Source organism: Roseateles aquatilis (genome assembly GCF_002205645.1).
GTDB lineage: Bacteria > Pseudomonadota > Gammaproteobacteria > Burkholderiales > Burkholderiaceae_C > Roseateles > Roseateles aquatilis.
This window is the reverse complement of the sequence record NZ_NIOF01000004.1, coordinates 1-57,671: the sequence shown is the minus strand read 5'-3', so window position 1 is coordinate 57,671 and position 57,671 is coordinate 1. Positions and strand designations below refer to the sequence as shown.

Below are 57,671 nucleotides of genomic sequence, written 5' to 3'. Positions count from 1 at the left end.
CGGGCACGCGTGGCGATGCCGGCCGCGATGTCGGCGACGACACCTTGCAGGCGCGGCTCTCGCGCGGCATCGGCGACCAGGCCGCGCTGGGCAGCAACATGCTGGCTTTCGGCGGCGAGGCCACCGGCGAGGACCAGGCGCTGCTGATCGGCAACCCCCACTGGTTCTGGGGCGGACCGGACCGCTTCTACCAGATGCACCTCACCATTCCCGGCCGGCTGGACGTGGCGGGCGTGTCCTTCCTGGGCGTGCCGGTGGTGATGATCGGCTTCAACGACCACGTCGCCTGGAGCCATACGGTGTCGGCGGCACGGCGCTTCGGGTTGTTCCAGCTGACGCTGGACCCGACCGATCCCACACGGCTGATGCGGGACGGACAGTCCGAGCGCATGGACGCGCGCGAGGTGCGCGTGGACGTGCGCGGCCCGCGCGGCGAGGCGGGCATCGTGACCCGCACGCTGTACCGCAGCCGCTTCGGCCCGGTGCTGGACCTGGGCGCGCACCACGCGGCCTTCGGCTGGACCCGCGACACCGCGCTGGCGATCCGCGACGCCAACGAGCAGAACTTCCACGCCTTCCGCAACTTCTTCCTCTGGAATCAGGCGACCTCGCTGGACGACTTCATCGCCATCCAGCGCCGCGAGGCGGCCACGCCGTGGGTGAACACGACCGCGATCGGGCGCGGCGACGGCCGCGTGTGGTTCGCCGACATCGGCCCCGTGCCCGACGTGCCGGACGCGCTACGCGCCGCCTGCGGCACGCCGCTGGGCGCCGGCTTCGCGCGGCTGGATCCGGCGACGCCGTTCCTGGACGGCAGCCGCGCCGCCTGCGACTGGCGCGAGTCGCCCGGCGCGACGCGGCCGGGGCTGATGCCGGCCCAGGCCATGCCGTCGCTGCTGCGCCGGGACTACGTGGCCAACATGAACGACAGCTACTGGCTCACCAATGCGCGGGCGCCGCTGGAGGGTTACCCCACGGTGCTGGGCGGGGAGCGTCAGGCGCTGTCGCTGCGCGGGCGGCTGGGGCACCGGATGGCGGCCGAGCTGATGACGGCCGACACGCGCTCCACGGCGACGCTGGGGCGGCGCTTGAAGCACGCGGCCCTCACGCCGCGCGCCTATTCGGCCGAGCTGTTCAAGAGCGAGTTGCTGGATCAGGCCTGCGCCGCGCCGACGGTCGAGTGGACGACGGAAGTCCCCGTCGTCGCGGCAGCGCCGGTACCGGTGGCATCCTCCGCATCCGCATCCGCATCCGCATCCGCATCCGCATCCGCATCCGCATCCGCGACCGCGACCGCGACCGCGACCGAGTCGGCGCCGGCATCGACATCGACATCGACATCAGCGTCCCTGTCCGTGCCGACGCGGCAGCGCGTGGACGTCGCGTCCGCCTGCGAGGTCCTGCGCCGCTGGGACGGCCGCGCCGAGGCCAACGACCGCGGCGCCTTGTTGTGGGACGCCTTCTGGGATCGCCTGGATGCGCTGCCGGCCGCAGCGCTCTACCGCGTGCCCTTCGCCAGCGACAGGCCGCTGGAGACGCCGGCCTCGCCGGGCAAGGCCGACGGCCGCGTGGCGCGCGCGCTGGCGGAAGCGGTGCTCGCGCTGCAGGCCAAGGGCCAGGCGGTCGACGCCCCCCTCGCGCGTCACCGGGAGGTGGACAGCGGCGGCCGCCACCTGCCCATCTATGGCGGTTGCCATGCCGCCGGTTACTTCGTCGTGGCCTGCAACAGCGACGGCAGCGATCGCATGGGGCTCGACACCTCGGGCAACAGCTATCTGCAGGTCGTGAGCTTCGACGCCGCCGGTGTCCAGGCCTTCACGCTGCAGGCGTCGGGGCAGGACGAGCGGGCGCTGGTCGCCGGCATCGGCCTGGCGCCGGTCGAGCGTTATGCCCGCAAGGACTGGCTGCCGTTCCCGTTCCATGAGCGGGACATCGCCCGCGACCCGCGGCTCAAGCGGTCGGTGCTGTCGTTCTGAGCGTGGCGCGGTACCGCGGCGCCAGCGGGCAGCCGCCGCAGCAGGGTTGGTCCGGCAGCAGGTAGTAGAGGCAGCAGTGCCGGTGCAGGCGCACCGGACGGCCCTGGCCGTCCAGCGCCGTGCGACGCGGCAGCGCGAGCATCGGATTGCCGCGCTCGTCGGGCCACGGGCCCTGCTCCAGCAGCAGCGTCCGGTCCTCGACGACGTGGGGCAGCGGGCCGGCGAGCTGGATCGCCAGCTCGAAGATCTCGCCCAGGTAGCGGGCGGTGTTGCTCCAGAGGATCTTCTCCGCCACCCGCGTCTGGCGATGCAGCGCGGCGAAGAGCGGCCGCAGGTGACCGTGCAGCAACGCCGCGTAGCGCGGCGCGGTGCTGGCGCCGGGCAAGGCCTGGCCCTCGTCGGTGATGTGGAAGCTCAGCGGCTCGCCGTCCGCACCCAGGTGGACGGCGATGTGGGCGGCGTCGACCGGGAAGGCATGCCGCAGCAGGCTCGCGCCGGCCACGACTGGCGGCAGCAGCGCCCACAGGTAGGCGAGGCTCCAGGCGGAGGCCACGGCGCGCAGGTCGGGTCCCGTGACGCCCAGGTGCCGGGCCTGCCGCGCCAGCGCGTCCCGCAGCGGGCCGGGATCGGCCAGCAGGTCGGCGACCAGGATCGCCTCGGGCGGCCGGTGCGGCGCGCAGCGCAGGGTCTCGCCATGGGGGGCCCACTCGCCCTGGAAGATCGGCTGCAGCAACGGAATCATCGGGATCCAGGCATGTGAGGTCGCTCCGGGGGCAAGGGCCTAGGCAGACAAACCGGCACCGGCACCGGCACCGGCACCGGCACCAGCACCAGCACCGGCGCCAGCACGAGTACGAGCACGAGCACGAGCACGAGCACGAGCACGAGCACGAGCACGAGCACGGGTGCGGGTGCGGGTGCGGGTGCGGGCGGGCATGAGCGGGCACGCGGTCTTCGCGCCGAAGCGCCGCTCCTGGCATGACGGGTGAGACGGGCGTTTGTTCACCGCCGGGTGGCCGGAACTGAACAGGGGAGGGGGCTGAGGCGTCATGGCTGGAGAGCCGCGCCTGCGCGCGCATTCCGACCTCGGGGCTGCCCGGCGCGGGCGACTGCCCGGCGCGGATCCCGCTTTCATGATGGGTGGACCGTGCTTTCTTATCTGATTCGACAGTCCCGCCTGCTGCTGTGGGCGGCGGGTTTGGCCAGCGTGGCCTCGGGCATCTGCAGCGTGCTGGTGGTGGCGCAGATCAACGCGGCGCTGACCCAGGACGACGCGGACCGCGGCGCGCTGGCCTGGCGCTTCGCGGCCGCGGCGCTCGGGGCGATGCTCAGCCAGATGGTGGCCTCGGTGATGTTCGAGCGCCTGAGCCAGCGCGCCCATGCCGAGCTGCGCCGCTTCATCTCGGCCCGCGTGCTGGCGGCGGACTACCGCAGGCTGGAGGAGCTGGGCGCGCCCAAGGTGCAGTCCGCGCTGTCCGAGCACAGCGCGCGGGTGGCCGACTTCTTCGTCAGCTTCCCCACCATCCTGGTCAACGCCATCATCGTGGCGGGCTGCATGGTCTACATGGCCTGGCTGTCGTGGTCGGTCTTCGCCGCGGCGGTGGTGGTGATCGGGCTGGGCTCGCTGGGGTATCACCTGGCCCACCTGCGGGCCATCCGCCACCTGGACACGGCCGCGAAGGAGCAGGACCGCCTCTTCGACCACTTCCGCTCGCTGGTCGACGGCGCCAAGGAGCTGCGCCTGAACGCGGCCAAGCGCCGCCACTTCGCCGACGCGGTGCTGGGTGATTCGATCGAGACGGTGCGGCGCGAGCGCGCCGTCGGCATGTCGGTCTTCGTGCTGTCGGCGTCCTGGGGCAACTTCCTGATCTACGGCTTCATCGGGCTGGTGCTGTTCGCGCTGGTCGGGGACGTGCCGGACCGGGTCAAGGTCATGACCGGCTTCGCGCTGGTCTTCGTCTACATGGTGGCGCCGCTGGAGACGCTGCTGCTGTGCCTGCCCAAGGCCAACCTGGCGCGTGTGTCGGGCGCCCGCATCGACGAGATCACCCGGCAGCTCGAACGCATCGAGCCCCAGACGACGCTCGCGACGCCGGCCGCGCCGCGGACCTTCCGCAGCGTGCGGCTGAGCGGCGTCGGGCATCGCTACTTCCACGAGGGCGCCAACGAGATCTTCGCGCTCGGGCCCGTCCACCTGAGCTTCCGCCCCGGCGAGATCACCTTCCTGGTGGGCGGCAACGGCAGCGGCAAGACCTCGCTGGCCAAGCTGCTGGCCGGCCTGTACCGGCCCGACCGCGGCGCCATCGTGCTGGACGGGCATCCCGTGGGCGACGCGGACCGTGACGACTACCGGCAGCTGTTCAGCGCGATCTTTTCCGACTTCCACCTCTTCGAGCAACTGCTGGACGGCGCCTCCCCGGACCTGGACGACCGCGGCAACCGGTTGCTGGAGAAACTGTTGCTGGACGGCAAGGTGCAGGTGAAGGGCGGCGCCTTCACCACGCGGCAGCTGTCGCAAGGCCAGCGCAAGCGGCTGGCGCTGGTGGTGTCCTACCTGGAGGACCGCCCGTTCCTGGTCTTCGACGAGTGGGCCGCGGACCAGGACCCGCTGTTCAAGGAAGTCTTCTACCGCGAGCTGCTGCCCGAGCTGCGCGCGCGTGGGAAATGCGTGCTGGTGATCTCTCACGACGATCGCTACTTCCACCTGGCCGATCGCATCGTCCGCATGGAGGATGGGCAGGTGGTGGCGGGCGGCGACGCGCCGGAGACCGCGCCGGAGAACGCGCCGGAGAACGCGCTGGAGAATCCGGCCGCGATCGCCCCGCGGGCCGAGGCGGCGGGCGAGGTCGGAGCCCGCGGCGTCGGCGGCACGGCGAGCGCCGCGAACCAGGCCGCCGACTAGCCGCCCGGACGGCCTGTCCCCCCCGGGGCTGACGAGGTTGACGCCGCGCGGTGGCCCATGCAAGCTCGCCCGCAGGCGCATCGTCAGAATGCGTCCAGGGGCTTGTTCATGTCGATCGTTCATCCCGGTGACTCGGCGGCCCGCGCCGCGCCCGATCCGGCCGCCGGCGACCGCCAGACGCAGGCGGATCGCCCCATCGCCTTCGGCATCCGCGCGCGCATGCTGGCCGCCGTGGGCGCCGCCTGCGTGACGGTGCTCGCGCTGACGGGCACCGTGATCGCCGTGCAACTGGACGCCATCGAGACGGCGGCCCGGCTGGAGGCCAGGAATCTGGCGGCCTCCGTCGCCTACAGCGCCACCTTCAACAGCAACGCCCTGCAGGCCTATGTCGAAGGCCTGGACGACCTCTACAAGCGCGACCTCTTCATCGTCGACCGCGAGCGCCGGACGATGGCGGACATCCTGAAGTCCGAGCTCGGCGAGATCTATCGCGAGGACCGCGGCGGCGAAGTCGAGGCCACGATGCGCGACGGCGTGCCGCGCGGCTTCGTCGAGATCAGCGCGCAGCATCCCAACGGCGCCAAGCAGATGGTCGTGCCGATGCGTGACGCGCCGCGGCCGGACGCGCGCATCGTCGGCGCGGTGGTGCTGGAGTACACCGACATCGCCCTGCAGCTCTTCGAGGCCGAGGTGGGCACGCTGTACCTGGTGGGGGCGGCGGGGCTCGCGGCGTGCCTGGGCATCGGGGTGTTCGGGTTCCGCGTCTCGGGGCGGATCACGCGCGGCGTCCGGGAGCTCCACCAGGCGGTGCGCGGTTTCTCTCGCGGCACGCCCGCGCCGGCGCTGATGCCGCAGGACCGTGACGAGATCGGCGAGCTCACGCTGGCCTTCAACACCATGGCCGCGGACCTGCAGCGGAGCTACCTGGAGCTGCTGCTGGAGACGGAGATGGCCAAGGAGGCCGCCCGCCAGGTGGAGATCCTGGCCTACAGCGACAAGCTGACCGGCCTGGCCAACCGCACGCAGTACGCGCGCCTGATGACGCAGGCGCTGGCCGAGGCGGCGCGTTATGGGCGGCGGCTGGCCCTGGTCGTCGTGGACCTGGACCGTTTCAAGAACGTCAACGACACGCTGGGCCACGAGGCCGGCGACGCGTTGCTCCGGGACATGGCCGCGCGGCTGACCCAATGCATGCGGGAGAGCGACCTGATCGCCCGCCTGGGCGGCGACGAGTTCGTGCTGTTGCTGCCCGACGTGGACCAGCCCGAGCGGCTGGGCACCGTCGCCCGCAAGTTGCTGAAGGCGCTGTCGTCGCCGCTGCGCCTGGAGGGTCAGGAGTTGCGCGTCACCGCCAGCATCGGCATCAGCGTCTATCCGGACGACGGCACCGACGAGCCCACGCTGATGAAACACGCGGACATCGCGCTTTATCAGGCCAAGGAGGACGGGCGCAACGGCTTCGCGTTCTATTCACCGGCGTTGAACCGCCATTCGATCGAGCGCCTGGCCTTCGAGTCGGAACTGCAGCGCGCCTTCGACCAGGGGCAGTTGCAACTGCATTACCAGCCCAAGGTCCTGGCCGCGGACGGTCGCATCAAGGGCGTGGAGGCGCTGCTGCGCTGGCCTCATCCCGACATGGGGGCGGTGTCGCCGGCCAGGTTCATCCCGGTGGCCGAGGAGACGGGCCTGATCGTGCCGCTCGGCCGCTGGGTGCTGGAGCAGGCCTGCCGCCAACAGGTGGCGTGGAAGCGCGAGGGCGTGGGCGACCTTGTCATGGCGGTGAACCTGTCGGCGCGGCAGTTCTCGGACGAGAACCTGTTCGACGACGTTGCCGCGATCGTGGCCGCGACCGGCGTGGATCCGGCCAGCCTGGAGCTGGAGATCACCGAGAGCATGCTGATGCGCGACATCGAGCGCGCCATGTCGCTGCTGGCGGGCTTCAAGCGCATGGGGCTGCGATTGGCGGTGGACGACTTCGGCACCGGCTACTCGTCGCTGGCCAACCTGAAGCGCTTCCCGATCGACACGCTCAAGATCGACCGCGCGTTCGTGCGGGATCTGGAGGGCAGCGGCGAGGACCAGGCCATCGCGCAGGCCATCATCACGATGGCCAAGTCCCTCGGACTGAACGTCGTGGCCGAGGGCGTCGAGACCTTGCCGCAGGTGGACTTCCTGCGCGATCGGGGCTGCGACGAGCTGCAGGGCTTCTACTTCAGCAAGGCGGTGCCGGCAGGGGAGCTGGCGGCGATGCTGGGCCGTTGATCGGACCGCGGCGCAGGCCTTGACCTGTTCTTGACGGTCCCGGGGCGTCGCGCCTGACGGGCCGGCGGCGCTGGTGGTGCCGCCGACACTTGTCGTCCGCGCTGGACATTGCCGGCCCGCCGCTCTCTAATGCTTGAGTCACTTGCCGGCGGCGGGCGTCGTGCGTTCGACGTTGCCCGGACGACCGGTGGCGAGACACCTGGACGGGTGGGCTCGGAACCGCAGGGAGGCTGCGATGCGCTTCACGAGAGAGAAGTGCTCGACCGTTTGGCGGTCGCGCGTCAGGTGGGCTTGGCCGCTCGCCATCCTCGCGGCCGTCCTGATCGGTTGTGACGTCGACGCGCCCGCGTCGACGCCGCCGGCATCGGCCCCCCCGGAATCCATCGTGCTGGCCGTCACGCCCTACGTCGGTGCCGCCCCGACTTTCGTGGCCGTCGCCAAGGGCTACTTCGAGCAGCAGGGCCTGAAGGTCACGGTGCAACATCACCCCTCGGGCAAGGCCGCGCTGGATGCGGTGATCGCCGGCCAGGCCGATGTCGCCACCGTGGCGGAGCTGCCGATCGCGCTGGCGGCGGTGCGGGGGCAACCGGTCGCGATCCTGGCCACCCTGTCGACCCAGAGCGACCACGCCATCGTGGGCCGCACGGACCGGGGCATCACGACGGTCGCGTCGCTCAAGGGGAGACGCGTTGCCGTCAGCGCCGGCACGAGCGGCGACTTCGTGCTCGATGTCATGCTGGTGAGGCAACGCCTGTCCCGCGCGGACGTCCAGGTGATCGACAGGAAGCCGCGCGACCTGGTCGACGCGCTGGAGCGCGGCGAGGCGGACGCGATCGCGACCTGGGAGCCCATGGTCGCCGACGCGCGTCGGCGGCTGGGTGATCGCGCGGCGGTGTTCCCCAGCGAAGGCATCTACGACTCGACGTTCAACCTGACCGCCTCGCGCCAGTTCGCGCGCCAGCGCAGCGAGGCGACGCGGCGGCTGCTCACGGCGCTGGAGCGCGCCGAGCAACTGCTGGCGCGCGACCCGGCCGCCTGCGCGCCCATCGTCGCGCAAGCACTGGACAAATCCCCCGAGGAGGCCCGGCAATTGCTCGATCGCAGCCGGTTCGCGCTGGGGCTGGAGCAGCACCTGCTGGTGGTGCTGGAGGACCAGGGGCGCTGGGCGATGCGGAACCGGGTCGTGGAGGCGAGGCAGGCGCCGAACTTCCTGGACGCGGTCTATCTGGACGGGCTGGCGTCGGTCAAGCCGCGTTCGGTCACGATCATTCATTAGCGTCATGAAGATATCGATCCGGTTGGCGATCGTCGGTGGGGCCTGCGCGCTCGCGGCGCTGGCGATCGCGATCGCGCTGGGGGCGTCGAGTCGGCAGGTCGCCGACGGCGTGCGCAAGAACCGCGAGGCCGCCGACATCGTCGAATCGGTGGCGGGCCTGCGCTACCTGACGCTGGAGTACGCGCGCCAGCCGGAGGTCCGCATCGAGACGCAATGGGCCAGCACCTACGGCTCGCTGGGCGCCGTGCTCGATCGCGCGCGGGACTTCGATGCCGGCGCGGAGCGCGAAAGCATCGCGCAGGTCCGCGCGGCCTACGAGAAGTGCCCGGCGCTCTTCGCGGAGCTGGTGCAGGCCCAGCGCGCCCGCTCGGCGGGCGAGGGCGACCCGCATGTCCTGGAGGAGTGGACGGGGCGCCTGACCGCCGCCATGTCCCGCCTGACGCTGATCATGATGACCGAATCGTTCCGCCTGCAGGACATCAGCCGGGAGGTGGTCGCCACGGCGCAGCATCGGGCCTTCACCATCGTCACGGCGCTGTCGGCCATCCTGGTCGTCATGGTGGCCGTCGGCATGTTCCTGGTCTCCCGCGGCATCGCCCGGCCGCTGGCCCGGCTGCGCGAAGGCATGCTGCGGGTGGGCGCCGGCGATCTGGCGCACACGATAGGCAGCACCGGGTCCGACGAGATCGCCGACCTGGCGCGCGAGTTCGACCGCATGAGCGCGTTGCTCGGCACGACGACGGTATCGCGTGATCGTCTGGCCCAGAGCGAGGAGCAGACCCGCCTGATCGTGGATTCCGCGCTCGACGCCGTCGTCAACATCGACAGGGAGGGGCGGATCACGCGCTGGAATCCTCAAGCCGAGGTGGTCTTCGGATGGCAGCGCGAGGAGGCCGTGGGTCGATTGCTCGCGGACACCATCGTGCCCGAGCGCTTCCGCGAGGCCCATCGCATCGGCCTGCGGCGCTATCTGGACACCGGCGTGGAGACGGTGCTGAACCAGCGCGTCGAGCTGCGCGCGCTGCGCCGCGACGGGGCCGAGTTTCCCGTCGAGCTCGCGATCACGGCCATCCGGACCGACGACGCGGTGAGCTTCTGCGCGTTCCTGCGTGACATCACCGATCGCAAGCAGGGCGAGGCCAGGCTCAAGGCGCAGCTTGCGCGGCTGGACCTGCTGAACCAGATCACGCGCGCGATCGGCGAGCGGCAGGACCTGCACAGCATCTTCCAGGCCGTGATCCGCAACCTGGAGGACAACGCGCCGGTGGACTTCAGCTGCGTCTGCCTGCGCGACGAGAGCGGCGACGCGATGCGGGTCATCGCCGTCGGCGCCAAGAGCGCGCCGCTGGCCACGGAGATCGCGATGCCCGAGCAGGCCGCGTTCTCGATCGACGGCAACGGCCTGTCGCAATGCGTGAAGGGGCAACTGGTCTACGAGCCCGACGTGAGCGTCCTGCCGTTCCCGTTCCCCGAGCGCCTGGCGCGCGGTGGGCTGCGATCGCTGGTGATCGCGCCGCTGCAGTCGGAGAACCGCGTGTTCGGCGTGCTGGTCGCGGCCCGGCGGGCGCCGCAGGCCTTCAGCAGCAGCGACTGCGAGTTCCTGCAACAGCTCAGCGAGCATGTCAGCCTGGCCAGCCACCAGGCGCAGCTCTATGGCGCGCTGCATCAGGCCTATGACGACCTGCGCCTGACGCAGCAGGCGATCCTGCAGCAGGAGCGCCTGCGCGCGCTCGGGCAGATGGCCAGCGGCATCGCGCACGACATCAATAACGCGATCTCGCCGGCGATGCTCTACACCGAGAGCCTGCTGGAGCGCGAGCCGGGCTTGAGCGCCTCGGCGCGCCGCGCGCTGACCAACATCGCCCAGGCGATCGACGACGTGGCCGCGACGGTGGCGCGCATGCGCGAGTTCTACCGGCAGCGCGAGACCGGCGCGGCGCTCGTGCGCGTGCCGCTGAACCAGCTGGTCGGGCAGGTGGTGGAACTGACGCGCGCGCGCTGGAGCGACATGCCGCAACAGCGCGGCGCCGTCATCAGACTCCGCACCGAGCTGTCGCCCGGTGATCCGGAGGTGCTGGGCACGGACAGCGAGTTGCGGGAGGCGATGATCAACCTGATCTTCAACGCCGTCGACGCCATGCCGGACGGCGGCGACCTGACGCTGCGCACGGGCACCGTGGACGGCCCCGTGCCCGGGGGCACGGGCACGGGCACGGGCGCGGTGGTGATGCTGGAAGTCATCGACAACGGGGCGGGCATGGACGAGGCGACCCGCCGCCGTTGCCTCGATCCGTTCTTCACCACCAAGGGCGAGCGCGGCACCGGCCTGGGCCTGGCGATGGTCTATGGCATCGCGCAGCGGCACGGCGCGGATCTGGAGATCAGCAGCGAGGTGGGGCAGGGCACCCGGGTGGCGCTGCGTTTCGCCGCGCCGTCGCCGGACTCCGGCGCCATGCCGGCCTCGGTCGAGCCGGACGAGAAGCCGCCGCCGCTGCGGGTCCTGCTGGTCGACGACGATCCGCTGTTGCTGCGATCCCTGCAGGAAACGCTGGAGGCCGATGGTCACGCGGTCTCGACCGCCAACGCGGGGCAGGCCGGTATCGACGCCTTCCGCGACGCCGCGCGACGCGACGGCGGTTTCCAGGTGGTGGTGACGGATCTGGGCATGCCCCATGTCGACGGCCGACAGGTCGCGACGGCGGTGAAGACCGCCTCGCCGGGCACGCCGGTGATCCTGCTCACCGGCTGGGGGCAACGGCTGATCGACGACGACGACATTCCGAGGCACGTCGACGACGTGCTCGCCAAGCCGCCGAAGCTGCGCGAACTCCGGCGGGCATTGCGGCGCGCGGCCCAGGCCGCGGCGTCCAGGCCGGTGCCGGAAGGCGGCGAACCGACACCGCCCGGCGCCCCGGAAACACCCTGACGCGGGAGAACACGCATGACGCCGGACAGCCCTGATCGCGCCCGCCTCCTGATCGTCGACGACGAGGCGCGCCACATGGAGGCCTTGTGCGACACCTTGAGCGGCCATGGCTACGACGTGGTGGGCCAGGCCGGCGCGCAGGCGGCGCTGGCCGAATTGAAGCGGCGCCCGTTCGACGTGCTGCTGACCGATCTCGTCATGCCGGGACAGACAGGCATCGAGCTGCTGCGATCGGCGCTGGAGATCGATCCGCAACTGGTGGGCGTCGTGATGACCGGGGAGGGCAGCATCGCCACCGCGGTCGAGGCGATGCGTTCCGGGGCCACCGACTACATCCTCAAGCCGTTCAGGCTGGCGTCCATCCTGCCGGTGCTGGGCCGCGCCGTCGAGATCGGTCGGCTGCGCCGCGAGAATGCCGGGCTGCATGCCAGCCTGCGGCGCCGCGCCGATGAGCTGGAGGCCAGCAATCGGGAGCTGGATGCCTTCACGCGCTCGGTCTCTCACGATCTCAAGACACCGCTGAACGCGCTGGTGGGGTTCTCCACGCTCCTGGAGCAGCAGGTCGGCGCGAGCTTGCCGCCGCGCGAGCGTGACTGGCTGGCGCATATCCAGCGGGCCGGCCAGCACATGACGCAACTGATCGAGGCGCTGATGCGTCTGTCTCACATGGGCCGGCGCGCGCTGGCCCTGTCGGCGGTCGATGTGGACGCCGTGGTCCGCGGCGCGGTCGCGGAATTGTTGTCGTCGCGGCCGGGGCCCGCGCCGGCCGTCGAGATCGGCGCGCTGCCGACTGTCGTGGCCGACGAGTCCATGTTGCGGCAGGTGTTCTCCAACCTGATTTCCAACGCGCTGAAGTTCTCCCGCGAGAAGCAAGGCGCCATCATTCGCGTCGGCGGCCGGCGCGACGGGGCCGTGGTGACCTTCTCCGTGAGCGACAACGGACCCGGCTTCGATCCGGCGGACGCGGAGCAACTGTTCGAAGCCTTCGTGCGATTGAAGCCGGCCGAGAAAGTCGAAGGGCACGGCATCGGACTGTCGATCGTGCAACGCATCGTGGAGCGCCACGGCGGTCGCGCATGGGCCACGGCGGCGCCCGGGCAAGGGGCGACCTTCTGCTTCTCCTTGCCGCAGGGGGCGGACCCGTCGCCGCTCGGCGACGAATGAGCCGTCAGCGCACGCGGCGCAGCGGGATCTGCAGGTTGGTCGGACGGTTGGCCTCGCTGTCGAAGCCGCGTCCGTCGATGTTGCGCGCGCCCCAGAACAGGTAATCGCCGTCGAGGTGGATGAGGTCGTACTCCATGAAGAGCTGTCCCTCGGCCAGGCCGAAGGGCGCGAACGCCTTGCGAAGCACGCTCTGCGTCTGCCCCGCCTGCCACGGCGCGTAGCCGGCGGCGGCCACCTGGTTGAGGAGGTCGACGAAGGGCGGCAGCAACGGGGTGACGTCATAGGCCTCGTCGGCGGTGAAGTTCACCTTCTTCGCGCCCGGCGCGATGGGGTGATCGCCCACCCAGTCGATGTGGCCCTTGATCAGGAGGCGCGCGATCTCCACGCGTCCCTGGGGATCGGCGAAGTTCCGGATGGCGAGCTCGAAGCGGTCGCCGTCGGCGTACTTGAAATGGCGCGACAGGTAGAAGGGCTTGAGGGTGCCGTCGGCGTTCTTCAACGCGCTGGGCCGGATCTCCGGCGCCAGGCTGGTCCATTCGCCGATCAATGCTTGCTGCAGGTCTGTGGACATCGCGGGTGCTCCTTGGCTGGAAAGTACTACGGTCGTCCTGATTAGAGCGCGTTTGATGCCGTCGTTGTTGGGTGTTGTCCCGCATATCGATGGACGCGGATCGTTCTTGCCCTCGGGCGCGTGGGGTGCCGGGGGCGTGCGGCGCGGCATTGGGTCGACAATGGCGGCTGGCGACCCCTCGCGCATTCGGCATCTCAGGGCCTGTTCATGGCAAGACCTTCCCACAAAGACAAACTGCTGCTCGTCGGCACCGGCCTCGTGCATGAACGGGGGTTCAACGGCACCAGCGTGCGGGACATCGTCAACGCGGCCGGCGTGCCGCAGGGCTCGTTCACGAATCACTTCGCGTCCAAGGAGCAGTTCGGGCTGGAGGCGCTGGAGGTCTACGGGCGCCACATCGCAGAGGCGGGCCGGCAGACGCTGCTGAACGACGACCTGCCGCCGCTGAAGCGGCTGAAGGCCTATTTCGACGGCTACATCCGCTTCAGCGCCGAGACCGGCTACAAGCGCGGCTGCATGTTCGGCAACACCGCGGCGGAAGCGACGGACGACAGCGAGGCGCTGCGCGTCCGGGTGGGGGAAATGCTGGACGAGGTGGCTGCGTCCATCGAGTACTGCCTGAAGGCCGCGGTGAAGGCGGGCGAGCTACCGGCCGGCACGCGCGCCAAGGACGTGGCGGCGCATCTGGTGGCCTCGTTCCAGGGCGCCGTGCTGATGGCGAAGGTGCAGCGCAGCGGCGCGCCGCTGGAGCGCTTCCGGCGGCATGTGCTGGCGGGGCTGGGGTGACGGCCGGACGGGTGGCCGTCAAGCCTGCCGGGCGCGCGGCGTCTTGCTGGCGACGCGCGCCGCGGGGGCGTGCAACTCGCCGGCGCGCATCAGCGCCAGCACCGCGTCGCGCTTGTTGCGCAGGTGGCCTGCCAGGATGCGGCCCAGCGCCGCGCCGTCGCGCTCGGCCAGGGCCTGCATCATCTCGGAGTGTTCCTGCACCGCGCGGGCCCACTTGGCTTCGTCCTGGTTGGTGCGGAAGCGCATCGACTGCACCCGCGCGTTGATGCGGACGTAGGTGTCCCGGAGCAGGGGATTGGCGGCGGCTTCGTTGATGCCCGAGTGGATGGCTGCGTTCAGCCGGTAGTACGTGGACAGGTCGCGCCGCTCGAAGGCGGCCAGCATCTCGTGGTGCTTGGCGCGCAGCTCGCTCAGTTGCAGCGGCGTGATGCGCTGCGCGGCCAGTTCACCGGACATCGCCTCCAGCCCGGCCAGCAGCTCGAAGGCGTGGGTGACGTCGGTCTCGGTCAGCTTGGTGGCGACCGCGCCGCGGTTGGGCAGCAGGTCGACCAGACCCTCCAGCGCGAGCAGCTTGATGGCCTCGCGCAGCGGCGTGCGCGACACGTTCAGCTGTTCGCACAGGACGCGTTCGTTGAGCTTGGCTCCCGGAGCGATGTCGCCTTCGACGAGCATCGTGCGCAGGCGGGAGGTGACCTGATCAGTGAGCGCGACGCGGGAAATTTCGATCACTTGAGTCGCAGCAGGAACGAGGGGTGGCGACGCCGCCACGCGCGACAGTCATCAATAAATTGTAGGCCATGTCGGCGCGCGCGCTGGCGGGCGAACGCCGGCGCGGCCCGCCTCCGGGTGGCCGTCAGTCAGCGCAAGCCGGGCGTGCGCAGGAGCGAGGCCAGCAGCGCGGCGACGTGGATCGCTTCGCGCTGCGCGCCGTCGGCGATCTGGTGTCGGCAACTGGTGCCGTCGGCCACCACGATCGCGTCCGGGCGCCGGCGCACCGCGGGCAGCAGCGCCGCCTCGGCCATCTGCATCGACAGGTCGATGTGGCCCGCCTCGTAGCCGAAGCTGCCGGCCATGCCGCAGCAGGAGCTCTCGATGAGTTCCGGCGTCGCGCCCGGAATCAGCGCGAGCACGCGCAGGATCGGCGCCACCGCGCCGAAGGCCTTCTGGTGGCAGTGGCCGTGCAGCAGGATGGGCTTGTCGGCCGGCGTGAGGTCGAGCGCGAAGCGGCCGGCGTCGAGCTCCCGGGCGATGAACTCCTCGAACAGCAGCGCCGCCGAGGCGACCACTTCGGCCTTCTCGCCCAGGCCCATCACCAGCGTTTCGTCGCGCAGCGTCAGCAGGCACGACGGCTCCAGGCCGACCACCGGAATGCCGACCCGCGCGAAGGGCAGCAGCGCGTCGAGCAGCGCGTCGGCCTTGGCCCTGGCGCGCTCGACCATGCCCGAGGCCAGGTAGGTGCGGCCGCAGCAGTGGTGGCCGTCGGCCTTGGTGACGGTGTGCAGCAGGTAGCCGGCGGCCTTGAGCACGCGGGCCGCGGCGAGCGCGTTCTCGCGCTCGAAGATGCCGTTGAAGGTGTCGACGAAGAGGATCGCGGTCTTGCCGCCCGCGGCGGCGTGCTTCAGTACCTCGTCCGCGCTGGCGAAGGGCTCGTCGGCGCGCCAGAAGGTGTCGGCGCGCCAGGTCGGCAGCGTGCGCCGCGCCGACAGGCCCAGCAGCTTCTCGCCGAGCCTGGCGACCACGGGCAGTCGGTTGCGCAGGTTCAGCAGCCACGGCAGGCGGCTGGCCCAGCGGGCGTAGTCGGGCAGATGCGCGACCAGCCGGTCCTTGAGCGTGTGGCCGTGGCGGGCCTTGTAGTGGGCGAGGAACTCGATCTTCATCTTCGCCATGTCCACGCCGGTCGGGCAATCACGCTTGCAGCCCTTGCAGCCGACGCACAGGTCCATGGTCTGGTACAGGGCCTCGCCGGTGAAGGCGTCGGGGCCGAGCTGGCCGGACACCGCCAGGCGCAGCGTGTTGGCGCGTCCGCGGGTCAGGTGTTGCTCGTCGCGGGTCACGCGGTAGCTCGGGCACATGGTGCCGGCGTCGAACTTGCGGCAGTGGCCGTTGTTGTTGCACATCTCCACGGCCATGGCGAAGCCGCCGGTGACGTCGCCGCCGGTGCCCGGGGCGGTCGTGACCTCGGTCACCGGGTCCGCCCGTACGTTCCAGGCGGACCAGTCCAGCACCGGCCGAAGGGGGATGCGTCGGTAGGGGCGCGGTGATTCGGGCGGCGCGAAGCGCAGCAGCGAGCCGTCGTCCATGCGCGGCGGGTCGATGATCTTGCCGGGATTGAACAGATGGCCGGGGTCGAACTCCTGCTTGATCGCGCGGAAAGCCTCGTTGATGCGCGGCCCGAACTGCCACTGGATCCACTCGCCGCGACACAGGCCGTCGCCGTGCTCGCCGCTGAAGGCGCCCTTGTAGCGGCGCACCAGCGCGGCGGCCTCCTCGGCGATGGCGCGCATCTTCGCGCCGCCGTCCACCCGCATGTCGAGGATGGGGCGCACGTGCAGCGTGCCGACCGAGGCATGCGCGTACCAGGTGCCGCGGCTGCCGTGCCGGGCGAACACCTCGGTCAGCCCGTCGGTGTATTCGGCCAGATGTTCGAGCGGCACCGCGCAGTCCTCGATGAAGCTCACCGGCTTGCCGTCCCCCTTGAGGCTCATCATGATGTTGAGCCCGGCCTTGCGGACTTCCCACAGGCTTTTCTGCGCGGCGTCGTCGGGCATGTGCACCACCGCGCCGGGCAGGCCCAGATCGCCGATCAGGTCGTCGAGCTGGCGCAGCCTGGGCAGCAACGGGGCCTTCTCGGGGCCGGAGAACTCCACCAGCAGGATGGCCGCGGGGCGGCCGATCAGGGCCGTCTCTATCGTTGGGCGGAAGGCGGGGTTGGCCAGCGCCAGCTCGACCATCGTGCGGTCGACCAGCTCGACCGCCGTGGGTCCGAGCTTGACGATGTGCTGCGCCGAGTCCATCGCCGCATGGAAGGTCGGGAAGTTGACGATGCCCAGCACCTTGGCCCGCGGCAACTCGCTCAGCTTGAGGGTGAGCGAGCGCGTGTAGGCCAGGGTGCCTTCGGAGCCGACCAGCAGGTGCGCCAGGTTGACGCTGCCGTCGCGGGTGTATGGCCGCTCGCTCTGGTTGTCGAAGATGTCCAGGTTGTAGCCCGCCACGCGGCGCATGACCTTGGGCCAGTGTGTCTCGATCTCGCCGCGGTGCTGGACCGCGAGGCCGCGCACGAAATCGGCGATCCGGGCGGCGCGGCCCGAGGCCTGCGCCACGGGGCCGAAGTCGAGCAACTCGCCGTCGGCCATCCAAACGCGGGCGCCGAGCACGTTGTGGACCATGTTGCCGTAGGCGATCGAACGCGAGCCGCAGGAGTTGTTGCCCGCCATGCCGCCCAGCGTGGCCTGCGCGCTGGTCGAGACGTCGACCGGGTACCACAGGCCGTGTTTCTTCAGCGCGGCGTTGAGGTGGTCCAGCACGAGGCCGGGCTCGACCGTCGCGATGCCGTTGTCCACGTCGATGTCGAGCAGGCGCCGGAAGTGCTTGGTGTTGTCGATCACCAGCGCGGCGCCGGTGGTCTGCCCGCACTGGCTGGTGCCGCCCCCGCGCGGCAGCACCGGCACGCCCAGCTCGCGCGCCACCTGGAGGGCGATGGCGATGTCCATGTCCGTGCGCGGCACGAAGACGCCCGCCGGAATGATCTGGTAGATCGACGCGTCGGTGGCGTAGCGACCGCGCGAGGCGGCGTCGAACAGCACCTCGCCTTCGGTCTCCTTGCGCAGCCGGCGCGCCAGCGCCTCGCGGACATCGTCGGGGGGCAGGGCGGCGCCCAGGGGCGGGGCCAGGCGCCGGGGGGTCTCGATCAGCATGGTGGGCAGGTGCTTGTTGGGTTAAATGAATTTTGCATTCACTTTACGCAAGACGGTCTAGGAGTTAATCAGGGTAAGCACGGCCAGCAAATTTGTGTTTTGCATGCAAACTTTGCTTCAGAAAGGACCAACACATGCTCACTCTCGACTTCCACCCGACCGGCCGTCACTTCCTGCAGATCCCGGGTCCGAGCCCGGTGCCCGATCGCATCCTGCGCGCCATGAGCCTGCCCACCATCGACCACCGAGGCCCCGAGTTCGGCCCGCTCGGCCTGAAGGTGCTCGACGGCATCCGGCAGGTCTTCAAGACCCGGCACCCGGTGATCATTTACCCCGCGTCGGGCACCGGCGCGTGGGAGGCGGCGCTGAGCAACACGCTCAGCGCCGGCGACAAGGTGCTGATGTACGAGACCGGTCACTTCGCCTCGTTGTGGAACAAGATGGCGCTGCGCCTGGGCCTGGTGCCCGAGTTCCTGGCGCCGCAAGGCACCGACGAGCATCTGCCGGGCGCGCCGGGCTGGCGCCACGGCGTGCGGGCCGACCTGATCGAGGAGCGCCTGCGCAAGGACACCGCGCACGAGATCAAGGCCGTGTGCGTGGTGCACAACGAGACTTCCACCGGCGTCACCTCCGACATCGCCTCGGTGCGCAAGGCCATCGACGCCGCCAGGCATCCCGCGCTGCTGCTGGTCGACTCCATCTCGGGCCTGGCCAGCGCGGACTTCCGCCATGACGAATGGGGCGTCGACGTGACCGTCAGCGGCTCGCAGAAGGGGCTGATGCTGCCGCCCGGCATCAGCTTCAACGCCGTCTCGCCCAAGGCGCTGGAAGCGATGAAGACGGCCCGGCTGCCGCGCTCGTTCTGGGCCTGGGACGAGATCGTGGAGATGAACAAGGACGGCTACTGGCCCTACACGCCCAACACCAACCTGCTGTACGGGCTGGCGGAATCGCTGGACATGATCCTGGGCGAAGGACTGGACAACGTCTTCGCACGCCACCAGCGCTGGGGCGCGGGCGTGCGCACGGCGGTCAACGCCTGGGGCCTGCCCATCCAGTGCGACGACCCCGCCCTCTACTCGCCGGTGCTCACCGGCGTCATCACGCCGCAGGGCGTCGATGCCGACGCGGTGCGCCGCCTGATCCACGAACGCTTCGACCTCTCGCTCGGCACCGGCCTGGGCAAGTTGAAGGGCCGCATGTTCCGCATGGGACACCTCGGCGACAGCAACGACCTGACGCTGATCGCGATGGTCGCCGCCGTCGAGATGGGACTGAGGCTCTCCGGCGTCAAGCTCGCCGGCAGCGGTGTCCAGGCTTCGATGGAGTACTTCGCCGGGCACCCCGCCGGCACGGCGCTTCGCGCCGCCGCCTGACGCCGGACCCGACGCCCGCGCGGGCGCCCGCCCACAAGAAACTGAAGGAGACAGACATGAGATTCCCCCACCGGTTCGCTCTCGCCGCCGTCGCCGCCAGCGCGATGGCGGCCTTCTCCGCGCCCGCCGCGGCGCAATGGAAACCCACCAAGGCCGTCGAGATGGTCGTGCCCTTCTCGCCGGGCGGCGCGTCCGACCAGATGGCGCGCGTGATCCAGGCCATCGCGACCAAGCACAAGCTGATCGACCAGCCCATCGTCATCCAGAACAAGGCGGGCGCGTCCGGGGCCGAGGGCATCATGGACGTGAAGGCGTCGAGCCGCGACCCGCACAAGGTGCTGGTGGCGTCGACCGCCGTGTTCACGTTGCCGCTGGCCACCTCGCTGCCCTTCAACTGGCGTGAGTTGACGCCGATCGCGATGATCGCGCAGGACCAGTTCGTGCTCTGGGTCAACGCCGAGACGCCGTACAAGACGCCCAAGGAGTTCCTCGACGCGGTGCGGGAAAAGCCGGGCACATTCCGGATGGGCGGCACCTCGTCCAAGCGCGAGGACCAGGTCATCACCGCCAGCGTCGAGCACGGCGCCGGGGTGAAGTTCACCTACATCCCGTACAAGGGCGGCGGCGAGGCCAGCACGCAGCTGGTGGGCAAGCACATCGACGCCAACGTCAACAACCCCAGCGAGTCGATCGCGCAGTGGCGCGCCCACCAGGTCCGCGCGTTGTGCGTGTTCGACGACCAGCGCATCGAGTTCAAGGCCAAGGTCACCGAGCAACTGAGCTGGGCCGACATCCCGACCTGCAAGGAGCAGGGCCTCAACGTGCAGTACACGATGCTGCGCGGCTTCTTCCTGCCTGGCGGCGTCAGCAAGGAGCAGCAGGCCTTCTACACCGACGTGATGAAGAAGGTGGTGGAGACGCCCGAGTGGAAGGAGTACCTGGAGCGCAACGCGCTCAAGCCCCAGTTCGTCAGCGGTCAGGCCTTCACCGAGTTCCTGACCCAGGACGAGACCCGTCACCGCGACATCATGAGCAAGGCCGGCTTCCTGTCGGCCGCGGCCAGGTAAGGAGCGGCGCATGGCACACCTCATGCCCCGAGCCGCCGCCGATCCGGCGGGCAGCACGCCGGCACGCGCCGCGGCCGATCCAGGCACGCGGCCAACGGACGCCCCCCACGCGTCGGCCAGTGAGCAGGCCCTTGCATCCGCGGACGGGCCATCCGGCGCGCACGCGAGCGAGGCGTCCGGCCTGAGCCGCCGAGCCGCCGAGTTCGCCGTCTCGGGCCTGCTGTTCGGCCTGGCCATGCTGGTGATCTGGGACAACCAGCGCATCGGCGCCGGCTGGACCGACACCGGCCCGGCCTCCGGCTACTTCCCGATGCGGCTGGGCATCGTGCTGGCCGTCTGCGCGATCGCGACCTTCGCGCAGGCGCTGCGCGAGCAATCGCAGGAACTGTTCGCGACCTGGCTGCAGCTCAAGCGCGTCGCGCAGGTGCTGGTGCCGCTGACGGTGTACGTGGCGCTGATCGCGCCGCTGGGCATCTACGCGGCCTCGACGCTCTTCATCGCCGCGTTCATGGTCTTCGCCGGACGTTACCCGGCGTGGAAGGGCGGCGCGGTCGCGCTGGCGACCAACCTGCTGCTGTTCTTCGTTTTCGAGATCCAGTTCAAGGTCCCGCTGCCCAAGGGTCCGATCGAAGCCATGTTCGGCTATTGAGGTGCCTGTGATGGATGAAATCAATTCACTGCTGCACGGCTTCAGCATCGCGGCGTCCTGGGGCAACCTCGGCCTGATGGTCGTGGGCATCCTGCTGGGCATCGTGGTCGGCGTGCTGCCGGGGCTGGGCGGGCCGAACGGCGTGGCCATCCTGCTGCCGCTGACCTTCGGCATGTCGCCCACGTCGGCCATCATCCTGCTGAGCTGCATCTATTGGGGCGCGCTGTTCGGCGGCGCGATCACCTCGGTGCTGTTCAACATCCCGGGCGAGGCCTGGTCGGTCGCGACGACCTTCGACGGCTACCCGATGGCGCAGCAAGGCCAGGCCGGGGCCGCGCTGACGACGGCCTTCACCGGCTCGTTCATCGGTGCGATCTCGGGCGTGCTGCTCATCACCTTCCTGGCGCCGGTGGTGGCGGACTTCGCCTTGAAATTCGGCCCCCCGGAGTTCTTCGCCGTCTTCTTCCTCACGTTCTGCTCCTTCATCGGCATGGGCAAGGAACCCAAGGCGAAGATCATCGCGGCCATGTGTGTGGGCTTGTTGCTGGCCGCGGTGGGCATGGACACGATCTCCGGCGACCTGCGCATGACCTTCGGCAGCAGCGAGCTGCTGCGCGGCTTCGACTTCCTGGTCGTGGTCATCGGCCTGTTCGGCATCAGCGAGATCCTGATGACCATCGAGGAGGGCCTGGCCTTCAAGGGCAAGAAGTCCTCGCTCGACCTGAAGGTGGTGCTGAAGACCTGGGCGACGCTGCCCAGGTACTGGTTGACGACGGTGCGCTCGGCGCTGGTGGGGTGCTGGATGGGCGTGACGCCGGGCGGCGCGGTCGCGGCGAGCTTCATGGGCTACGGCCTGGCGAAGAAGTTCTCGCGCCAGCCCGACAGCTTCGGCAAGGGCAACCCGGAAGGCGTGCTCGCGCCGGAGACGGCGGCCCACGCGGCCGGCACCGCGGCGCTGCTGCCGATGCTGGCGCTGGGCATCCCCGGGTCCGCCACCGCGGCGGTGCTGCTGGGCGGCCTGATGATCTGGGGCCTGCAACCGGGGCCGTTGCTCTTCACCGAGCAGAAGGACTTCGTCTGGAGCCTGATCGCCAGCATGTACCTGGGCAACCTGGCCGGCCTGCTGATCGTGATGGCCACCGTGCCGCTGTTCGCCGCGATCCTGCGGGTGCCGTTCTCGATCATCGCGCCGATGATCCTGATGGTCTGCGCGGTCGGTGCCTTCACGGTGCACGGATCGGGCTCGGACATCTGGATGATGCTGGTGTTCGGGGTCGTCGGCTACGTGTTCAAGAAGCTCGACTTCCCGCTGGCGCCCCTGGTGCTGGCGATCGTGCTCGGCGACCGCATGGAGGACGCGTTCCGCCAGAGCATGCTCGCCAGCCAGGGGGCGCTCTCGGTGTTCTGGCACAACGGGCTGAGCGGCACCATCACGACACTGGCGCTGCTGATGCTGGCCTGGCCGCTGCTGGCCAGGCTGCGCGGGCTGCTCTTCGGTGCGCGGCCCGCCGCCAACGCGGCATGAGCCCGGCCGGGCGAGGTCAGGCCTTGCCCGGCGCCTGCCCGATCTCGAAGTCGGCCAGCTTCTCCAGCGCGCGCACCATCGCCGAGTGGTCCCAGGCCTTGCCGCCGTGCGCGGCGCAGGCGTTGAGCAGTTCCTGCGCCAGCGCCGTGCCCGGCAGCGAGATCCCGAGCTGGCGCGCGCTGCCGAGCGCCAGGTTCAGGTCCTTCTGCTGCAGCTCGATGCGGAAGCCCGGATCGAAGCGGCGCTGGATCATGCGGTCGCCGTGCACCTCCAGGATCTTGCTCGACGCGAAGCCGCCCATCAGCGCCTGGCGCACCAAGGCCGGGTCGGCGCCGGCGCGCGCGGAGAAGAGCAGCGCCTCGGCCACCGCCTCGATGGTCAGCGCCACGATGATCTGGTTGGCCACCTTGGCGGTCTGCCCGTCGCCGTTGCGGCCCACGTGGGTGATGTGCCGGCCCATCAATTCGAACAGCGGCTTCACGCGCTCGAAGACCGCCGCGTCGCCGCCGACCATGATGGACAGCGTGGCGTTCCTGGCGCCCAGTTCGCCGCCCGACACCGGCGCGTCGAGGTAATGGCCGCCGATGCAGTGGATGCGTTGCGCGAACGACTGGGTCGCGATGGGAGAGATCGAGCTCATGTCGATCACGACCTTGTCCCTGGACAGGCCGGCGGCGACGCCGGCCTCGGAGAACAGGGCGGCTTCGACGTCCTGCGTGTCCGGGACCATCAGGAAGATCAGGTCGGCGCGCTGCGCCACGCCGCGCGCGTCCAGGCATTGCGTGGCGCGGGTCTGCGCGAGGGGGGCGGGCACCTTGCCGCGCGTGTACACGAAGAGGTCGTGACCCGCGGCGAGCAGGTGGCCGGCCATGGGCGCGCCCATGACGCCCAGGCCGATGAAGCCGAGTTTGAGGGGAGTGGTGGTGTGCATGAAGTTTCCTTTGCTGATTCAGCGCGCCGCGCGACGCATCCAGCCGAGGCCGGCCTCGGTGGTGGTCGCGGGCTGGTATTCGCAGCCGACATGGCCCGCGTAGCCGAGGCGGTCGAGCTCCTCGAACAGGAACGGGAAGTTGATTTCGCCAGTGCCCGGCTCATGGCGGCCCGGGTTGTCGGCAAGCTGCACGTGACCGATGCGAGCGAGATGCCGCCGCAGCGTCCCGGTCAGCTCGCCCTCGGTGCGCTGCGCGTGATAGAGGTCGTACTGAAGGAAGGCGTTCGATGCGCCGACCTCGTCGAGCAGGGCCAGCGCCTGGTCGGTGCGATGGAGGTGGAAGCCGGGCACGTCGAAGCGGTTGATCGGCTCGACGAGCAGCCGCAGGCCGGCATCATCCAGGCGCTCGGCCGCGTGGCGCAAGTTGTCCACGAGCGTGCGGTGCACGTCGACGGCCAAGGCGCCCGCAGGGGTCTTGCCGGCCAGGCAGTTGAGCTGCGACACGCCCAAGGCCCGCGCATGGGTGATCGCGCGCTCGACTCCTTCGCGGAACTCGGCGACACGGGCCGGGTCGCAGGCGATGCCGCGCTCGCCGGCTTCCCAGTCGCCGGCCGGCAGGTTGTGCAGCACCAGCGTCAGGCCGTGGGCGTCCAGGCGAGCCTTGATCGCCTCGGGCGCCCAGGCATAGGGGAACAGGAACTCCACCGCGCTGAAACCGGCGTCCGCGGCGAGCGCGAACCGGTCGAGGAACGGCGCCTCGGTGAACAGCATCGAGAGGTTGGCGGCGAAACGGGGCATCGCATGATCTCCAGGGAGGTTGCCGGATGGCGGGCGTCAGTCGAGCAGGCCGGCTTCGGCCAGGCCGAGCGGGCCGCCGGGGTGCAGGCAGGCGATCTCCTCGAACTCCTTGATCGCGTCGATCTCGGTGCCCATGGCGATGTTGGTGACGCGTTCCAGGATCACCTCGACGACGACCGGCACGCGGTGCTCGCGCGCCAGCGCCTGCGCTTCGCGCAAGGCGTCGTTGAGCCGGGCGGGGTCCGTGACGCGCAGCGCCTTGCAGCCCAGGCCCTCGACCACCCGGCGATGGTCCACGCCGTAGCCCTGCACCACGGGGTCGCTGACGTTCTGGTTCTCGAAGGCGAGTTGCACGCAGAAGTCCATGTCGAAGGTGCGCTGCGCCTGACGGATCAACCCGAGGTAGCTGTTGTTCACCAGCACCTGCACGTAGGGCAGGCGGAACTGCGCGCCCACCGCGAGCTCCTCGACCAGGAACTGGAAGTCGTAGTCGCCTGCGAGGCCCACGACCGGCTTCGTCGGGTCGGCGGCGACCACGCCCAGCGCGGCGGGAATCGTCCAGCCCAGCGGTCCGGCCTGGCCGCAGTTGATCCACTGGCGCGGTCCGTGGACCTGCAGGAACTGCGCGCCCGCGATCTGGCTCAGGCCGATGGTGCTGACGTAGATGGTGTCGCGGCCGAAGACGTCGTTCATCTCCCGGTAGACGCGCTGCGGCTTGATCGGCACGTCGTCGAAATCGGAGCGGCGCTGCATCAGCCGCTTGCGCTCGGCGGCGCGGGCGCTCCAGCGCGCGAAGCTCTTCAGCGCGCCGCGCGCCTTGCGCTCGCGCGCGGCTTCCACGAAGAGTTCGAGCGCGAACTTCGCATCGCTGACGATCCCCAGGTCGGGGTTGAACACGCGCCCGATCTGCGTCGGCTCGATGTCCACGTGTACGAATCGGCGGCCCTTCGTGTAGACCTCGACCGAACCCGTGTGCCGGTTGGCCCAGCGGTTGCCGATGCCCAGCACGAAGTCGCTGGCCAGCAGCGTCGCGTTGCCGTACCGGTGGCTGGTTTGCAACCCACACATGCCGGCCATCAGCGGGTGGTCATCGGGGATGGCGCCCCAGGCCATCAGCGTCGGGATGACCGGCACGCCGGTGAGCTCCGCGAACTCGACCAGCAGCGCGCTCGCGTCGGCGTTGATGATGCCGCCGCCGGCCACGATCAGCGGTTTGTCGGCCGCCAACAGCATGTCGAGCGCCTTGTCGATCTGCGCCTGCGTGGCGCGCGGCTTGTAGACGGGCAGCGGCTCGTAGGTGTCGATGTCGAACTCGATCTCGCCCATCTGCACGTCGAAGGGCAGGTCGATCAGCACCGGCCCGGGACGACCCGAGCGCATCAGGTGGAAGGCCTGCTGGAACACGCGCGGCACCAGCGCCGGCTCGCGCACGGTCACGGCCCATTTGGTCACCGGTTTGGCGATGGATTCGATGTCCACCGCCTGGAAGTCTTCCTTGTGCAACCGCGCGCGCGGCGCCTGGCCGGTGATGCACAGGATGGGGATGCTGTCCGCGCTGGCCGAGTACAGCCCGGTGATCATGTCCGTGCCCGCCGGGCCCGACGTGCCGATGCACACGCCGATGTTGCCGGCCCGGGCCCGCGTGTAGCCCTCGGCCATGTGCGAGGCGCCCTCGACATGGCGCGCCAGGATGTGGCCGATCGACTGCCGGTCGCGCAACGCGGCATACAGCGGGTTGATCGCCGCGCCCGGCACGCCGAAGGCCTGCGTGATGCCTTCCTTCTCCATCACCAGCACGGCCGCCTGGGTCGCTCTCATCTTCGCCATGTCCGTCTCCTTGATCAGCGCTTGATGGGTGTCATCGTTGCGCGAAGGAACGGCGATCGGAAGGCCGGCGCGGCGCATGACGCTTATTCCATGCGGGAATGCGTGCCCTCTCCGGCCCGGCGCTGACGGCCGCCTGGGTTCCTCCATGGATCGCATCCAGGCGCTCAGGCTCTTCATCCGCGTGGTCGAGCTGGCGTCGTTCAGCAAGGCCGCCGCGGAGCTGGGCATCGGCCAGCCCGCCGTCACCAAGCAGGTTGCGCGCCTGGAGCGGCTGCTGGGCGCGCGGTTGCTGCACCGGTCCACCCACGGCGTCACGCCGACCGAGATCGGGTTGCTCTACTACGAGAAGTGCCGGCTGGCATCGCACCATCTCGACGAGGCGGAGTCGGTCGCGACGCTGCTCAATTCACGCATCGAGGGGGCGATCCGGATCAGCACCTCGGTCGCGTTCGGGCGGCGCGTGCTGGGCCCGCTGCTGATGCGGTTCATGCACCTGCACCCCGGCCTGCAGATCGAGATGGGCGTGGACGACCGCTACGTCAATCTGATCGAGCAGGGCGTGGATCTGGCGATCCGCATGGGCCGCCTGTCGGACTCGACGCTGGGCGCGCGCTTCCTCGGCATCAACCCGTGGACGCTGGTGGCGTCGCCCGCCTACCTGCGGCGCCATGGCGCGCCCGCGCATCCCGACGACCTGCGCGCGCTCGATGCGTTGATCTACAGCACCGTGCAGGGCGACGCGCGCTGGCACTTCACCGCGGCATCGGGCGAGGCGGTGTCGGTGCCGATCCGCGGGCCGCTGCGATCGAACAGCCTGCACCTGCTGCTCGGCGCCGCCGAGGACGGCATGGGCGTGGCGGTGCTGCCGCGCTATGTGGCAGAGACGGCGCTCCGACGTGGCGCGCTGCAGGTCGCGCTGCCGGACTGGAAGCTGCCCAGCCAGGAGATTCACGCGGTGTACCCCTCGCCCCGGATGGTGCCGTCGAAGGTGTCGCGCCTGATCGGGTGGCTGCGGCAACACCTGGCCGATGACTGGTGGACGCGTGTGGCGGAGCGCGGCATCGTTCCTCCAGCGGGTGGGACCGATTCGACCTCGTGAGGCCCTTGCCGCTTCACGCATCGCGGGTCGCGCGGCAAGGGGCAAGCGGCGAGAGGAAACGGAAAAAGGCCTGAACGTCGCCGCCCAGGCCCTGAGTCGGGGTGCCGGGGCTTGTCAGCCCAGCGCGGCGATCGCGGCGCGCGCGACCTGAGCGTCTTCGGTCGACTTCACGCCGCTCACGCCGACGGCGCCGAGGCAGTGGCCGTCCGCCATGATCGGCACGCCGCCTTCGAGCAGGCCGTCGACCGGCACGCTCAGATAGGCGGTGCGGCCGCCGTTGATCATGTCCTCGTAGCCCTTGGATTCCTTGCGCCCGATCGCCGACGAGCGCGCCTTGCCGGGCGCGATCATCGCGGTCATCGGCGCGGCGCCGTCCAGGCGCTGCAGCCACAGCAGATGGCCGCCGTCGTCGACGATGGCGATCGTCACGGCCCACTGGTTGCGGGTCGCCTCGGCTTCGGCGGCGGTCGCCATGCGCTTGACGTCTTCGAGGCTGAGGTACGGCTTCGTCTTCATGCTGAGTTCTGGGGTCGGTGTCCGTATGGACGGGGTCCCATTCTCGGAGCCTGGTTGGGGCCGTTTATGGTCCCTGGGCGACGAACTGCCGCGACCAATCTGCAGTGAATCCGGCGGCGAAGACGCGATCGACGTGGACGCGGTTCGTTCGCGATCACGGCGCGAGCGCCACGGGCCGACCCGCCCGAGCCCGCGGATTCCGATAGGCGCGAATCACGAGCGCGATGCCGAGCAGGACGAACGGAACGCTCAGCCATTGACCGACGGAGAGGAAGTCAGCCGCTTCGTAGGACGCCTGGGGTGTCTTCCAGTGCTCGATCACGGCGCGGGCGCCAAAGACCAGCATCAGGAACAAGCCCGTGAGAAGGCCCTGCCGTTCCAGGGCGGCATGTCGACGGGCGGCGATTCGCAACAGCACCAGCACCAGCAAGTACGCGGCCATTTCGTAGAGCTGGACGGGATGGCGGGGAATGGCGTCGACTCGCTCGAAAACGACCCCCCAGGATCCGGACGTCGGATTGCCCAGGATCTCTGAATTCATGAAGTTGGCGAATCGAATCAAGGCGCCGCCAAAGGCGGCGGAGAACGTCGTCGCGTCGAGCAGCGACAGCAAGGGCAGCCCGGCCGCATGTCGCGGCAATGCCCACGCCAGCGCCGCGATCAGGCCGACCGCGCCGCCATGGCTGGCCATGCCGCCTTCCCAGACCTCGAAGACCTTCAGCGGGTGCTGCAGATAGAACGAGGGATCGTAGAAGACGCAGTGGGCGAGTCGTGCGCCGACGATCGTGCCCAGCAAGGCGACGATCACCAGCGAGGACACGTCGACGTCTTTCCACGACTGCGATGCCAGTCGCCGGCGCACGCTGAACTCGGCGCCAAGGAAGGCAACGGCCCAACAGATGCCGTACCAGTGAATCTGGACCGGGCCCAGGGCAAACGCCACGGGATCGATGTCCCAGTGGATCAGTAGTGATGCGGGCAATGAAGTCAAGGGCATGGGCCTCCGAAGGCACCTGAATCGATATCCGCGGCAGGTCGCGATGTCGGGATCGCCGACATCGATCCGGCCGTGGCCACTCGGTCGCAGTATGCCGTCATCGCCCAGACGCCGGGGCCGACAAGAGGAGCCTCGCCGCCAAGGGCGGTATCCGAGGCCGGGTCTCGCGGGAACTCGAGTACCGATTGAATGGGGCGCCCGGTGATTCATTCCTGAATCGAACGATTGTTGAAGTAAAGTGCGCCGCAATCGACGCGGCCGAATGAAATGAGCAGTGCCGCCGGGAGAGCCGTCCGCCATTTGTTTCTCCGTCGTCTGCCGGGACAGTGCATGACCGTCTTTCTTTCCATTCCTCCCCGAATCGAAGCCAGTCGCTGGCTGCCCTGGACCGATTCGGGCGCGAATGAATCGGGCATGAATGGCCGGCCGCGGTTGTTCTGTCTTCCCCATGCCGGCGGCAGCGCGGCGCTGTTCCGTCCCTGGATGCGGGCGGCGCAAGCCCGGGGGATCGTCCTGTGCCCGGTCGAACTGCCGGGGCGCGGCACCTGGCGGGATGCGGCGCCTCGGCGGGACATGCGCGCGCTGGTGACGGCGATGGCGGATGACCTGGCCCCCACCTTGGCATCGGGGCGGTGCGCGCTCTTCGGGCACAGCCTCGGCGGGCTGGTGTGCGCGTTCCTGGCCGATGAACTGAAGCATCGCGGCATCGCGGTGGATCGTCTCTATCTGTCCGCCATCGCGCTGGATCGCGGCTGGCGCGATCGCGGCTGGTCGGCGCTGGACGACGCGGCGCTGTGCGGGTTGCTCGCGCTGAGCGACGCCACGCCACCCGAGATCCTGGCCAATGCGGAGTTCATGTCGCGCGCCATGCCGACGATACGGGCGGACCTGGCATTGGCCGAGCAAAGCAGCTTCGGCGGCACGCTGGACATGAGCGTCACCGTGATGAGCGGCACGCATGACGACGTGGCGCCGTTCGCCCGGGTGGCCGAATGGCAGCGCGTCTGCAGCGGGCCCTTCCGGCACATCGAGTATCCGGAGGGCCACCATTTCCTTCGCCAGCGGCTGGGGGACATCCTGTCCCGGGTGGCCGCCGATTTCGCCGCGGCGCCACCGGCCGCTCCGGAGTCGTCGACGACCCCTTCGCCGGCGATGAGCCCCGGCGTCGACGGCCTGCCGACGTCGTGATGACGCGCGCCGCCGCCCGCCTCATGGACGCCTTGCGCGCGGGACTTCGCCCATGAGCCTGGTCCTGGGTTACGTGGCGATGCTGGCCGTCGCGTCCATCGTGAACAAGCGCCTCAAGCTGGCGGCGCTGGGGATGGATCCGTGGGGTGCGTCGGCCCGGCGCGATCACCTCCTCGTGGACGCGAAGGCGGTGCTGGTCGCGCTCAGCGTGACCGCCGCGCTGGCGATGCTTGCGATCGAGCCGCTGTGCGCGGCCTGGAACGTCGCGGTGCTGCTGGCGGCACTGCTCGTCGCCGCCGAGGCTTATTACCACCACCGCACCGGCTCGCACGGCGATGCCTTCCTGCTCAAGCGCATCTTCCGGCAGCGCGCGGATCTCGTGCTCATCGTGCGGGAGCGGGGCGCACGCGGCGTGATGATCGTGGCACTGCTCGCCGCCGTGCTGGTCGGGGCCTGGCATCTGGGCGGCGCGGCGCGCCTGTCGGCACCGGCGCTGGACGTGGCGCTGCTGGCGCTGGGGTCCGGCTTGCTGGCGCTCGCGCTGCATGTCGCCGGCGCGGGGGGCGTCGTCGGCTCGCGCGCGGATCCGTTGCGACGCAGCGCGATCTGGGCCCTGGTGCGCGACTTCTTCGGGGTGCCGGCGTGGCGGACCCCGACCGTCACGGCGAAGGCGCAGGAGCTTGGCCCGCCGCGCGGCGCGGCCGTGGCTCAGGCCGAGCACCCCGCCACGCGGGAGAACGTCCTGATGATCGTGATCGAGAGCGCGCGCGGGTTCCAGCATCTGCCGGCGCAGACCTTGCCCTGCGTGGAGGCGCTGTCGCGCGCCGGCACCGACGTCCCGCATTGCTTCAGCGTGGTGCCGCATACCACGGCGGCCATGGTTCCCCTGCTGGCCGGTGTCTATCCCCCGCTGGACGCGCATCCCCGCCCTCGGGGCGCCTTGCCCGCGGTGCTGGCCGATCACGGCTACGGCACCGCCTTCTTCACGCCGGCCGCCCTGGAGTTCGAGGACAAGGGGCAACTGCTCGCCGACATGGGGTTCCAGCATCGGGTCGGCGCGCGCGAGCTCAAGGCCGTGGCCGGCGCGCCGCCGCATTACCTCGGATTCCACGACGAGCACATCGTGCCGCCGCTGTTGGCGTGGATGGCGGAGCAGGCGCGCGCCTCCAGGCCCTTCCTGGCGACCTGCCTCACGCTGTCGTCCCATCATCCCTATCGCTTCCCGGCCGACGGCGCCGAGGCGCCGCCAGCCGTCGCCGGCGAGCACGAGCGCTACCTCGCCGCGCTGCGGTACACGGACCGCTGCATCGCGCGCATCGTCGAGGGGGTCGAATCGCTGGGCCTGCGCGACCGGACCTGGATCGTCGTGGTGGGGGACCATGGCCAGGCGTTCGGCGAGCACGGCCGCAGGTACCACAGCGCCTGCCTGTGGGAGGAGGGCCTGTCGGTGCCCTGCGTGATCTCGGCGCCGGCCGGACGCGACCTGCCCGCGACGATCCCGGGCGTTCGCTCGCAGCTGGATCTGGCGCCGACCTTGCTGACGGAGCTGGGGCTGTCGGTGCCCGGACATTACGCCGGCGTCTCGTTGAGAAGTCCGCCCCAGGCCGATCGGGAGCTTTTCCACGCCACCTGGCTGGAGAACCAGACGCTGTGCCTGCGACGCGGCTCGCTCAAGTACCTGTATCACCACGGGCAGGAGCCGGCCGAGCTCTACGACGTCGCCAAGGATCCCTTCGAGCGCCAGAACCTGATCGATCGCCTGGATGAGCCGGCGCGAGCGGCATTGGCGCGCGATTGCCTGGTGTGGCGCCGTCGCATGGAATTGCCGGCGACCGGCGAGGACGCGCGCGGCGCGGCTGATGCGCGCGCCGCCGCGGTCATGCCGGTGGCTGATGCGGATTGAGTTCGGGGTCCAGTCCTGCCAGTCGCGCGGACTCGAGCCACAGGCGATGCGCCGCCCGCGGGTCGCGTGCCGCGCGCGAGGGCGTGACTGGCTCGCCGCGTTCGAAGTAGCCCCCCGTGACGCCCGCCAGCGCCGGGGCGGTGGCCAGCGCCAGCAGCGTCCGCGCCGATGCCTCGGCCGAGAGGCCGGCCACGCGGCGTCCCAGGCGCAGGGCCAGCCCGTAGGCGCCACCGGCGCCGGCTCCGAAGGTCGAGGTGACGATGCCTGGATGGAAGGCGTTCACCGTCACGGCCGAGCCCGTCAGGCGTCGTGCCAACTCCTGGATGAAAAGAAGGTTGCACAGCTTGGAGCGGCCGTAGGCGTTCTGGCGCAGCAGTCCGTAGCCGCGATAGCGATGCACGGACTGCAGGTCCGCGAAGTCCAGCCGCATGCCGCGATGCGCCTTCGAGGCGGTGCAGAGGATGCGTGCCGAATCGGCCGCCAGCAGGCGGTCCAGCAGCAGGCGGGTCAAGGTGAAATAGGCGAGATGGTTGGTCGCGAAGGTGCGCTCGATCCCGTCCGACGTCACTTGTCGGGTCGGAAAGATCGCCCCGGCGTTGTTGACGAGCACGTCGATTCGCGGCGCGAGGTCTCGGATCTCCCGCGCCGCGAGGCGCAGCGCCGCGGAGTCCGCCAGATCGCAGATCACCGCCGCGGGTTCCGCCGCGACAGTGCCCTGGCGGATCTCGGCCACCAGGGCGGCGCCGCGCGCGGGATCGCGCGCGACCAGGATGACGCGGAAGCCCTCGCGCGCGAAGGCGAGGGCCGCCGCGCGGCCCAGGCCCGAGGTGGCGCCGGTGAGGACGACGGTGCGCGACGGGGCAGCAGCACGGACGTCGTCGGCGGGCATGGCGCCGGATGCGGATTCAGATGTGGACGCGAGGCCGGGACCGGGACCGAGCGCGGGCACGGACCGGGGCAGGGAGGCGGCGCCGGAGGAGGGGGCGGACATGGGGGCGATGCGCTAGAAGTAGTGGCTCAGCAGCAGGCCGGCCTGACGATAGGCGTCGGGCGTGGCCCCGAGCGCCGGATTGCGGCGCCACAGCAGGCGCACGGCGACCTCGGTGGCATCGAAGCGGTGCCGCACCTCCAGCCAGTACTGGCGCGCGGGCGCGTCGCCGTCGATGCGTGCCAGGGCGCTGATGTCGGTGCCGGGACCCAGGGCATCCTTCCAGGACGCGGAGACGAACCACTGACGGCGATCCTGCAGGGTCTGATACTGGATCAGCGCGGCGCCGTAGGCCTGGCGCATGCGCAGCGGCATCTGCTCGAGCGCGTGGCGCTGCGCCGCATCGTTGGCCACGCCGTCGTAGTCGAACTCGAGCCCGAAGGTGGCGCCGGGCAGCGGATTCCAGTTGGCGCCCACCGCCACCTGGGTCCGCATCGAGGTGTCGTCGGGCCACAGGCCGATGCGGCTCAAGGTGCTGCGGCGTCGGCCAGTGCTGGCCTCGACATAGGCGACGGTCTCCGCCAGCGGCAGGAAGCTGACGCTCATCGCGGCCAGCGGCGACATGCCCTCGCCGCCGGTCAGCATGATCTGGGGCGTCACCTCGGCCCCCAGCTTCTGGCTGACCGCCAGCAGCCACCGCTGGCGCGGGTTCGTGGCACCCCAGTCGGGGGAGAACGTGGCCGACGATCGACCGTCGATGCGCGGCGCGAGCACGGCCTGGACGCTACCGTCCTGCCACAGGTACTGCATGCGCGCCATCACGACGCCCTGCCGGTTGGTGCGCAGATTGGCCGGCACGACGGAGGTCACGCTCCGCAGGGCGCCTTCGCGGAACACGTCGCTGGGATTGAAGGCGATGGCCTCGCCATACTGGGCGTTGATGCGGCCGAGGTCGAGCACCCAGCGCGGATCCGGCTGCCATTCGACGGCCAGCTCGCGCAGGGTGTGGGTCCAGTCGGTCGACGGACGGCTGCGCGAGTCCCGCGTCCCGTCGAGTCGCCCCGACCACAGCCCGCTCCAGCCGCCGCCCAGGTTCTGGCGCAGCCAGTAGTCCAGCGAGGCGACGGTGCTCGTCTGCCGGGTCGCGGCGTTGCTGCCGCCGTAGGCGGCGGAGCCTTCGACGAAGACACGATGGCGCGTCTGCGCCGCCGGCTCGGCGGGCCGGTCCTTGAGCATGGCGTCGGCGATGGCCAGCGCATCCTCCTCCGCGGGCGGGGCCGGAGCGGCCAGCGCGCGGGCGCCGCAGCCCAGCAGCAGCACCAGCAGGCCGCGCCGCGCGAGGCGGCACCCGACGCGGCCGCTCATTCGGGCCGGAAGCGCGACAGATAGTCGCGCTGGAGCCAGGTCTCGGGCACGTCGCGCCAGGCGTGGCGGTCAAAGCGCATCAGCGTGATCCAGTCGGGTTGCAGGGCGTCGATCAGCACGGTCTCGGTGGGGCGGTCGGCGCCCAGCACGGCGCGCACGCGGCGGTAGTACGCCGTCTTGAGGAGCGCGCCGCTCTCGACGAAGAACTGCGCCTTGACGGGCCGGGCGCCGTCGCGCGCGATCCAGAGCTGCACACGATGGTAGGTGGCGGCGCCGGTACGCGCCGACAGCGCCAGCCGATGGCAATCGACCGGCTTGCGGTCGCCATCGGTGATCGATTCCTCGCCGTCCAGCCGGGCCTCGTAGTCGACGGCGAAGTTGGTGGTGACGACATCGCCGTTGGCGGCCTGGCCCAGCAGCTTCTGCTGCGGGGAGATGCGAATGGTCGCCTTGCTCGAGGGGTCGAAGAGCCAGAGGTTGGTGCCGTCCTTCAGCATCAGCTTGCCCACGTCCTTGGCCGGCGACTCGAAGGCCGCGAGGCTGCGGAACTGGCCGTCGCTGCCCCGCATGCTGGAGTAGGCCCGCAAGGTCATTTCGTCCTTCTGCCGGCCTGCCTTGTATTCCAGCAGCGTGGTGGTCAGCGCGAAGGACCGGGGTGGGTTGCGTATCGCGTCGGACTGCGCCAGCAGTTGCGCGGCATCGACCGCGGCCCGGGCCCGGGGCAGGGCCAGGCCTGCGAACGCGCACACCAGGGCGCGCCGACCGGCGCAAGGCAAATGATCAGACATGGCGAAGGGCCTCGACGATTTCCAGCCGGGACGCGCGGCGCGCGGGCCAGTAGGCTGACGCGGCGGCCACCACGACCAGGCCCAGCAGCGTGGCACCGATCAGGCGCCATTCGCCGACGAGGTGGATGGACAGCGGCACCGGCGTCACGTAGGCGGGCGGCAGCCAGGTCAGGCCCATGGCCTCCAGGCCGCGCGCGACGCCCAGCGCGATGACCAGGCCCACCAGCGCCCCCGTCAGGCCGAGCAGCGCGCCCTCGACGACGAAGATGCGCTGGATGCCGGACCGGCGCACGCCCATGGCGCGCAGGGTGCCGATCTCCACCGTGCGCTCCAGGACGGCCATGTTCATCGTGTTGCTGACGGTGAACATCACGATGATGGTGATGAGCACGCTGATGAAGCCGAAGATCGCGTCAAACATCGCCACGGTCTGCGTGTAGCTGGGGCTCAGCAGCCGGAAGTCGTTGATCGCCAGCGCCTGGTCGGGGAACTCCCGGGCCAGCAGCGCCTTCAGGTGGCCACGCACCCGCTCCAGATCGGCGCTGCGCCCGAGCTGAAGCAGGACGGAGGTGGCGCGCGGGTCGTTCTGGCCGAACACGAGGCGCTGCGCCGTGGGCAGGTGGACGCCAACGTAGAAGTCGTCGGCGCCGCGCGTGCCCTGGGGCTCCGCGTCGATCACTTGCAGCTCGGCCACGTTGGGCGCGCCGGTGGACGTCGCGGCGAGCAGGGCCAGGCGCGGGGAGCCGGACGTGGTGGCCCGCGGCACGGTGGCGGCCAACGCCGTCAGGTCGTCCGGGGTCTGCGGCGCCGACGGCGTCACCGCCTTGTGCCGTGGGCGGGGGCAGTCGGTGATCCGCAGCGCATCGCAGAGCTGCAGGATGCGCGCCACGCCGGTGCCGATGACGACGGCGTCGGGTGCGGTGCCCCGCAGGCGGACGGCCAGCGGCGCGATGGGAACCTGGTACTCGTTCCATTCGCGCATGCGCGCCTGGTCGTCGGCCACCGTGCCCTGGACCACGACGGCCTTGGACAGGCCGGCCGAGAAATTCCCCGCGACGCCGTTGAAGGTCAGCGACGACGAGATGACACGCACATGGTCCCTGATGAACGCATCGCGGCGCAGCACCTCGATGAGGCGCGGCACGTCGCGCACCGAGTACCCCTGCGGGTCGCCCGATCCGAACAGCAGGAAGTCAGCGTTCTGGATCTGGAGATGTCCGGCGCTGCGCACGATGTTGGTCTCCAGCGTCAGCCGGATGTTCTGCACGTAGCCTCCGAACAGCAGCACCGCCAGGCAGCCGAAGACCAGCGCCAGCAGCGTCGCGAGGGAGCGCCTGCGGTTGCGCCGCAAGTTGCGCAGCGCCAGCGCCACCGGACGGATGCGGGTGGCGCCGCTCATGGCCGTTCTCCCATCGCTGGCGGGGACACCGCGAGCACGGCGGGGGATGTGACGCGATCGACGATCCGGCCGTCCCTGATGAACACGGCGTCATCGGCCTGCGACAGGATGTTGGGGTCGTGCGACGAGAAGACGAAGGCCGTGTGCTCGCGCTGCTGCATGTCGCGCATGAGGGCGATGATCGAGGCGCCGGTGGCGGAATCGAGGTTGGCGGTCGGCTCGTCGGCCAGGACCAGCTTGGGACGATTGGCCAGGGCGCGGGCGATGGCGACGCGCTGGCGCTGTCCGCCCGAGAGTTGCCCGGGAAGATGCGACGCATGGCCTTGCAGCCCCACGGCGGCCAGCAGTTCGCGGACCCGGCGGCGACGGTGCTCGGGGTCGGCGCCGGCCAGCAGCAACGGGTACTCGACGTTCTCCTCGCAACTGAGCACGGAGATCAGGTTGAAGCTCTGGAAGATGAATCCCACCGAGGCGGCGCGGAAGTCGGACAGCGCCTCGTCCGTCAACGCCGAGGTGTCCTGCCCGTCGACGAAGACGTGGCCCGCGCTGGGGCGGTCGATGCATCCCACCAGGTTCAGGAGCGTGGTCTTGCCGCTGCCGGACGCGCCCGAGAGCACGGTGAAGCGGTTGTCCTGGATGGACAGGTCGATGTCCGCCAGCGCATCCAGCCGCGCGCCGCCCAGGGTGTAGGACTTGGTCACGCCGACCAGGCGTGCGATCACGTTCGTGGGCTCCAAGGCAGACCTTCAACGTTGCAAGTGGGGATGGCCCGGCGCGGCCGCCGGCGACGGTCCGGCGAGGAAGGCGCTGATGGCGGCGATGGTGGGGTGCTCGCGGACGATGAGCGGCGACACCTCGCGACGCGTCAGGGTCTCCAGCCGGCCTGACAGCTCCAGCGCGGCCAGCGAGTCCAGCCCGAGCTCGATCAGCGGCACGTCGGGATCGACCTCGCTGATCGCCACCTTGAGCTTCTCGGCGACCCACCGCACCATCCAGTCACGCAGCTCGGTGCTGCTGGGCGGGTCCTGGCTCGGAAGGGCGATCTCCACAGGCGATGTGACGGGAATGGCGGTCATGGAATGGATGCTCCCTCTGGGGTGGCTCGATCGGTGAAGGGCGGGAGGTCGCGGCAGGCCTGGCGACGGACCTTGCCGCTGGAGGTGCGCGGCAGATGGCCGGGCCGGACGAACGCCAGGTGGCCCAGGCGCACGTCGAAGTCCCGCAGCACCGCTCGCGCGATGCCGGGGCGCAGCGCTTCGAACGCCTCGAGCTGGTTGCGATGGCGTGCCGAGACTTCGATGATGACGCGAAGTTCCTCGCGGTCATCGCCGTCGGTCGCGAACGCCGCGATCAGCGCGTCGGCGAGCAGTCCGGTGTCGACCTCGCGCACGCTGGCCTCGATGTCCTCGGCATGCAGATTGCGGCCGGCGAAGATGATCAGGTCCTTGATCCGCCCGGTGATGACGAGGTCGTCATCGATCCGCACGCCGAGGTCGCCGGTCCGCAGCCAGGGACGTGGATCCTCGCTCGTACAGGCGCGAAAGACCTGCGTGGTCCGGTCCCGATCGCGCCAGTAGCCCTTGGCGATGCTGGGGCCGCGCAGCCAGATCTCGCCTTCGTCGCCGGCGGCCCGCGGCTGGCGTGTCTCGGGATCGACGATCGCCAGCTCCAGGCCGTCGATGGCACGGCCGCATCCCACCAGCTCGCGGCCCGCGCGGACGTGGACGCGCAGCCGACCGGCTCCGTCGCAGGTGGACAGCACTGTCGATTCCGCCAGGCCGTAGCTGGCCGCGAAGATGTCGTCACGCAGGCCGAAGGGCGCGAAGGTGCGGACGAACGCGCGCATCGTGGGGGCATGGATCTGCTCGGCGCCGAGGAACGCGCAGCGCCAGCTGGACAGGTCCAGCGCTCCGGGCGCGAGCTGCGGCGCCGCGGCGATGCAGGCCCCGAAGGCGAAGGACGGTCCGCCGCTGACGGTGGCGCGCGTGTCGCTGATGGCCTGCAGCCACCGCAGCGGGCGTTGCATCGCGTACAGCGGCGACATCAGCGTGACCTGGCAACCCGCGTGCAGCGGTTGCAGGATGCCGGCGTTCAGGCCCATGTCGTGATGCGGCGGCAGCCAGATGACGCCCCGGCTGTCCGCGTCGATGCCGTAGACGCGGCTCTGCCCCTCCAGGTTGTGCATCAGGTTGCCGTGGGTCAGCATCACGCCCTTGGGCGTGCCGGTGGAGCCCGAGGTGTACTGCAGCAAGGCCAGGTCGTGGGTCGCCGCGCGATGGGGGGCGAAAGGCTCCGCCGCCTCGTCGGCCGACGGCGCGAGCGAGGGCAGGCGACCCCATGGCGCCGGGTGCGCGCCGGGGAGCGTGGCGGCCGCGCGGGCCTCCTCGGCATCCGCGGCGTCGCAGATCATCGCGACCGGATCGCAATCCTCGGTGATGGCCTGGAGCATGGCCAGGTTGCGCCGCTGTCGCATCGGCAATGTGGGCACGACCACCGCCCCGGCCCAGAAGCAGCCGAACAGCGCCACCACATGGTCGATGCCGGGCGGAAGGGCCAGCAGCACGCGGTCCCCCGGACGCGCCTGCGTGCCCAGGCGGCGCGCGAAGGTCATCGCGCGCCGCGCCAGCTCGCCCCACGTGATGTGGTCGTCGAGGCTGGGGCTCTCGATGAAGCGGTAGGCGACGCTGTCCGGCCGCTGCGCGGCGCGGTGCCGCAGCAGGTCGATGATCCCGGCCGGCGCGCTCGCGGGCGGCCCGCTCAAGCCGCCATCTCCAGCGCCTGCGCGGGCAGGCGTCGGTCGATCTCGCCCGCGAGCGCCCGCAGCGTCACGTCCATGCCCAGCAGCGTCTCATCGAATCCGAGGCTCACGCCAAAGTCGCGATCGACGGTGAACAGCATCTCCAGCGCGACCAGCGAGTCCACGCCCAGGTCCGCCAACGGGGCTTCCAGGCCCACGTCCTGCTCGTCGAGGTTGAGGATGGTGGCCAAGCTGGCGCGCAGCGTCCGCGCGATGAAGTCGACCCGCTGCGCCGGGGGCAGCGAGGCCAGTTCGGGCAGCAGCAGGCCCGTGGCCGCGGAGCCGGACAGGCCCTCGAAGATCGGGCGGCTCTGCAGCCATGGCAGGGACAGGCCCTGGTCCTCGTCCACGCTGATCGCGGTGACGTGCGATTCCGGCGCGTCCAGCGAGCCGTCCAGCGTCGACAGCACATGCGCGAGGCGCAGGCGCCGCAGGCCCACGCGCTCCCAGAGCTCGTGCAGGTCGCGGCCCTGCTCCGAGTTGCCGAAGCCGGCCTCCGCGATGGGTCCCCAGGCGACGCTCAGCGCGCGTGTGCGCGAGCCCTCGAACTGCCGGGCGACGCCGTCCAGCACGCTGTTGGCGCCGGCGTAGTTGGCCTGGCCGGGCGAGCCCAGCGTGGCCGCCGCGGTCGAGAACAGGACCAGGAGGTCCGCGTCGGTCTGGCGGGCCATCTCGGCCACCAGCAGCGCGCCCTGCGCCTTGGCCCACACGACCTCCTCGGTGTCCTCGCGGGTGACGTGGGCCAACGGCGCGACGGCCGTCCGGCCATTGCGCTGCCAGCTCGAGGCGAGGTGGAAGATGCCGCCGATGCGTCGGCCCTCGTGCTTCAAGCGCGCCGTCAACGCCTGCATGACCTCGGGATCGCCGACGTCGTGGGCCTGGTACTCGACGTGGTCGCACAGCGCCTGGAGCTCGCGCAGCCGGTCCTGGCGTCCGGCATCCAGCGGCGAGCGGCCCAGCACCAGCAGGCGTCGCGCGCCGCGGGCGCCGAGCCAGCGCGCGATCTCGAAGCTCAGGCCCTGCAGGCCGCCGGTCAGCACGAACAGCCGGTCGCCGTCGAAGCTGCGCGCCATCGCCCGCAATCCGGAGATCGCGGCCAGGCGGGGCACCTGCAAGCCGTCCGGAGAAAGGGCCACCTCGTCCTCGGACGAGCCCGAGGTCAGGAAGCGGGCCACGGCGTCGCCGGCGTCGGCATCACCGGCGTCGATGTCGATCAGCCCGCCCCAGGATTCGGGGCTCTCGACGGCATGGCAACGGCCCAGGCCCCAGGCGAAGTACTGCTCGGGCCGGGCCGGCCCGGCGGGGGTCGGACCGAGGAGGCCGGTGGCCGTGACGATCCACAGCCGCGTGCCGGATGCCAGGGCCGCCTGCTGGCAGGCGTGGACCAGGGCGTGGGCCCAGGCCCAGTTCCCGCGGGCGGCCGAGGCGTCGAAGGCCGGCGCGCCGTCCAGGAAGAAGACCACCCGTCGATCCGCCGCCGGGAGATCCCATCGCAGGGATGCGGCGACCTCGGCAGCGCTTGTCGCGACGGCGAGCGTCGCGCGGGCCACGCCGGCGGCCAGGCCGCTCGCGCGCAGGGCGTCGTGGCATCGGTCCGCGCTGGCGCTCGGGCCCCAGGAGATGACGTGCCATTGCGCCATGGCGGCCGCGGCGCCGCGCTCGGGCCATTCGGCGGGCTGCCAGCCAATGGAGAACAGGCCCGCGTTGCCTTCGCCCGTGGCGTCGGCGGGAAGGCTGGTGCTGGAGAGGGCGGATTCGATCATGGGCTGGGTTCGAGCAGGCGCTGGTCGTGGACTCGCAGGCTGGCCTGTAGCGCCGCGATGTGAGGAAGTTGGGCGAGGACGTGGCGGCCGGCGACGCCGAAGTCGACCAGGCAGGCGACTTCGTCGACGCCCAGTCCGCGCATGGCGTCCAGGGTCGCGCGCGCCGCGGCCGGCGTGCCGATCAGCGAGAGCCCGCGCACGGCGCGGTCGTAATGGCAATCGACGAACTGGGTGATCTGGCGCGCGTTGAGCTTCTTCAGGTCGACGGCGCGGGCACGCGCCGTCGCCAGGCCCTGGGCCATGGGCACGATGGATTTCAGGTAGTCGCCATAGGGACCGCGCACGGTGGCCGCGACCTGTGCCTCGTCGTCGCCGAGGAAGGTGTGCAGCATCAGCGCGACGCGACCCGCCTCCGGATCATGGCCGGCGGCCGCCCGCTGCCGGCGATACAGCGCGATGTTGTCCGCCAGCAGCTTGAGATTGCCGTCCAGCACATGCGTGAGCACATGTTCCCCGCGCTCGCCGGCGCGCCGGAAGGTCTCGGGGTTCTGCGCGGCGGCGATCCAGACCTGGAGCCGGGATTGCACGGGCCGAGGATGGGTGCGGAGCTGGATCGGCTCGCCAAGGCCGGAGCGCGCGGCGTGCGCGTCGCCGCGCCACAGCCGGCACAGCGCGTCGATCGACTCGAACATCAGCTCGCGGCGCTGCTCGTAGCGCTCGGGATGGAAGGCGTAGTCGTTGGGATGCCAGCCCGACGCGAACGCCGTCTCGATGCGCCCCCCGGACAGCTGGTCCAGCATGGCGAGCTCTTCCGCCAGGCGGATCGGGTCGTGCAATGGCGCGACCAGGCTGCCGGATCTCAGCGTCAGGCGCCGCGTGCGGCTGGCCACGGCCGCGAGGATCAGCATCGGATTCGGATACGGCCCGCCGAAGGATGTGAAGTGGCGCTCCGGAAACCAGATGCCGGCCAGGCCCTCGCGATCCGCGAACTCCGCGAGCTGGAGGGCGATCTCGTATTGCTGTCCCGCGGTGGGCGCCAGGGCGCCCGCGAACAGCATCAGGCTCAATTGCATGACGGCCCTTCCTGTCGCGACGGCGCCATGGACGACGAGTGGGGCGCGCTCATGCCGCCATCGCCAGCGAGGTCGACGGCGCCCGCTGACCCTCGAAGTAGGCGAAGCCGCCGAACATGAACTTCGTCGCCTCGGCGCCGAGCACGCCCAGCACCTCGCCCGGCCGGAGCAGGTGTTCCGAGCGCACCGAATGCAGTCCGATCCAGGTCGAGGCGGAGCCGGTGTTCCCGTACTTGACGGCGTGGTTGTGGAAGCGCGACTCGTCGATGCCCAGCAAGGGCGACAGCACCATGCCCATGCGGCCGTTGGCCTGGTGCGGCAGGAAACGACGCACGGTGGCGCCATCCAGGCCGACCGAGGCCAGGGCCTCGAACCCCTTCTGGAACAGCTCCAGCCCCGAATCGCGCGCGAGGCTGTAGGCGTTGTAGAAGCCGCGCGGCCCGGGGGTCTCGGCGACATAGGGTTGCGAGGACCCGCCTGTCACCAGGCTGAAGGCGGTGGGCTTGTGCTGCCCGAGGTTGCCGAAGTAAACATGGTCGATGGAGCCGGCGGTCGGCGCATCGGCCTGCCGGGACAGGATCACCGCGCCGGCGCCGTCGCCCATCTGCGCGGCCGTCACCAACTGACTGCGATCGCGCAGGGCCTCCTGGACGTCGTAGAAGACTGACCCGGTCTCGCTGCCCACGATGCACACCCGGTCCGCCGCGCCCGATTGCAGCATGGCGCTGGCGATGGTGAGCGCGTTCGCGAATCCCGTGCAGGCCTGGCGGAGCTCCATGTACTGGCCGGTGAAGCCGAGTTGATCCGCGGTCCAGGACGTATTGGGCGGCAGCAGCGTGTGCGGCGAGGTGGTGTGGCCGATCAGCACGTCGATGTCGTCGATCTGCAGCTCCGCATCGGCCAGCGCCGCGGTCACGGCCCGGGCCGAAAGCTCCGGATTGGTGTCCCCCGCGCGCGGGACTTCGAAGTTGCTGACCAGGTCCCGGCAGAGGTGCCGCCGCAGCACCCCCAGCTCGTCCGCGAGGCTGCCCACGAAGGCGGAGAGCTGGCCGCTGGCCGACCGCTCGAAGAAACGCACCAGGTCGGCGTTGGACACCGGCGCGCCCGGCATCGCGATGCCCGTGCCCCGCACCGCCAACCTCTGGGAAATCATTCGATACGCCACGCTGTTGCTCCGTTGGCTCGTTCAGTCGATCAATTGACGGGCATTGCCGGTCCGTGGCCGCGATTCATCCGCCGAATGGCTCGGGAGGAAGAGCGGCCCCCCCACCAGCCGGCGCACGAATGCGACCGTGAATCCCAGGTCATAAACGGCGCCATGCGCCGCCAGGTCGTCGCGCACCAGGCGGGACACCTCCACCAGATGCGGGCCCGGCACGCCGGGATACACGTGATGCTCGGCATGCCGGTTCGCGCCGCTGAGGAACATCTGGCCGAAGACATCGCAATCGAATGAACTGCAGGCCGCCAGGCTGTCGTGCGCCGCCAGGCCCTGGTGGTAGACGATGTCATTCATGCTGCCGATCAGCAGCGCGACCCCGACGGTGATGACCAGGAAGCGCCATTCCGGCGCCGGCAGCAGTTGCCAGAGCAGGGCGTAGAAGAGGACCGCGAGCATCGGCCCCCGAAGCGCCGCCGCCCAGCCCTGTCTGTGCTTCAGCGCCGTATAGGGCGAACGCAGCAGCAGGAAGATCGGCGCGCCGACGAGGCTCGCGACCAGGAGCAGCGCCGACGTCGCGGCATTGGAGCGGCGCGGGTAGATGATTTCCTGCGGGTCGCGCTCGGTGCGGAAGTTGGCGTGATGGGCGAGGTGCGCGAGGCGGTAGCCCACGTACGAGGTGCCCACGACGACGCACAGGCATTCGCCCAGCCACGCATTGACGCGCCGATTGGCGGCCAGGTGCCCGTGGGACGACTCGTGAAGCAGACTGAACAGGCCAATGAACTGCAATGCGCCGATCAGCGCGCAGGCCGATTGGACGACGAGCGGCAAGGGGCCCGCGTAGCGCGCCCCGGCAATCGTCGACAGCGATAGCGCGGCAAGGTAGGCAAGTGCCTTCCATTTCTGCCAGGCCACTGGCTGCATGAGCTTCGCGGGCAATGTCAGCCGCGTTGCATGCATACGCTTCCTCCCTGTGGTTCTTGTTGACAGGTTTTTTTCATTCTAGGAGAGGCGGAGACGCGTCGAATCGAATGTGAACAAGATAAGACACCGAGGGGAGTCACTGATGGCATTGATGCGGGTACATTCGCGCCTCAATCGAAGGCATTGGGTCCGCATGAATGGACTCTCGCATTCGTCAATGTGCCAACGATCAATGGAGAGGGTTCATGGTCAATGTCTGCGTCTCCGGACTGGGAGTGGTGGCTCCGAATGGATCGTCACTCGATGACTTCTGGGCGTCACTCGTGACGGCGACATCGGCGTTTTCACCGGCGCGCAGCGTGCTTCCGTCGCGTATCCTCGCCGCCGAGCTCGGCATCGATGCATTGAAGGACGTGCCGATCGCTCGTCCATTGATGTGCGATCGCTCCGCGCTGATTGCCATCGCGGCGGCATCGCGCGCGCTGGACGATGCCCGACTGACGCCGGGCAGTTATGACCCGACTCGAGTCGCGGTTGTCATAGGAAATGGCGCGGGCGGTCAGACGACGACCGAGCAACAGTACCAGCTGCTCTATCGGCAGGGCCATGGACGCATCAGCCCATTGGCCGTCCCCAAGATCATGGGCAGTTCCACCGCGAGCTGGGTCTCGATTGCATTCGGCCTGCAAGGGCCGGCCTTCGTGCTATCCAGCGCCTGCGCGTCGGGCACGCACGCGATCGGCGTGGCGGCGCAATTGGTCCAGTCCGGCGTCGTCGATGTCGCGGTGACGGGGGGCGTGGAGGCCTGCCTCACCGTGGGCACCCTGCGCGCGTGGGAGGCGATGGGTATTCTCGCGACCGACACCTGCCGCCCTTTCGCCCGCGGACGCGCCGGCCTGGTGTTGGCCGAAGGCGCGGGACTGATCGTGCTGGAATCGGAGGCGCATGCGCGCGCTCGCAAGGCGCCGATGCGCGCGCGCTACGCGGGGTATGGATCGAGCGCGGATGCCGGGGATCTGACCAAGCCCAGCGCGGACGGCATGGCGCGCGCGATGCGCGCGGCGCTCGCCGCCAGCCAGTTGCTGCCGCGGGAGATCGACTACGTCAACGCGCACGGCACTGGCACGAAGACCAATGATCGCGTCGAGACGGAGGCGTTGCACGCCGTCTTTGGCCGAGAGACGGTGCCGCTGGTGTCGTCGACCAAGTCGGTGACCGGGCACGCGCTCGGCGCGGCCGGCGGCCTCGAGGCCGTCGCCAGCGTGCTGACCTTGCAGCATCACCTGGTGCCGCCGACGGCGAATTTCGACGAGGCCGACCCCGAGTGCGCGCTGGACTGCGTGCCGAACATCGCGCGCCCGCATGCCGTGCGGGCGGTGATGTCCAATTCGTTCGCCTTCGGCGGATTGAATGCCTCAGTCGTTTTCGTCGAGGCGCGCTGAATGCGCGAGGCCGGGCGCCATGCCCTGCATGGCGGGCGACGAGACCGTCGCCGCGCCGCGCCGCCGGGGCAGGGCCGGAATGGGGGCGGGCGCATCCGGCGCGGCCATGGCGTGGCGAGCCTCGGCCGCCTCGCGCAGCACGCTTTCGAAGGCCCGCACCAGCGGGGCCGTGTGGGGCGCGCGCAGCATCGTCTTGTGGTCGCCGCCCGCGTCATGCACGCTGCAGCGGGTGTGGCTGAGGCCGCGCCAGTGATCGATGACCGCGGCGCGCGAGTCGGCGCGTTCGCCCAGGGGGACGAAGGCGGCGATCTCGCAATTCACCGCCGACGGCCTGTGGGCATGGTAGGCCTGCAGGTGGGTGCGGTAGAGATGGGACAGACGGTCCTTGTAGCGGCGGGGCACCAACCGGTCCATGCCGCGCAGCGCCGTCTTCAGCAGCGACGCCGTCTGCGCCTCGACGATGGCGGACCGCTCGGCGTCAGGTGTCTGGTCCGTCACCTGGGTCGGCGGGCTCGGCGCGAGGAGGATCAGCGGACGCGGCGTCAGGCCGGCCGCCTCCAGCTGGCGAGCCATCTCCAGGGCCACGATGCATCCGAACGAGTAGCCGCCGAGATGGACGGACTCCAGGTCTTGTTCCTGCGCGATCACCTGCAGATTGCGCGCCGCCAGGGCCTGCACCGTGCCCATCGGCTCCTCGCCGTCCTCCAGTCCGCAGGCCTGGATGGCGTGCAGGGGGCCTTGCAGCAGGCCGGTGCGCTGCAGGTGGTAATAGAAGAAGACCGTGCCCGCGATCGCATGGCACATCACAAGGGGCGCGCGCGACCCCTTGTCGTGGATGCGGAAGGGGCGTCCGCTCTTGGGCAGCATGCCATTCAATCCTGGAAATGGAGACATCGGGAATGATCGTGAGAGAGGGTAATCACGGGGTGTCGTTGTCCCCGCCACAATTGACTCGAATGAATCGTCACGCGTGACGGCGGTAGTGTGGCGGCAACGTCGGGCGGCAATGATGCTGTAAATGCCGAGTGGACAGGCGCGGGGCCGCCGATTATTCTGAAAACGAGCCGTCGATTCAAAGAATACTTCTGAAGGCAATTGGGTGAGCACTCTATCCGACTCGAGTCGATCAATCGCGGGACCATTGATTCAATCACGTCACACCGAGCCGGATTCATTGACGACGCCGGACGGCCGGGCCATCGAGCAGCGCGTGGCGGATGCCCGAGACTGGGTGCGCCCATTCGTCGAGAGTGCCGGCGTGATTGGCGCGTTCCTGCACGGCTCTTCCACGCGGCCCTATGGCGACGATGATTCGGATGCCGATCTCTGCGTGGTCGTCGAGCCCGAGGCGCCACGGATGGATCCCGAGTTCGCATTCCAGCGGCTCTGGAAGGACGGGCGCAAGGTCGCGGACCTGAAGTTCGTCTCCATCGCCGAACTCGGCGCGCCGCAGGTCGACCTGGAGCACTACCGGGCCGTGCATGCCCGGATCCTGTTCGATCGTGACGGGCAACTGGCGTCATTGCTGGCCCGTGTCGCCAAGGTGCCGCACGTGATGGCCACCGATCGCCTGAAGGTGCATTACTTCGAGGTGACCTTCGTGATCGGCAAGATTCAGTCGGCCTTGCGGCGCCATCAGCGAGAGGCCGTCACGCTCCTGCGGACGCAGTTGGTCCTTGCCGCGGCCAGGCTGCTGTTCCTGCAGCGAGGGACCTGGCCGCCGCCCACGACGTGGATCTTTCACGAGCTGGCGCTCGTCGGCGTGCCGTCCGATCTGATCGCCGCGTTGCGCGATGTCCTCGATGTCGCGGATCCCCGGCGTCTGCGCGTGCTCCGCGGGGCGCTCGATGGCCATCTGATCGAGCGCGGTGCCACATTCGTCGACAACCCCGTGCTGCTGCTGGACTGGCTCTTCGAATCGCCGGAAGGACGTCGCGCGCAGATGAACTGGAGGAGCGCATGGTGAGCCCGCCTGATCGGGACCGGGCGATCGCTCGGCGCCTGGTGATCGCGGCCACCTTCACGCCGGAACCCCTCGGGCCGGTGCTGGAGTTCTGGCTGCGGCAGCTCGCGCTGCCACTGGAAACGACCTGGGCGCCTCACAACCAGGTCTTTCAGCCGCTGCTGGAGCCTGGCGGCGCGTTGAGGTCGAACGCGGGCGGCCTGTGCGTGCTGCTCGTGCGCCGGGTCGACCTGGGCGCGGAGGCCTCGCGCGTGCGGCAGGCCGCGACCGACCTGTGCGCGGCGATCGCCGCGTCGGTGGCCGCCTCGGGCGCGACGCACATCGTGGTCGTGTGCCCGTCCGATCGATCGGCATCGGTCGAGGGGGCAGGGGGGCGCGATGGCGGTGGCGCACACGAGGCTGCGGATCAGGCCGAGGACCGCGCGCTCGCGCAGGCGCTGCGCGCGGTGGCCGGCGTCGACGTGGTCACGCCGGAGGACGTCGCCGGGCTCTATCGGGTCGCCGACATCCACGACGCCTTTGCCGAGCGCGAGGGGCAGGTGCCCTTCACCGAGGCGTACTACGCCGCGCTCGCGACCGTCATCGCGCGACGGCTTCGGGTCGCCTGCAGCGATCCGAAGAAGGTCATCCTGGTCGATTGCGATGACACGCTCTGGGGGGGAATCTGTGGCGAGCTGGGACCCGAAGGGGTCGTCCTGGATGCGCCCCGGCTCGCGCTGCAGCGTTTCCTGCTCGCGCAACGCGCGCAGGGGGTGCTGCTGGGCGTCGTCAGCCGGAACAACGAAGCGGACGCGCTGGCGGTCTTCGACCGGCGCGAGGACATGGTGCTGCGTCGCGAGCACTTCACGACGTGGCGCATCAACTGGGCGCCCAAGAGCGCCAACATCGCCGACATCGCGCGCGAGCTGGCGCTCGGCGTGGACAGCTTCGTCTTCCTCGACGACGACGCCTTCGTTTGCGCCGAGGCGCGCGAGCGCTGCGCCGGCCTGGTCGCCCTCCAGCTGCCCGACGACCCCGCGGACCTGCCGCGTTTCCTGACGCAGGCCTGGGTCTTCGATCGAGGCCGGCTGACCGAGGAGGACGCGCGGCGCAACGAACGCTACCGCGAGGCCGGCGAGCGCGAGCGCGCGCGGGTCGGCCTGTCCCATGCGGCCTTTCTGGAGACGTTGGCGCTGGTCGTCTCCATCGAGGCGATGGCGGAGGCGGACGTGCCGCGCGTGGCGCAGATGCTGCAGCGGACCAACCAGTTCAACGCGACGGGCGTGAGGCGATCCGAAGCGCAGGTGCGCGCCCTGGCGGCTCAGGGGCTGGAGACCTTCGTCGTGCGCGTGCGCGATCGCTTCGGAGACTATGGGCTAACGGGCGTCGTCATCGCCGGCTGCCGGGATCGCCAGTTGGTCGTCGACGCGATGCTGCTGAGCTGCCGCGTGCTCGGCCGCGGCGTGGAGCACGCCGTGGTCCGGCAACTGGCGGGGATCGCGATGGATCGTGGCGCGTCGGACGTGGCGCTGCCCTTCGTGGCGACCGAGAAGAACGCGCCCTATGCGGCCTTCTTTCATGCACTGCCCGCACGACGGACTTCGTCGGAGGGCGTCGACTCGGCCGTCGCGGAGGCACGGGTCCTGCTGAAGCTCCGGCATGAGGCGACGACGCCTGGCGCGACCCCGACGGCAAGCTCGACCGCGACCACGACCACGACCACGACCACGACCACGACCACGACCACGACCGCGTCCGGTCCATCGGCCTCGTCCGTGGCGTCCACCTCGCCCGCGCGGGGGGAAGACGGCGCGGCGCCGCGGCTGGCGATGAACGCGCCCGCTCCGAGCGATGTGCTGGACTATCGCGAGGTCGCGCTAACGCTCGGCTGCGTCGACGACATCCTCCGCAGCCAGCGCGAGCGGTCGGCGGACGCGGGATCGGTGCGCGGCGACGCGGCGTCGATGTCGATCGAGGATCAGATCGCACGGATCTGGCGCGAGGTGCTGGACATCGGCGCCGTCGGCCGCGACGACGACCTCTTCGACATCGGCGGCGATTCGCTGGTGGCGCTGCGCATCCTCTCGCGCATCAACAGCCAGTTCCAGGTGGAGATCCCGTTGCACCGCCTGTTCCAGGCCGAGGCGACCATCGCGTGGATGGCGGCCCAGGTGGGCGAGGGCGCGCGCGCCGCGGGGGGGATCCCGCGCGTCTCGCGCGAGGGAGCCCTGGATGCCTCCTTCGGCCAGGAGGCGCTGTGGCTGCAGGCCCAGCTCCATCACGGGCCGGCCTACCACGTGCCCCGCGTCCTGCGCCTGCACGGCGAGCTCGACGTCGATGCGTTGCGGCGCAGTCTCGGTGAGATCGTGCGGCGCCATGAAGTCCTGCGCTCGACGCTGGTGGCCGCCGACGGCCGCCTGCGCCAGGTCGTCCACGACGCCACACCCGTGCCCTTGCCGGTGGAGGAAGCCCGCGACGGCGACGACGTGCGCGAGCGGCTTCGACTCGAGATCGAGCGGACGTTCGACCTGGCGCGCGGGCCGCTGGTGCGCGCGCGGCTGTTCAGGCTGTCTCCGGTCGAGCATGTCTTCGTGCTGGTCATGCATCACGTCGTGACCGACGGCACGTCGACGGACGTGATCGATCGCGAGTTGGCCGCGCTGTACGGCGCTTTCCGCCGCGGCGACGCGTCGCCGCTCGCCGAGCCGGCACTGCAGTACGCCGACTTCGCGGCGTGGCAGCGCCGGGCGATGCAGGGCGAACGCTGGCAGGCGCAGCTCGCGTACTGGAGGGGGCGGCTGCGGGGCGCGCCGGTGGCGCTCGAGATGCCCACGGACAGGCCGCGCCCCTCGATGAAGCAGTACCGCGGCGACAAGGTCCCACTGGCGCTGCAGGGCCTCGGCGCGGCGGTGGGAGAGCTGGCGCATCGGGAAGGGGCGACGCCCTTCATGGTCTGGCTGGCTGGGTTCTACGTGCTGCTGGCGCGCCAGAGCGCGCAGACCGACATCGTGATCGGCACGCCGGTCGCCAACCGGTCACGGGCCGAGCTGGAGGACCTGGTCGGTTTCTTCGTCAACACGCTGCCCTTGCGGACGACGCTGGCGGACGGACCCTCGTTCCGCGAGGTGCTGGCTCGGGTCAAGGAGACGGCGCTCGGCGCCTTCGACCATCAGGATCTGCCCTTCGTCCGGCTCGTGGAGGAGATCAAGCCCGCGCGTGACCGGAGCCGGACACCGATCTTCCAGGTGATGTTCGCCTACATGAATCGCTACGCCAGCGCCCTGGCGCTTGAAGGCCTGAGGATCGAGCACGAGGTTCGGCTGGATGCCTCGAAGTTCGACCTCACCCTGTCCATCCAGGAACGCGATGGCGTTGCGAGTGGCTGGCTCGAGTACGACGCGGTCCTGTTCGATCGCGTGACGGCGGAGCGCATGGCGCAGGCGTATGCGACGCTGCTCGTCGACGCACTGCGACAGCCCGACGAACGCGTTTCGGTGCAGCCCGTGGCCGTGCGTGACGCGGCCCACGAGGTCATTCAACGACGCCCGCGCAAGGTGGACGCTTGAGGCCGCGACACGCCGGGCGGCGGACGGCCGGAGGGTCGCGTCGATGCTGAGGGCACGCCTGGAGCGGACGAAATGGCGACGCCTGGAAGCGCTGCAGGGCCTGTTGCCGTTCATGGCGCGGCGCCGCTGGCAGTTCGTCCAGGCCGCGATCGCGTTGCTGCTGGCGGCCGGCGCGGCCTTGGTGCTGCCCTACGCGGCGCGCCGGATGATCGACGCGGGGCTGGGCCGTCCGTCGCCGGACGCGGGCCTGTTCATCGATGGCTCGACGGCGACCTTCCTGGCGTTGCTGGGCGTGGCGCTGGTGCTGGGACTGGCCACCGGTGCCCGCCTGTACCTGGTGCAGCGCGCGGGCGAGCTGGTTGTCGCCGACCTGCGCAAGGCCGTCTACCGCCATGTCCTGCGGCAGAGCCCGGAGTTCTTCGAGTCGGCCAGGACCGGCGAGGTGCTGTCGCGCCTGACCGCCGACACGCTGCTGATCCAGTTGCTGATCGGCACCAGCCTCAGCATCGCCACGCGCAACCTGGTGCTGCTGCTGGGCGGCACGATTGTGCTGTTCATGACCAGTCCGATGCTGACCGGCGTCATCCTGGCGTTGCTGGTCGTGGGCAGCGTGCCGATGGCGGCGCTGGGGCGGCGGGCACGCGCGCTGTCGCGGGACACGCAACTGCGCGTGGCCGACACGGCGGCGGTGGCCGCCGAGGTGCTGAACGCGATGCCCACGGTGCAGGCGTTCACGCGCGAGCCGGCGGAGCTGCGCCGCTACGCCGATGCGACGGATCTGGCGATGAGCACGTCGCTGCGACGGATCCGGTTCCGCGCCTTGATCAACACGTGGGCGATCGTGCTGTCCGCCTGCGCCATCGTGTTCGTGCTCTGGCTGGGGAGCAGCCAGGTGGCGCAGGGCCGCATGAGCGCCGGGACGCTGGGCCAGTTCATCCTGTACGCCATGATCGTGGGCAGCGCCGTGAGCGCGCTATCGGAAGTGGCGGGCGATTTCCAGCGCGCGGCCGGGGCGGCGGAGCGCCTGCTGGAGCTGCTGGCCCTGCGCTCGCCCGTGGCCAGCGCGCTCGCGCCCAGGCCGCTCGCCGGCCCGGCGGGCCGGGGCGCGGCCGTGAGCCTGTCCGGCGTGGTCTTCCACTACCCGTCGCGCCCGCTCGAGCCGGCGCTCGCGCGGCTGGACCTGAAGATCGCCGCGGGCGAGACGATCGCCATCGTCGGCAGTTCCGGCGCGGGCAAGAGCACGCTCTTCCAGTTGCTGCTGCGCTTCTACGACCCGCGCCATGGCGCGATCGAGTTCGACGGCGTGGATCTTCGCGACCTGGACCTGCAGGCGTTGCGTCGTTCGATCGGGGTGGTGCTCCAGGAGACGGTGATCTTCTCGACCTCGGTGATGGAGAACATCCGCTACGGCCGCGAGGACGCCAGCGACGAGGAGGTCCTGCAGGCCGCCGCGCTGGCGGCCGCGCACGAGTTCATCGAGCGTTTGCCGGAGGGTTATCAGACCTTCCTCGGCGAGCGTGGGGTGCGTCTGTCCGGTGGCCAGCGGCAGCGGATCGCCATCGCGCGCGCGCTGCTGAAGAACCCCCGGCTGATGCTGCTGGACGAGGCCACCAGCGCGCTGGACGCCGAGTCCGAGCGGCTGGTCCAGCAGGCATTGGACACGGCGATGCGTGGCCGCACGACGCTGGTCATCGCGCATCGGCTGGCCACGGTCAAGCAGGCGAGCCGGATCCTGGTGATGGAGCATGGCCGGGTCGTGGAGACGGGCACGCACGCGTCGTTGATGGCGTTGGGCGGCCGGTATGCGCGACAGGCGGCGCTGCAATTCCAGCCGGGGCCGGAAGACAAGGCGCTGACGGGGCCGTGCATGTGACGGAGCAGGTCCCGGCCTGACGACGACCTCGGATGGAGAGGAACGATGACGTTTTTCCAGGAAGCCGCATGAGCGATCAACTTTATGTCGTGGTCCGCAACCACGAAGACCAGCACGCGATCTGGCCGCGGGCCCGGTCCTTGCCCGCGGGGTGGGCGGACGTGGGCGTCCAGGGGCCGAAGGCCGACTGCCTGGCCTGGATAGAGACGCACTGGCTCGACATGACGCCCGCCAGCCTGCGCGATGCGCTGAAGGGAGTGCGCGCGTGAACGCGCCGGGCCATGCCGTCGAGGAGGCGACGGAGGCGACGGATGCGGCAACGGACCTGGTGGGCGACACCGCCTGGACGGACCGCTTCGCCGCCTCGTTCGTGCAGGAAGCGCGCTACCGGCTGGCGCGCGGGGCGACGGCGCCAGGGCAACACCTTTGGGCGGTCTGTCGCATGGCCGGCGAGGCGGATCAGGCGGCGCTGCAGGCGGCGCTGGCGGATCTGGTGGAGCGCCACGAGGGCCTGCGCACCGGCTTCGAGGACGCGTCCACCGGTGTTGACGAGGTGACGCAGGTGGTGCATGGGCATGTCTCGTGGTGGCTGCGAAGGCACGAGTCACGCACGCCCGATGCCGAGGCGCGCGAGCGCGGAACCGACGCGCTGATGCGTGCGCTGGTGAACGAGCCCTTCGACCTGACGGCGCCGCCATTGGCCCGTGCATGCCTCATTGCCCGTGGCGCGCGGGCCGATGGCCCGCCCACGCACGACCTGCTGTTGGTGCTGCACCGCCTGGTGGCCGACGAGCCCTCGATGGCGCTGATGCTGAAGGAACTGGGCGCCTGCTACGTGGCGCGACGGCAGGGCCGCATGGCGACGTTGGAGCCGCTGGCGATCCAGTATGCGGACTATGCGGCGTGGCAGCGCGAGCGCACGAGCGGCGCGGCCTGGCACGCCCTGCTGAGCCATTGGCGCCAGACACTGGACGGCGCGCCGCCGATGCTGAGCCTGAGCCGGGACCGCGGTGGCGCGCGCGATGTCGGCTCGCCCTCGGGGACCACCAGCGTGGCGCTGCATCTGGATGAGGCGTTGAGCGCAGGACTGCGCGCGCTTGCGCAGACGCGGCAGAGCACGCTGTCCGCGGTGTTGATGGCCGGCTGGGCGGCGCTGCTGTCGCGCTGCAGCGGGCAGGAATCGCTCTGCGTGGGCTACCCGGTGACGGGGCGACGGCGACCGGAGCTGCAGGGCGTGGTGGGGCCCTTCCTCAATACGCTGGTGCTGCGGGTGGAGTGTCCGCCGGGGCAGGTGGTGGCCGCGCTGATCGATCAGGTGCGCGATGCCATGCGGGAGGCCGAGGCGCACCAGGACCTGCCCGTCGAGTGCCTGATGGCCGAGCTCAAGCCGTCGGGCCAGCGCGGGCGAGCGGCGCTGTTCGAGGCGTTCCTGGCCTTTGATGAGGAGGATGCGTGGCTCGGTGATTCATCGACGGCCGAGCCCGGATGGTCGGCGGGCGCGTCCAGCGCGTCGTCGCCCCCCGCGGACGCCGGACTCGCGCTTGCGTTGCAGGCGCGGGCGGGAGAGATCCGTGGAACGCTGGCTGTCGACGCGGGGCAGTTCGATGCCGAGACCGCGGTACGTTTCGGACACCTGTTCGTGGTGGTCCTGCGCGGCATGGTCGCCGATGTGGCCTCGCCGGTCGCGACACTGCCACTGCTGGATCGCGACGGGCAGGCCACGTGGCGCGCCCGCCAGCGCGAGCACGCGCGGCCGGCCGCCGCCGAAGCCTGCGTGCACGAGCGATTTCGGGCACATGCCCGCGCGCATCCCGAGTCGGCAGCGGTCGCCTGCGGCGACGTGGTGCTGAGTCATGGCGAGCTGCTGCGGCGGGTCGACCGGGTGGCCGGCTGGTTGCGTGCCGCGGGCATCGGCGCCGAGCAGTTGGTGGCGGTGGGGCTGGGGCGGGACGTGGCCTATGTCGTCGCGATTCTCGGCGTCCTGACGTCGGGCGGCGCCTACGTGACGCTGGATGTGGCGGGACCGCTGGAGCGCCAGCTGGACGTGATCGACGACACCGGGGCCACGGTGGTCATCACCGACGAGGCGGGCGCCGCCGCCTACGCGGCGCGGCCGGCGTTGCGCGTGCTGGTCGTGTCGACGGGGGGTGGCGAGTTCGCGGGGGTGACGGTGATGCTGAATGCAGACACCGACACCGACACCGACACCGACACCGACACCGACACCGACACCGACACCGACACCGACACCGACACCGACACCGACACCGATGCCGATGCCGATGCCGATGCCGCGCGTCTTGAGCGCCTGGCCTATTGCCTCTACACCTCCGGCTCCACGGGACGCCCGAAGGGGGCGCTCAACACGCATGGCGGCATGGCCAACCTGGCGGCGTGGTTCTTCTCGGACCGGGTGGCGACGCAACCCGCGGAGCGGGTGCTCATGGCCAGCGGCGTGACCTTCGACCTCACCCAGAAGAGCGTGCTGGCGACGCTGGCCTATGGCGGCGTGGTGGTGATCCCCGACGGCGACCTGGCCGACGCCGACGCGGTGCATGCGGCCATTGCCCGTCACGCGCCCACGCGCATCAGTTGCGCGCCGTCCGCCTATCGCGCCTATGGCCTGCCCACGCGCGGCACGTCGCTGCGCACGGTGGTCCTGGGCGGCGAACCCATCGCGCTGGACCTGGCGGCGCGAATCCGGGACTGCGGGCTGAATCTGGTGAACTCCTACGGTCCGACGGAGTGCGCCGACATCTCGGCCAGCCATCTCGCGCTGGCCGGCGATGCCGAGGCCTGGGCCGCGCAGCCCCTGCCCATCGGGCATCCGATCCCGGGCGCCCGGCTGTACGTGCTGGATGAGGCGCTGGAGCCCGTGCCGCCGGGCGTGGTTGGCGAGATTCACATCGCCGGCGCGGGTGTGGGCCGCGGCTACCTGCGCCGGGCCGGGCAGACCGCCGAGCGCTTCCTGCCGGATCCCTTCGGCGAGCCCGGCAGCCGCATGTACGCCACGGGGGATCTGGGCCGCGTGCTTCGCGACGGCGGGATCGAGTACCTGGGGCGAGGCGACTCGCAGGTCAAGGTGCGAGGCATCCGCGTCGAGACGGGCGAGATCGAGACCGCCCTGCGGGCCTGCGACGACGTGGCGGAGGCGGCCGTCGTCCCCATCAGCGATGAGAGCGGCGCCACCGCGTTGCTGGCGTGCGTGGTCCCTCGCGAGGGCGTGGCGCTCGGGATGGCGGCATTGCGCGCGATGTTGGCCGCGAGGCTGCCGTCCCACCTCGTGCCGGCGGCGTGGACGCAGCTCGATGCGCTGCCGTTGAATCGCAGCGGCAAGCTGGACCGACGGGCGCTGGCCCGATTGGCCCCGAATGCGCGCGCCTTGAGCGCCGACGAGCTGGAGCCGCCCGCGACGCCCACCGAGCAGGTGTTGCATCGGCTCTGGTGCGAGCTGCTGGGCACGCAAGCCATTGGTCGACACGACAACTTCTTCGCGATGGGCGGCCACTCGCTGCTCGCGATGACGATGGCGGGGCGTCTGCGATCCGAAAGCGGCCTGTCGGCCTCGATGTCGGACTGTCTCAATGCCGAGTCCCTGGCCGATCTGGGGGCGCGTCTGGACGCCGCCGCCGTGACTCCAACACAGCAGGAATGAAGATGGCATTCATCGACAGGGTTTTGCGCGCGCCGAGCTATGGCTGGGTCGATGCCGCGGGCGGGCTTGTCCGCCCCACGCCACGGCAGATCCTCCGCGAGGCGCTGGCGCGATGCAACGTGCTGCGGACGCGCAAGAACTGGATCTGCGTGATCGCCTGGGTCTGGGTGCTGTGCCTGCTGCCGGCGCCGGTGCTGTTCGTGAAGTACCACTTCAGCGGCGGCCTGCTGGCGCTGGCGTTGCTGTTCGGCGTCGGCGGCATGAGCACGCACGGCACGATCTGGTATCACCGCTACTGCACGCATCGGGCCTTCGCGTTCCGCCACGGCGCGTGGCGCTTCGTGACGCAGAACCTAGTGCCCAAAGTCGTGCCCGAGGAGATCTATGTCGTCTCGCACCAGGTGCATCACGTCAAGTCGGACCAGCCGGGCGATCCGTACAACGCATCGGCGGGCTTCCTTTACTGCTTCCTCGCGGACATCAACCACCAGCCCATCGCGCACGACCTGTCCGAGGACGACTATGCGCGGACCGTGAAGATGCTGGCGCATACCGGCATTCATCTGAACAGCTATCGCCAGTACCAGCGCTGGGGCTCGGTCAGCCACCCGGCGGCGCTGATCGCGCATGGCGTGCTGAGCTGGACGTTCTGGTACGCGGTGTACTACGCGATCGGCGGCCATGCGCTGGCGTTGGCGCTGTTCAGCGGCGTGCTGCTGTGGTCGGTGGGGGTGCGCACCTTCAACTACCAGGGGCACGGACGCGGCCGGGACCTGCGTCGCGACGGCGTGGACTTCAATCGGCGCGACATGTCCGTCAATCAATGGCGGCCCGGCGTGTTCGGCGGTGAATGGCACAACAACCATCACCTGTTCCCGAGCAGCGCCCGTTCGGGCTTCCTGTGGCATCAGCTGGATTGCGCCTGGCTCTACATCCGGCTGCTGCATCGCCTGGGCGCGGTGGCGTCCTACCGGGACGACCGGCAGCGCTTCCTCGACGAGTACTACCGGCCCGCGCTCAAGGCGCGCGCGGCGTCGGCGGCGCATCCCGCGCATGATGGCCCGTCAACACCGGAAACGCCGCCGATCAAGCCGCCTGGTGGAGCGTCCACAGCGCCGACGTCGACGTGAAGGGATGGGGACCGGGTGGGATGTCCGAGCGCCATGCGAGCGCACGGCCGCTAGCGGGTCCCGGAAAAACATAAAGCTGCCAGCGGCAGCTTTATGAGGCGAGGCTGATCTGCATTGAATAAATCGAGACGCTCTGAGCGTTAGTCTTTCGGCGATTCGGCCCCGGCAAGGGGCGAAGGAGAAGTCGTGAGACGGAGTCGTTTTTCGGTGG

At 70.3% G+C, this 57,671-nt stretch carries 42 protein-coding genes (1 of these 42 running past the window's edge); 21 read left to right on the top strand and 21 right to left on the bottom strand.

What is annotated here, in order from left to right; translation table 11 throughout:
* Positions 1-1,976, top strand: partial view of a penicillin acylase family protein gene (locus CDN99_RS10905; protein WP_238139474.1) — the 3' portion only. It extends 766 nt beyond the left edge of the window; only the last 1,976 of its 2,742 coding nucleotides appear in the window; the start codon falls outside the window, past its left edge; the stop codon is at positions 1,974-1,976.
* Here the strand turns inward: CDN99_RS10905 and fhuF are convergent.
* Entirely contained in the window at positions 1,951-2,718 is a 768-nt protein-coding gene (gene fhuF / locus CDN99_RS10900; protein ID WP_088384895.1) for a siderophore-iron reductase FhuF, read from the bottom strand. The genes CDN99_RS10905 and fhuF overlap by 26 nt on opposite strands.
* Positions 2,719-3,123: 405 nt before the next feature.
* Here fhuF and CDN99_RS10890 point away from each other — a divergent pair, with 405 nt between their 5' ends.
* From CDN99_RS10890 to CDN99_RS10870, 5 genes are all read left to right on the top strand, one after another.
* Positions 3,124-4,878, top strand: coding sequence for a cyclic peptide export ABC transporter (locus tag CDN99_RS10890; RefSeq protein WP_088384894.1), 1,755 nt, complete (start codon positions 3,124-3,126; stop codon positions 4,876-4,878).
* Positions 4,879-4,986: 108 nt separating this feature from the next.
* On the top strand, positions 4,987-7,140 hold the full coding sequence (locus CDN99_RS10885) for a putative bifunctional diguanylate cyclase/phosphodiesterase (protein ID WP_141100735.1): 2,154 nt from the start codon (positions 4,987-4,989) through the stop codon (positions 7,138-7,140).
* A gap of 235 nt (positions 7,141-7,375) precedes the next feature.
* On the top strand, positions 7,376-8,416 hold the full coding sequence (locus CDN99_RS10880) for an ABC transporter substrate-binding protein (RefSeq protein ID WP_088384892.1): 1,041 nt from the start codon (positions 7,376-7,378) through the stop codon (positions 8,414-8,416).
* A gap of 4 nt (positions 8,417-8,420) precedes the next feature.
* Complete coding sequence (locus tag CDN99_RS10875) at positions 8,421-11,342, top strand: PAS domain S-box protein (RefSeq protein ID WP_088384891.1); 2,922 nt, start codon at positions 8,421-8,423, stop codon at positions 11,340-11,342.
* A gap of 15 nt (positions 11,343-11,357) precedes the next feature.
* Complete coding sequence (locus tag CDN99_RS10870; protein WP_088384890.1) at positions 11,358-12,506, top strand: sensor histidine kinase; 1,149 nt, start codon at positions 11,358-11,360, stop codon at positions 12,504-12,506.
* Positions 12,507-12,510: 4 nt separating this feature from the next.
* Here the strand turns inward: CDN99_RS10870 and CDN99_RS10865 are convergent, their stop codons facing one another.
* Positions 12,511-13,077 (bottom strand): hypothetical protein, encoded by a 567-nt coding sequence (locus CDN99_RS10865; RefSeq protein ID WP_088384889.1) that lies wholly within the window; start codon positions 13,075-13,077, stop codon positions 12,511-12,513.
* A gap of 207 nt (positions 13,078-13,284) precedes the next feature.
* Between CDN99_RS10865 and CDN99_RS10860 the strand changes: the two genes are divergently transcribed.
* Positions 13,285-13,863, top strand: a complete 579-nt coding sequence (locus tag CDN99_RS10860; protein WP_088384888.1) for a TetR/AcrR family transcriptional regulator — start codon at positions 13,285-13,287, stop codon at positions 13,861-13,863.
* 18 nt (positions 13,864-13,881) lie between these two features.
* On the opposite strand, the gene CDN99_RS10855 is transcribed toward CDN99_RS10860, so the two are convergent.
* Positions 13,882-14,592, bottom strand: a complete 711-nt coding sequence (locus tag CDN99_RS10855) for a GntR family transcriptional regulator (RefSeq protein WP_259374716.1) — start codon at positions 14,590-14,592, stop codon at positions 13,882-13,884.
* Between the two features lie 128 nt (positions 14,593-14,720).
* The gene (locus CDN99_RS10850; RefSeq protein ID WP_088384887.1) at positions 14,721-17,777 is read right to left on the bottom strand and encodes an FAD-binding and (Fe-S)-binding domain-containing protein; all 3,057 of its coding nucleotides are present in this window, start codon (positions 17,775-17,777) and stop codon (positions 14,721-14,723) included.
* A 134-nt stretch (positions 17,778-17,911) separates the two neighbouring features.
* Here CDN99_RS10850 and CDN99_RS10845 point away from each other — a divergent pair, with 134 nt between their 5' ends.
* The 4 genes from CDN99_RS10845 to CDN99_RS10830 are packed head-to-tail and all read left to right on the top strand — an operon-like array spanning position 17,912 to position 22,394.
* Positions 17,912-19,153, top strand: coding sequence for a pyridoxal-phosphate-dependent aminotransferase family protein (locus CDN99_RS10845; protein WP_088384886.1), 1,242 nt, complete (start codon positions 17,912-17,914; stop codon positions 19,151-19,153).
* Between the two features lie 56 nt (positions 19,154-19,209).
* The gene (locus CDN99_RS10840) at positions 19,210-20,220 is read left to right on the top strand and encodes a Bug family tripartite tricarboxylate transporter substrate binding protein (protein ID WP_088384885.1); all 1,011 of its coding nucleotides are present in this window, start codon (positions 19,210-19,212) and stop codon (positions 20,218-20,220) included.
* Between the two features lie 10 nt (positions 20,221-20,230).
* Complete coding sequence (locus CDN99_RS10835) at positions 20,231-20,869, top strand: tripartite tricarboxylate transporter TctB family protein (protein WP_238139473.1); 639 nt, start codon at positions 20,231-20,233, stop codon at positions 20,867-20,869.
* A 10-nt stretch (positions 20,870-20,879) separates the two neighbouring features.
* Positions 20,880-22,394 (top strand): tripartite tricarboxylate transporter permease, encoded by a 1,515-nt coding sequence (locus CDN99_RS10830; RefSeq protein ID WP_088384884.1) that lies wholly within the window; start codon positions 20,880-20,882, stop codon positions 22,392-22,394.
* Between the two features lie 16 nt (positions 22,395-22,410).
* Here the strand turns inward: CDN99_RS10830 and CDN99_RS10825 are convergent, their stop codons facing one another.
* From CDN99_RS10825 to gcl, 3 genes are read right to left on the bottom strand one after another with little or no spacing between them, the layout of a single operon-like run.
* The gene (locus tag CDN99_RS10825; RefSeq protein ID WP_088384883.1) at positions 22,411-23,325 is read right to left on the bottom strand and encodes a 2-hydroxy-3-oxopropionate reductase; all 915 of its coding nucleotides are present in this window, start codon (positions 23,323-23,325) and stop codon (positions 22,411-22,413) included.
* Positions 23,326-23,343: 18 nt separating this feature from the next.
* Positions 23,344-24,123 carry a hydroxypyruvate isomerase gene (gene hyi, locus CDN99_RS10820; RefSeq protein ID WP_088384882.1) on the bottom strand — a complete coding sequence of 260 codons (780 nt, stop codon included), beginning with the start codon at positions 24,121-24,123 and terminating at the stop codon, positions 23,344-23,346.
* Between the two features lie 36 nt (positions 24,124-24,159).
* Positions 24,160-25,950 carry a glyoxylate carboligase gene (gene gcl / locus CDN99_RS10815; protein WP_088385201.1) on the bottom strand — a complete coding sequence of 597 codons (1,791 nt, stop codon included), beginning with the start codon at positions 25,948-25,950 and terminating at the stop codon, positions 24,160-24,162.
* 145 nt (positions 25,951-26,095) lie between these two features.
* Between gcl and CDN99_RS10810 the strand changes: the two genes are divergently transcribed.
* Positions 26,096-27,049, top strand: a complete 954-nt coding sequence (locus CDN99_RS10810; RefSeq protein WP_088384881.1) for a LysR family transcriptional regulator — start codon at positions 26,096-26,098, stop codon at positions 27,047-27,049.
* 114 nt (positions 27,050-27,163) lie between these two features.
* Here the strand turns inward: CDN99_RS10810 and CDN99_RS10805 are convergent, their stop codons facing one another.
* Both CDN99_RS10805 and lgt read right to left on the bottom strand, forming a co-directional pair.
* Positions 27,164-27,565, bottom strand: a complete 402-nt coding sequence (locus CDN99_RS10805; protein ID WP_088384880.1) for a GlcG/HbpS family heme-binding protein — start codon at positions 27,563-27,565, stop codon at positions 27,164-27,166.
* A gap of 154 nt (positions 27,566-27,719) precedes the next feature.
* Positions 27,720-28,562, bottom strand: a complete 843-nt coding sequence (gene lgt, locus CDN99_RS10800; protein ID WP_202820251.1) for a prolipoprotein diacylglyceryl transferase — start codon at positions 28,560-28,562, stop codon at positions 27,720-27,722.
* A gap of 414 nt (positions 28,563-28,976) precedes the next feature.
* Between lgt and CDN99_RS10795 the strand changes: the two genes are divergently transcribed.
* Both CDN99_RS10795 and CDN99_RS10790 read left to right on the top strand, forming a co-directional pair.
* Positions 28,977-29,750 (top strand): thioesterase II family protein, encoded by a 774-nt coding sequence (locus CDN99_RS10795; RefSeq protein ID WP_158218818.1) that lies wholly within the window; start codon positions 28,977-28,979, stop codon positions 29,748-29,750.
* A gap of 52 nt (positions 29,751-29,802) precedes the next feature.
* Positions 29,803-31,653: a sulfatase-like hydrolase/transferase gene (locus CDN99_RS10790; protein WP_088384878.1), complete on the top strand. Its 1,851-nt coding sequence runs from the start codon at positions 29,803-29,805 to the stop codon at positions 31,651-31,653.
* On the opposite strand, the gene CDN99_RS10785 is transcribed toward CDN99_RS10790, so the two are convergent.
* The 11 genes from CDN99_RS10785 to CDN99_RS10735 form a co-directional block, all read right to left on the bottom strand.
* On the bottom strand, positions 31,628-32,542 hold the full coding sequence (locus CDN99_RS10785; RefSeq protein ID WP_088384877.1) for an SDR family NAD(P)-dependent oxidoreductase: 915 nt from the start codon (positions 32,540-32,542) through the stop codon (positions 31,628-31,630). The two genes, CDN99_RS10790 and CDN99_RS10785, sit on opposite strands and share 26 nt — an antisense overlap.
* A gap of 114 nt (positions 32,543-32,656) precedes the next feature.
* Positions 32,657-33,946: a hypothetical protein gene (locus CDN99_RS10780; protein WP_088384876.1), complete on the bottom strand. Its 1,290-nt coding sequence runs from the start codon at positions 33,944-33,946 to the stop codon at positions 32,657-32,659.
* A complete protein-coding gene (locus CDN99_RS10775; RefSeq protein WP_088384875.1) occupies positions 33,943-34,734 on the bottom strand; it encodes an outer membrane lipoprotein-sorting protein in 792 nt (263 codons plus the stop codon). Before CDN99_RS10775 ends, CDN99_RS10780 begins: the two co-directional genes overlap by 4 nt.
* Entirely contained in the window at positions 34,727-36,133 is a 1,407-nt protein-coding gene (locus CDN99_RS10770) for an ABC transporter permease (protein ID WP_088384874.1), read from the bottom strand. The genes CDN99_RS10775 and CDN99_RS10770 overlap by 8 nt, the downstream gene beginning before the upstream one ends.
* Complete coding sequence (locus tag CDN99_RS10765) at positions 36,130-36,870, bottom strand: ABC transporter ATP-binding protein (protein WP_238139472.1); 741 nt, start codon at positions 36,868-36,870, stop codon at positions 36,130-36,132. Before CDN99_RS10765 ends, CDN99_RS10770 begins: the two co-directional genes overlap by 4 nt.
* A gap of 9 nt (positions 36,871-36,879) precedes the next feature.
* Positions 36,880-37,209, bottom strand: a complete 330-nt coding sequence (locus tag CDN99_RS10760) for an acyl carrier protein (protein ID WP_088384873.1) — start codon at positions 37,207-37,209, stop codon at positions 36,880-36,882.
* A complete protein-coding gene (locus CDN99_RS10755) occupies positions 37,206-38,894 on the bottom strand; it encodes a fatty acyl-AMP ligase (protein WP_088384872.1) in 1,689 nt (562 codons plus the stop codon). Before CDN99_RS10755 ends, CDN99_RS10760 begins: the two co-directional genes overlap by 4 nt.
* Positions 38,891-40,693, bottom strand: coding sequence for a beta-ketoacyl reductase (locus CDN99_RS10750; RefSeq protein WP_088384871.1), 1,803 nt, complete (start codon positions 40,691-40,693; stop codon positions 38,891-38,893). Before CDN99_RS10750 ends, CDN99_RS10755 begins: the two co-directional genes overlap by 4 nt.
* A complete protein-coding gene (locus CDN99_RS10745) occupies positions 40,690-41,766 on the bottom strand; it encodes a MupA/Atu3671 family FMN-dependent luciferase-like monooxygenase (RefSeq protein WP_202820250.1) in 1,077 nt (358 codons plus the stop codon). Before CDN99_RS10745 ends, CDN99_RS10750 begins: the two co-directional genes overlap by 4 nt.
* A gap of 49 nt (positions 41,767-41,815) precedes the next feature.
* Positions 41,816-42,919 carry a 3-oxoacyl-ACP synthase III family protein gene (locus CDN99_RS10740; RefSeq protein ID WP_088384870.1) on the bottom strand — a complete coding sequence of 368 codons (1,104 nt, stop codon included), beginning with the start codon at positions 42,917-42,919 and terminating at the stop codon, positions 41,816-41,818.
* A gap of 33 nt (positions 42,920-42,952) precedes the next feature.
* Positions 42,953-43,888 (bottom strand): fatty acid desaturase family protein, encoded by a 936-nt coding sequence (locus CDN99_RS10735; RefSeq protein ID WP_088384869.1) that lies wholly within the window; start codon positions 43,886-43,888, stop codon positions 42,953-42,955.
* 161 nt (positions 43,889-44,049) lie between these two features.
* Between CDN99_RS10735 and CDN99_RS10730 the strand changes: the two genes are divergently transcribed.
* Positions 44,050-45,294 (top strand): beta-ketoacyl-[acyl-carrier-protein] synthase family protein, encoded by a 1,245-nt coding sequence (locus tag CDN99_RS10730; protein ID WP_310732472.1) that lies wholly within the window; start codon positions 44,050-44,052, stop codon positions 45,292-45,294.
* Here CDN99_RS10730 and CDN99_RS10725 read toward each other — a convergent pair.
* On the bottom strand, positions 45,268-46,161 hold the full coding sequence (locus tag CDN99_RS10725) for a thioesterase domain-containing protein (protein ID WP_158218817.1): 894 nt from the start codon (positions 46,159-46,161) through the stop codon (positions 45,268-45,270). The two genes, CDN99_RS10730 and CDN99_RS10725, sit on opposite strands and share 27 nt — an antisense overlap.
* A 307-nt stretch (positions 46,162-46,468) precedes the next feature.
* Between CDN99_RS10725 and CDN99_RS10720 the strand changes: the two genes are divergently transcribed.
* The 6 genes from CDN99_RS10720 (at position 46,469) to CDN99_RS10695 (ending at position 57,460) form a co-directional block, all read left to right on the top strand.
* Positions 46,469-47,260: a nucleotidyltransferase domain-containing protein gene (locus CDN99_RS10720; protein WP_088384866.1), complete on the top strand. Its 792-nt coding sequence runs from the start codon at positions 46,469-46,471 to the stop codon at positions 47,258-47,260.
* Positions 47,254-50,802, top strand: a complete 3,549-nt coding sequence (locus tag CDN99_RS10715; RefSeq protein ID WP_088384865.1) for an HAD-IIIC family phosphatase — start codon at positions 47,254-47,256, stop codon at positions 50,800-50,802. The genes CDN99_RS10720 and CDN99_RS10715 overlap by 7 nt, the downstream gene beginning before the upstream one ends.
* A 43-nt stretch (positions 50,803-50,845) precedes the next feature.
* A complete protein-coding gene (locus tag CDN99_RS10710; protein ID WP_088384864.1) occupies positions 50,846-52,675 on the top strand; it encodes an ABC transporter transmembrane domain-containing protein in 1,830 nt (609 codons plus the stop codon).
* Between the two features lie 68 nt (positions 52,676-52,743).
* Complete coding sequence (locus CDN99_RS10705) at positions 52,744-52,944, top strand: MbtH family protein (RefSeq protein WP_088384863.1); 201 nt, start codon at positions 52,744-52,746, stop codon at positions 52,942-52,944.
* Positions 52,941-56,330, top strand: coding sequence for a non-ribosomal peptide synthetase (locus tag CDN99_RS10700; RefSeq protein ID WP_088384862.1), 3,390 nt, complete (start codon positions 52,941-52,943; stop codon positions 56,328-56,330). Before CDN99_RS10705 ends, CDN99_RS10700 begins: the two co-directional genes overlap by 4 nt.
* Before the next feature lie 2 nt (positions 56,331-56,332).
* Entirely contained in the window at positions 56,333-57,460 is a 1,128-nt protein-coding gene (locus CDN99_RS10695) for a fatty acid desaturase (RefSeq protein ID WP_088384861.1), read from the top strand.
* Positions 57,461-57,671: the final 211 nt, after the last annotated feature.

Bases quoted from the DNA above. Each gene is read 5' to 3' on its own strand.
- fhuF (WP_088384895.1), bottom strand. From the start codon at position 2,718: ATGATTCCGTTGCTGCAGCCGATCTTCCAGGGCGAGTGGGCCCCCCAT.
- CDN99_RS10885 (WP_141100735.1), top strand. From the start codon at position 4,987: ATGTCGATCGTTCATCCCGGTGACTCGGCGGCCCGCGCCGCGCCCGAT.
- CDN99_RS10880 (WP_088384892.1), top strand. From the start codon at position 7,376: ATGCGCTTCACGAGAGAGAAGTGCTCGACCGTTTGGCGGTCGCGCGTC.
- CDN99_RS10875 (WP_088384891.1), top strand. From the start codon at position 8,421: ATGAAGATATCGATCCGGTTGGCGATCGTCGGTGGGGCCTGCGCGCTC.
- CDN99_RS10870 (WP_088384890.1), top strand. From the start codon at position 11,358: ATGACGCCGGACAGCCCTGATCGCGCCCGCCTCCTGATCGTCGACGAC.
- CDN99_RS10865 (WP_088384889.1), bottom strand. From the start codon at position 13,077: ATGTCCACAGACCTGCAGCAAGCATTGATCGGCGAATGGACCAGCCTG.
- CDN99_RS10860 (WP_088384888.1), top strand. From the start codon at position 13,285: ATGGCAAGACCTTCCCACAAAGACAAACTGCTGCTCGTCGGCACCGGC.
- CDN99_RS10850 (WP_088384887.1), bottom strand. From the start codon at position 17,777: ATGCTGATCGAGACCCCCCGGCGCCTGGCCCCGCCCCTGGGCGCCGCC.
- CDN99_RS10845 (WP_088384886.1), top strand. From the start codon at position 17,912: ATGCTCACTCTCGACTTCCACCCGACCGGCCGTCACTTCCTGCAGATC.
- CDN99_RS10840 (WP_088384885.1), top strand. From the start codon at position 19,210: ATGAGATTCCCCCACCGGTTCGCTCTCGCCGCCGTCGCCGCCAGCGCG.
- CDN99_RS10835 (WP_238139473.1), top strand. From the start codon at position 20,231: ATGGCACACCTCATGCCCCGAGCCGCCGCCGATCCGGCGGGCAGCACG.
- CDN99_RS10830 (WP_088384884.1), top strand. From the start codon at position 20,880: ATGGATGAAATCAATTCACTGCTGCACGGCTTCAGCATCGCGGCGTCC.
- CDN99_RS10825 (WP_088384883.1), bottom strand. From the start codon at position 23,325: ATGCACACCACCACTCCCCTCAAACTCGGCTTCATCGGCCTGGGCGTC.
- hyi (WP_088384882.1), bottom strand. From the start codon at position 24,123: ATGCCCCGTTTCGCCGCCAACCTCTCGATGCTGTTCACCGAGGCGCCG.
- gcl (WP_088385201.1), bottom strand. From the start codon at position 25,950: ATGGCGAAGATGAGAGCGACCCAGGCGGCCGTGCTGGTGATGGAGAAG.
- CDN99_RS10810 (WP_088384881.1), top strand. From the start codon at position 26,096: ATGGATCGCATCCAGGCGCTCAGGCTCTTCATCCGCGTGGTCGAGCTG.
- CDN99_RS10805 (WP_088384880.1), bottom strand. From the start codon at position 27,565: ATGAAGACGAAGCCGTACCTCAGCCTCGAAGACGTCAAGCGCATGGCG.
- lgt (WP_202820251.1), bottom strand. From the start codon at position 28,562: ATGCCCTTGACTTCATTGCCCGCATCACTACTGATCCACTGGGACATC.
- CDN99_RS10795 (WP_158218818.1), top strand. From the start codon at position 28,977: ATGAATGGCCGGCCGCGGTTGTTCTGTCTTCCCCATGCCGGCGGCAGC.
- CDN99_RS10790 (WP_088384878.1), top strand. From the start codon at position 29,803: ATGAGCCTGGTCCTGGGTTACGTGGCGATGCTGGCCGTCGCGTCCATC.
- CDN99_RS10785 (WP_088384877.1), bottom strand. From the start codon at position 32,542: ATGCCCGCCGACGACGTCCGTGCTGCTGCCCCGTCGCGCACCGTCGTC.
- CDN99_RS10780 (WP_088384876.1), bottom strand. From the start codon at position 33,946: ATGAGCGGCCGCGTCGGGTGCCGCCTCGCGCGGCGCGGCCTGCTGGTG.
- CDN99_RS10775 (WP_088384875.1), bottom strand. From the start codon at position 34,734: ATGTCTGATCATTTGCCTTGCGCCGGTCGGCGCGCCCTGGTGTGCGCG.
- CDN99_RS10770 (WP_088384874.1), bottom strand. From the start codon at position 36,133: ATGAGCGGCGCCACCCGCATCCGTCCGGTGGCGCTGGCGCTGCGCAAC.
- CDN99_RS10760 (WP_088384873.1), bottom strand. From the start codon at position 37,209: ATGACCGCCATTCCCGTCACATCGCCTGTGGAGATCGCCCTTCCGAGC.
- CDN99_RS10750 (WP_088384871.1), bottom strand. From the start codon at position 40,693: ATGATCGAATCCGCCCTCTCCAGCACCAGCCTTCCCGCCGACGCCACG.
- CDN99_RS10745 (WP_202820250.1), bottom strand. From the start codon at position 41,766: ATGCAATTGAGCCTGATGCTGTTCGCGGGCGCCCTGGCGCCCACCGCG.
- CDN99_RS10740 (WP_088384870.1), bottom strand. From the start codon at position 42,919: ATGATTTCCCAGAGGTTGGCGGTGCGGGGCACGGGCATCGCGATGCCG.
- CDN99_RS10735 (WP_088384869.1), bottom strand. From the start codon at position 43,888: ATGCATGCAACGCGGCTGACATTGCCCGCGAAGCTCATGCAGCCAGTG.
- CDN99_RS10730 (WP_310732472.1), top strand. From the start codon at position 44,050: ATGGACTCTCGCATTCGTCAATGTGCCAACGATCAATGGAGAGGGTTC.
- CDN99_RS10725 (WP_158218817.1), bottom strand. From the start codon at position 46,161: ATGCTGCCCAAGAGCGGACGCCCCTTCCGCATCCACGACAAGGGGTCG.
- CDN99_RS10715 (WP_088384865.1), top strand. From the start codon at position 47,254: ATGGTGAGCCCGCCTGATCGGGACCGGGCGATCGCTCGGCGCCTGGTG.
- CDN99_RS10710 (WP_088384864.1), top strand. From the start codon at position 50,846: ATGCTGAGGGCACGCCTGGAGCGGACGAAATGGCGACGCCTGGAAGCG.
- CDN99_RS10705 (WP_088384863.1), top strand. From the start codon at position 52,744: ATGAGCGATCAACTTTATGTCGTGGTCCGCAACCACGAAGACCAGCAC.
- CDN99_RS10695 (WP_088384861.1), top strand. From the start codon at position 56,333: ATGGCATTCATCGACAGGGTTTTGCGCGCGCCGAGCTATGGCTGGGTC.